General features: G+C 64.5%; 52 protein-coding genes and 1 pseudogene (2 of these 53 running past the window's edge). 42 read left to right on the forward strand and 11 right to left on the reverse strand.

Translation table 11 applies throughout. From position 1 onward, the window contains the following. From atpB to QFZ40_RS06665, 11 genes are all read left to right on the forward strand, one after another. Positions 1–226 carry the end of a F0F1 ATP synthase subunit A gene (gene atpB, locus QFZ40_RS06615; protein ID WP_214960123.1) on the forward strand. The gene continues 575 nt to the left of window position 1, outside the view, so the window shows 226 of its 801 coding nt (coding positions 576–801); the start codon falls outside the window, past its left edge; its stop codon occupies positions 224–226. An 80-nt stretch (positions 227–306) separates the two neighbouring features. Continuing rightward, entirely contained in the window at positions 307–525 is a 219-nt protein-coding gene (gene atpE / locus QFZ40_RS06620) for an ATP synthase F0 subunit C (protein ID WP_003804776.1), read from the forward strand. Between the two features lie 53 nt (positions 526–578). After that, on the forward strand, positions 579–1,130 hold the full coding sequence (locus QFZ40_RS06625; RefSeq protein ID WP_306903513.1) for a F0F1 ATP synthase subunit B: 552 nt from the start codon (positions 579–581) through the stop codon (positions 1,128–1,130). Further along, complete coding sequence (locus tag QFZ40_RS06630; protein ID WP_306903514.1) at positions 1,130–1,957, forward strand: F0F1 ATP synthase subunit delta; 828 nt, start codon at positions 1,130–1,132, stop codon at positions 1,955–1,957. The genes QFZ40_RS06625 and QFZ40_RS06630 overlap by 1 nt, the downstream gene beginning before the upstream one ends. Before the next feature lie 83 nt (positions 1,958–2,040). Continuing rightward, positions 2,041–3,678, forward strand: a complete 1,638-nt coding sequence (gene atpA, locus QFZ40_RS06635; RefSeq protein WP_306906844.1) for a F0F1 ATP synthase subunit alpha — start codon at positions 2,041–2,043, stop codon at positions 3,676–3,678. Positions 3,679–3,753: 75 nt separating this feature from the next. Beyond that, on the forward strand, positions 3,754–4,644 hold the full coding sequence (locus QFZ40_RS06640; protein ID WP_306903515.1) for a F0F1 ATP synthase subunit gamma: 891 nt from the start codon (positions 3,754–3,756) through the stop codon (positions 4,642–4,644). 83 nt (positions 4,645–4,727) lie between these two features. Further along, entirely contained in the window at positions 4,728–6,182 is a 1,455-nt protein-coding gene (atpD, locus tag QFZ40_RS06645; RefSeq protein ID WP_306903516.1) for a F0F1 ATP synthase subunit beta, read from the forward strand. Position 6,183: 1 nt separating this feature from the next. After that, a complete protein-coding gene (locus tag QFZ40_RS06650; RefSeq protein WP_306903517.1) occupies positions 6,184–6,468 on the forward strand; it encodes a F0F1 ATP synthase subunit epsilon in 285 nt (94 codons plus the stop codon). A gap of 10 nt (positions 6,469–6,478) precedes the next feature. Continuing rightward, complete coding sequence (locus tag QFZ40_RS06655) at positions 6,479–6,910, forward strand: DUF2550 domain-containing protein (protein WP_306903518.1); 432 nt, start codon at positions 6,479–6,481, stop codon at positions 6,908–6,910. 5 nt (positions 6,911–6,915) lie between these two features. Beyond that, the gene (locus QFZ40_RS06660; protein ID WP_306903519.1) at positions 6,916–8,226 is read left to right on the forward strand and encodes an alpha/beta hydrolase; all 1,311 of its coding nucleotides are present in this window, start codon (positions 6,916–6,918) and stop codon (positions 8,224–8,226) included. Further along, entirely contained in the window at positions 8,223–10,772 is a 2,550-nt protein-coding gene (locus tag QFZ40_RS06665) for a bifunctional lysylphosphatidylglycerol flippase/synthetase MprF (protein ID WP_306903520.1), read from the forward strand. Before QFZ40_RS06660 ends, QFZ40_RS06665 begins: the two co-directional genes overlap by 4 nt. Before the next feature lie 235 nt (positions 10,773–11,007). On the opposite strand, the gene QFZ40_RS06670 is transcribed toward QFZ40_RS06665, so the two are convergent. Together QFZ40_RS06670 and nucS are read right to left on the reverse strand one after the other, a co-directional pair. Next, entirely contained in the window at positions 11,008–11,211 is a 204-nt protein-coding gene (locus QFZ40_RS06670) for a cold-shock protein (protein WP_011692441.1), read from the reverse strand. 330 nt (positions 11,212–11,541) lie between these two features. Continuing rightward, positions 11,542–12,237, reverse strand: coding sequence for an endonuclease NucS (gene nucS / locus QFZ40_RS06675; protein WP_306903521.1), 696 nt, complete (start codon positions 12,235–12,237; stop codon positions 11,542–11,544). A 101-nt stretch (positions 12,238–12,338) separates the two neighbouring features. Between nucS and QFZ40_RS06680 the strand changes: the two genes are divergently transcribed. Both QFZ40_RS06680 and QFZ40_RS06685 read left to right on the forward strand, forming a co-directional pair. Continuing rightward, on the forward strand, positions 12,339–12,695 hold the full coding sequence (locus QFZ40_RS06680) for an ATP/GTP-binding protein (protein ID WP_306903522.1): 357 nt from the start codon (positions 12,339–12,341) through the stop codon (positions 12,693–12,695). Positions 12,696–12,754: 59 nt separating this feature from the next. After that, positions 12,755–13,555, forward strand: a complete 801-nt coding sequence (locus QFZ40_RS06685) for an alpha/beta hydrolase (RefSeq protein WP_306903523.1) — start codon at positions 12,755–12,757, stop codon at positions 13,553–13,555. Positions 13,556–13,567: 12 nt separating this feature from the next. Here the strand turns inward: QFZ40_RS06685 and QFZ40_RS06690 are convergent, their stop codons facing one another. Continuing rightward, positions 13,568–14,878 carry an AI-2E family transporter gene (locus QFZ40_RS06690; protein ID WP_373427400.1) on the reverse strand — a complete coding sequence of 437 codons (1,311 nt, stop codon included), beginning with the start codon at positions 14,876–14,878 and terminating at the stop codon, positions 13,568–13,570. Positions 14,879–15,086: 208 nt separating this feature from the next. On the opposite strand from QFZ40_RS06690, the gene QFZ40_RS06695 reads away from it, so the two are divergent. From QFZ40_RS06695 to QFZ40_RS06730, 8 genes are all read left to right on the forward strand, one after another. Beyond that, complete coding sequence (locus QFZ40_RS06695; RefSeq protein WP_306903524.1) at positions 15,087–16,847, forward strand: hypothetical protein; 1,761 nt, start codon at positions 15,087–15,089, stop codon at positions 16,845–16,847. 64 nt (positions 16,848–16,911) lie between these two features. Then, a complete protein-coding gene (locus QFZ40_RS06700) occupies positions 16,912–17,913 on the forward strand; it encodes a tetratricopeptide repeat protein (RefSeq protein WP_306903525.1) in 1,002 nt (333 codons plus the stop codon). Continuing rightward, positions 17,913–19,010, forward strand: coding sequence for an NADH:flavin oxidoreductase/NADH oxidase (locus tag QFZ40_RS06705; RefSeq protein ID WP_306903526.1), 1,098 nt, complete (start codon positions 17,913–17,915; stop codon positions 19,008–19,010). Before QFZ40_RS06700 ends, QFZ40_RS06705 begins: the two co-directional genes overlap by 1 nt. A gap of 74 nt (positions 19,011–19,084) precedes the next feature. Further along, positions 19,085–19,879 carry an ABC transporter ATP-binding protein gene (locus tag QFZ40_RS06710; RefSeq protein ID WP_306903527.1) on the forward strand — a complete coding sequence of 265 codons (795 nt, stop codon included), beginning with the start codon at positions 19,085–19,087 and terminating at the stop codon, positions 19,877–19,879. Next, positions 19,861–21,432 (forward strand): transporter, encoded by a 1,572-nt coding sequence (locus QFZ40_RS06715; protein WP_306903528.1) that lies wholly within the window; start codon positions 19,861–19,863, stop codon positions 21,430–21,432. The genes QFZ40_RS06710 and QFZ40_RS06715 overlap by 19 nt, the downstream gene beginning before the upstream one ends. Before the next feature lie 51 nt (positions 21,433–21,483). Then, positions 21,484–22,266 (forward strand): glucosamine-6-phosphate deaminase, encoded by a 783-nt coding sequence (nagB, locus tag QFZ40_RS06720; protein ID WP_306903529.1) that lies wholly within the window; start codon positions 21,484–21,486, stop codon positions 22,264–22,266. A 121-nt stretch (positions 22,267–22,387) separates the two neighbouring features. Continuing rightward, positions 22,388–22,729, forward strand: coding sequence for a DUF3039 domain-containing protein (locus QFZ40_RS06725; RefSeq protein WP_066292415.1), 342 nt, complete (start codon positions 22,388–22,390; stop codon positions 22,727–22,729). Further along, entirely contained in the window at positions 22,729–24,519 is a 1,791-nt protein-coding gene (locus QFZ40_RS06730) for a DEAD/DEAH box helicase (RefSeq protein WP_306903530.1), read from the forward strand. The genes QFZ40_RS06725 and QFZ40_RS06730 overlap by 1 nt, the downstream gene beginning before the upstream one ends. A 12-nt stretch (positions 24,520–24,531) precedes the next feature. On the opposite strand, the gene QFZ40_RS06735 is transcribed toward QFZ40_RS06730, so the two are convergent. Together QFZ40_RS06735 and QFZ40_RS06740 are read right to left on the reverse strand one after the other, a co-directional pair. Then, positions 24,532–25,170 carry an isochorismatase family protein gene (locus tag QFZ40_RS06735; protein WP_306903531.1) on the reverse strand — a complete coding sequence of 213 codons (639 nt, stop codon included), beginning with the start codon at positions 25,168–25,170 and terminating at the stop codon, positions 24,532–24,534. Further along, entirely contained in the window at positions 25,170–26,498 is a 1,329-nt protein-coding gene (locus QFZ40_RS06740; protein ID WP_306903532.1) for a nicotinate phosphoribosyltransferase, read from the reverse strand. Before QFZ40_RS06740 ends, QFZ40_RS06735 begins: the two co-directional genes overlap by 1 nt. 76 nt (positions 26,499–26,574) lie before the next feature. Between QFZ40_RS06740 and clpS the strand changes: the two genes are divergently transcribed. The 6 genes and pseudogenes from clpS to rdgB all read left to right on the forward strand — a co-directional run bounded on the left by clpS (position 26,575) and on the right by rdgB (position 30,981). Then, positions 26,575–26,961 carry an ATP-dependent Clp protease adapter ClpS gene (gene clpS / locus QFZ40_RS06745; RefSeq protein ID WP_306903534.1) on the forward strand — a complete coding sequence of 129 codons (387 nt, stop codon included), beginning with the start codon at positions 26,575–26,577 and terminating at the stop codon, positions 26,959–26,961. Then, positions 26,954–27,521, forward strand: a pseudogene (locus tag QFZ40_RS06750) (DUF2017 domain-containing protein). The gene clpS and the pseudogene QFZ40_RS06750 overlap by 8 nt, the downstream one beginning before the upstream one ends. Before the next feature lie 132 nt (positions 27,522–27,653). After that, positions 27,654–28,685 carry a glutamate racemase gene (gene murI, locus QFZ40_RS06755; RefSeq protein ID WP_373427401.1) on the forward strand — a complete coding sequence of 344 codons (1,032 nt, stop codon included), beginning with the start codon at positions 27,654–27,656 and terminating at the stop codon, positions 28,683–28,685. After that, the gene (locus QFZ40_RS06760; protein ID WP_306903537.1) at positions 28,682–29,479 is read left to right on the forward strand and encodes an MBL fold metallo-hydrolase; all 798 of its coding nucleotides are present in this window, start codon (positions 28,682–28,684) and stop codon (positions 29,477–29,479) included. The genes murI and QFZ40_RS06760 overlap by 4 nt, the downstream gene beginning before the upstream one ends. Before the next feature lie 75 nt (positions 29,480–29,554). Continuing rightward, the gene (gene rph, locus QFZ40_RS06765; protein ID WP_306903538.1) at positions 29,555–30,313 is read left to right on the forward strand and encodes a ribonuclease PH; all 759 of its coding nucleotides are present in this window, start codon (positions 29,555–29,557) and stop codon (positions 30,311–30,313) included. Beyond that, positions 30,310–30,981, forward strand: a complete 672-nt coding sequence (gene rdgB, locus QFZ40_RS06770) for an RdgB/HAM1 family non-canonical purine NTP pyrophosphatase (RefSeq protein WP_306903539.1) — start codon at positions 30,310–30,312, stop codon at positions 30,979–30,981. Before rph ends, rdgB begins: the two co-directional genes overlap by 4 nt. A 31-nt stretch (positions 30,982–31,012) precedes the next feature. Here rdgB and QFZ40_RS06775 read toward each other — a convergent pair whose 3' ends face one another. After that, the gene (locus QFZ40_RS06775; RefSeq protein WP_306906847.1) at positions 31,013–31,768 is read right to left on the reverse strand and encodes a DedA family protein; all 756 of its coding nucleotides are present in this window, start codon (positions 31,766–31,768) and stop codon (positions 31,013–31,015) included. Positions 31,769–31,856: 88 nt separating this feature from the next. Here QFZ40_RS06775 and QFZ40_RS06780 point away from each other — a divergent pair, with 88 nt between their 5' ends. Both QFZ40_RS06780 and QFZ40_RS06785 read left to right on the forward strand, forming a co-directional pair. Further along, a complete protein-coding gene (locus QFZ40_RS06780) occupies positions 31,857–32,870 on the forward strand; it encodes an exonuclease domain-containing protein (protein WP_306903540.1) in 1,014 nt (337 codons plus the stop codon). A gap of 109 nt (positions 32,871–32,979) precedes the next feature. Then, the gene (locus QFZ40_RS06785) at positions 32,980–33,570 is read left to right on the forward strand and encodes a DUF4395 domain-containing protein (RefSeq protein ID WP_306903541.1); all 591 of its coding nucleotides are present in this window, start codon (positions 32,980–32,982) and stop codon (positions 33,568–33,570) included. Here the strand turns inward: QFZ40_RS06785 and QFZ40_RS06790 are convergent. Continuing rightward, entirely contained in the window at positions 33,557–34,657 is a 1,101-nt protein-coding gene (locus QFZ40_RS06790; RefSeq protein ID WP_306903542.1) for an ADP-ribosylglycohydrolase family protein, read from the reverse strand. The genes QFZ40_RS06785 and QFZ40_RS06790 overlap by 14 nt on opposite strands. 159 nt (positions 34,658–34,816) lie before the next feature. On the opposite strand from QFZ40_RS06790, the gene QFZ40_RS06795 reads away from it, so the two are divergent. The 5 genes from QFZ40_RS06795 (at position 34,817) to QFZ40_RS06815 (ending at position 43,749) form a co-directional block, all read left to right on the forward strand. Then, positions 34,817–35,860 carry an MIP/aquaporin family protein gene (locus QFZ40_RS06795; protein ID WP_306903543.1) on the forward strand — a complete coding sequence of 348 codons (1,044 nt, stop codon included), beginning with the start codon at positions 34,817–34,819 and terminating at the stop codon, positions 35,858–35,860. 56 nt (positions 35,861–35,916) lie between these two features. After that, positions 35,917–37,107 carry an exonuclease SbcCD subunit D gene (locus QFZ40_RS06800; protein ID WP_306903544.1) on the forward strand — a complete coding sequence of 397 codons (1,191 nt, stop codon included), beginning with the start codon at positions 35,917–35,919 and terminating at the stop codon, positions 37,105–37,107. Beyond that, positions 37,104–40,166, forward strand: coding sequence for an AAA family ATPase (locus QFZ40_RS06805; protein WP_306903545.1), 3,063 nt, complete (start codon positions 37,104–37,106; stop codon positions 40,164–40,166). The genes QFZ40_RS06800 and QFZ40_RS06805 overlap by 4 nt, the downstream gene beginning before the upstream one ends. A gap of 1,188 nt (positions 40,167–41,354) precedes the next feature. Then, positions 41,355–41,699, forward strand: coding sequence for a VOC family protein (locus QFZ40_RS06810; RefSeq protein WP_306903546.1), 345 nt, complete (start codon positions 41,355–41,357; stop codon positions 41,697–41,699). 724 nt (positions 41,700–42,423) lie between these two features. After that, complete coding sequence (locus QFZ40_RS06815; protein WP_373427402.1) at positions 42,424–43,749, forward strand: MFS transporter; 1,326 nt, start codon at positions 42,424–42,426, stop codon at positions 43,747–43,749. 29 nt (positions 43,750–43,778) lie between these two features. Here QFZ40_RS06815 and QFZ40_RS06820 read toward each other — a convergent pair whose 3' ends face one another. Next, on the reverse strand, positions 43,779–44,513 hold the full coding sequence (locus QFZ40_RS06820) for an IclR family transcriptional regulator (RefSeq protein WP_306903547.1): 735 nt from the start codon (positions 44,511–44,513) through the stop codon (positions 43,779–43,781). Between the two features lie 177 nt (positions 44,514–44,690). Here QFZ40_RS06820 and QFZ40_RS06825 point away from each other — a divergent pair, with 177 nt between their 5' ends. The 3 genes from QFZ40_RS06825 (at position 44,691) to QFZ40_RS06835 (ending at position 48,173) form a co-directional block, all read left to right on the forward strand. Beyond that, positions 44,691–45,233, forward strand: coding sequence for a flavin reductase family protein (locus tag QFZ40_RS06825; protein ID WP_373427403.1), 543 nt, complete (start codon positions 44,691–44,693; stop codon positions 45,231–45,233). Positions 45,234–45,290: 57 nt separating this feature from the next. Then, on the forward strand, positions 45,291–46,745 hold the full coding sequence (gene hpaB / locus QFZ40_RS06830) for a 4-hydroxyphenylacetate 3-monooxygenase, oxygenase component (protein ID WP_306903548.1): 1,455 nt from the start codon (positions 45,291–45,293) through the stop codon (positions 46,743–46,745). Between the two features lie 96 nt (positions 46,746–46,841). Then, a complete protein-coding gene (locus QFZ40_RS06835) occupies positions 46,842–48,173 on the forward strand; it encodes an MFS transporter (RefSeq protein ID WP_306903549.1) in 1,332 nt (443 codons plus the stop codon). A gap of 87 nt (positions 48,174–48,260) precedes the next feature. On the opposite strand, the gene QFZ40_RS06840 is transcribed toward QFZ40_RS06835, so the two are convergent. The 3 genes from QFZ40_RS06840 to QFZ40_RS06850 all read right to left on the reverse strand — a co-directional run bounded on the left by QFZ40_RS06840 (position 48,261) and on the right by QFZ40_RS06850 (position 50,871). Further along, positions 48,261–48,908, reverse strand: coding sequence for a phosphoribosyltransferase (locus QFZ40_RS06840; RefSeq protein ID WP_306903550.1), 648 nt, complete (start codon positions 48,906–48,908; stop codon positions 48,261–48,263). Positions 48,909–48,988: 80 nt separating this feature from the next. After that, positions 48,989–49,957: a serine hydrolase gene (locus QFZ40_RS06845; RefSeq protein WP_306903551.1), complete on the reverse strand. Its 969-nt coding sequence runs from the start codon at positions 49,955–49,957 to the stop codon at positions 48,989–48,991. 86 nt (positions 49,958–50,043) lie between these two features. Further along, on the reverse strand, positions 50,044–50,871 hold the full coding sequence (locus QFZ40_RS06850; RefSeq protein WP_306903552.1) for an alpha/beta fold hydrolase: 828 nt from the start codon (positions 50,869–50,871) through the stop codon (positions 50,044–50,046). 342 nt (positions 50,872–51,213) lie between these two features. On the opposite strand from QFZ40_RS06850, the gene QFZ40_RS06855 reads away from it, so the two are divergent. The 5 genes in view from QFZ40_RS06855 to QFZ40_RS06875 are tightly spaced (at most 7 nt apart) and all read left to right on the forward strand, a layout consistent with a single transcriptional unit that may run on beyond the window. Further along, the gene (locus QFZ40_RS06855; protein WP_306903553.1) at positions 51,214–51,924 is read left to right on the forward strand and encodes an NUDIX hydrolase; all 711 of its coding nucleotides are present in this window, start codon (positions 51,214–51,216) and stop codon (positions 51,922–51,924) included. Continuing rightward, complete coding sequence (nadA, locus tag QFZ40_RS06860) at positions 51,921–53,240, forward strand: quinolinate synthase NadA (RefSeq protein WP_306903554.1); 1,320 nt, start codon at positions 51,921–51,923, stop codon at positions 53,238–53,240. The genes QFZ40_RS06855 and nadA overlap by 4 nt, the downstream gene beginning before the upstream one ends. Further along, entirely contained in the window at positions 53,237–55,015 is a 1,779-nt protein-coding gene (locus tag QFZ40_RS06865; RefSeq protein ID WP_306903555.1) for an L-aspartate oxidase, read from the forward strand. Before nadA ends, QFZ40_RS06865 begins: the two co-directional genes overlap by 4 nt. Beyond that, positions 55,008–55,904 (forward strand): carboxylating nicotinate-nucleotide diphosphorylase, encoded by an 897-nt coding sequence (gene nadC / locus QFZ40_RS06870; RefSeq protein ID WP_306903556.1) that lies wholly within the window; start codon positions 55,008–55,010, stop codon positions 55,902–55,904. The genes QFZ40_RS06865 and nadC overlap by 8 nt, the downstream gene beginning before the upstream one ends. Positions 55,905–55,911: 7 nt before the next feature. Next, positions 55,912–56,143: the 5' portion of a cysteine desulfurase family protein gene (locus QFZ40_RS06875; protein WP_306903557.1), read on the forward strand. 926 nt of this gene lie beyond the right edge of the window; only the first 232 of its 1,158 coding nucleotides appear in the window; it begins with the start codon at positions 55,912–55,914; its stop codon lies beyond the right edge, outside the window.

The raw sequence follows: 56,143 nt of genomic DNA on the forward strand, positions 1-56,143 counted from the left end.
TGCCACGATGCTGGCCGGCCACCTGATTGTCATGATCGCCGGATCGGGCATCGAGTTCCTTGTCATGCAGGAAAACGTTCTGCTCAAGGGCGCCTCGGTACTGGTCCTGGGCGGCTCGCTCGCCATGTACATGCTCGAGGCGCTGATCATGGCTCTGCAGGCGTACGTCTTCACTCTGCTCACGGCAATCTACATTGAAGGCGCCCTGCACGCGGACAGCCACTAGGCACCCACAAAACTTCCCCTCACGGGGATGAAGCAACCCAAACAACCTGCCACAGAGTTGGCATCTTGAAAGGAAGAAAAATGGAAGGCTCCATCAACGGCTCCCTCAACCTCATCGGCTATGGCCTCTCGGCAATCGGCGGTGGTATCGGTGTGGGTCTCGTGTTCGCCGCCTACATCAACGGTGTGGCACGTCAGCCGGAAGCCCAGCGCGTCCTGCAGCCGATCGCGTTCCTCGGCCTCGCGCTGACTGAAGCCCTCGCCATCCTGGGCCTGGTCTTCGCTTTCGTTCTCAAGTAAACCTTCAGAACCTAGCGACCATCCAGAACCGAGTAGATAAGGACGGGTGAAATATGAATCAGCTGATCATCTCAGCCGCCGCTGAAGGGGACACCAACCCCCTCGTTCCCAACGTCTGGGAAATGTTTGTCGTCCTCGTCGGCTTTGCCGTCCTCTTCTTCATCGTGGTCAAGTTTGTCGTCCCGATGTTCGAGAAGACGTTCGCAGAGCGTGCCGAGGCCATTGAAGGTGGCATTGCCAAGGCCGAAAAGGCGCAGGCGGAGGCATCTGCTGCCCTCGAGGAGTACAAGCAGCAGCTCACGGATGCCCGCGCCGAAGCCAACCGCATCCGCGAGGAAGCACGTGCAGAAGGCGCTCAGATCCTTGCCGATCTGAAGGAGAAAGCGGCGGCAGAGTCTGCCCGCATCACTGCCCAGGCGCACGTGCAGATCGAATCGGAGCGCCAGGCGGCAGTTGTCTCCCTGCGGTCCGAGGTCGGCACGCTGGCCACCACGCTGGCGGGGCGCATCGTTGGCGAAGCGCTCAACGATGACGAGCGTGCGGCCCGAGTGGTTGACCGCTTCCTGGCAGATCTGGAGTCCGAGAACGCAGGTGCAGCTAAATAATGGCAGGTGTATCGAGCGAATCGCTGACCACGGCCCTGACCGCACTGGAAGCCAGGCTTCCAACAGCGTCGCTGCAGTTGGCTAAGGAACTCTTCGGAATCCTGGGAACGGTGGACAGCTCGGCTGGCTTGCGCCGCGCGCTGACTGACCCGTCCCGCAGCGGTGACGAAAAGTCGGCGCTGGTCAAGCAGTTGGTTGGCGGGAAAGTCTCCGCTGAGGCTGCGGAAATCGCGGCCGGACTGGCCAGTTCGCGCTGGGCATCCGCCAGAGATATCGGCGATGCACTCGAGACTCTTGCCGCGACGGTCGTCATTGCCGTTGCTGAAAACAAGTCGGCTGTTTCTGCCTCCGGAATCTCCGGACTGGAAGATCTGGAGAACGATCTGTTCTCCTTCAACCAGACCGTTGCCTCCAGCCATGAGGCACAACGTGCTCTGTCTGAACCGCAGGCTAGTGCTGCAGCAAAGACCACTCTGGCTGAGAAGCTGGTCCCCGGGGCCAGCGAGGAAGCGAAAGTCCTCATCGGCCAGGCAGCGTCGCAGCCCCGTGGCATCAAGCCCACCAGGCTTGTGGCCAGGTTCGCCGAGCTGGCGGCCAAGCGGCAGCAGCGTTGGATTGCAACAGTCAGTGTTACCCGTCCCTTGACGGAAACCCAGGAAAGCCGCCTCCAGGCGGGGCTCAATGCCCTGTACGGGCGCGAGCTAAAAATCAACACGAACGTTGATCCTGCGCTGATCGGTGGAATCCGTGTCCAGGTGGGTGACGAAGTGCTGGATGCTTCTGTTCTCACCCGTCTGGGCCAGCTTCAGCGCCAACTGGCCGGCTAGCCGGACAAGCACAACATCATTGATAGAAACCCCGGTCATCGTGAGCAACGATGATCACGAAAACAGGAGAGCAGGGACTGCAGATGGCCGAATTGACCATCAACGCCGACGACGTCCGTATTGCGTTGAACGAGTTCGCGGCGTCCTACGAACCCGGAAACGCTGAGCGCGTAGAGGTTGGCCGCGTGACCGCCGCAAGTGACGGCATCGCCCGTGTTGAGGGCCTTCCCTCGGTCATGGCGAATGAGCTGCTTCGCTTTGAAGACGGCACACTGGGCCTGGCCCAGAACCTCGACGTCCGCGAAATCGGCGTCATCGTGCTCGGTGACTTCACCGGAATCGAAGAAGGCCAGGAGGTCCACCGGACCGGCGAGATCCTTTCCGTCCCCGTGGGAGACGCGTTCCTTGGACGCGTCGTCGACCCTCTGGGCCAGCCGATCGATGACCTCGGCGAGATCAAGGCTGAAACCACCCGTGCGCTTGAGCTTCAGGCACCCGGCGTCACCCAGCGCAAGTCGGTCCACGAACCGATGCAAACCGGGCTCAAGGCCATCGACGCCATGATTCCGATTGGCCGCGGCCAGCGTCAGCTCATCATCGGTGACCGACAGACGGGCAAGACGGCCATCGCCGTGGACACCATCATCAACCAGAAGGCCAACTGGGCTTCCGGGGACGTGACCAAGCAGGTCCGCTGCGTCTATGTTGGCGTTGGCCAGAAGGCTTCCACCATCGCGGCCGTCCGGCAGACCCTTGAGGACCACGGAGCGCTCGAGTACACCACCATCGTGGCGTCTCCTGCTTCAGACCCCGCCGGCTTCAAGTACCTGGCACCCTACGCCGGTTCGGCCATCGGCCAGCACTGGATGTACGGCGGCAAGCACGTTCTGGTGATCTTCGATGACCTGTCCAAGCAGGCCGAGGCATACCGTGCAGTTTCGCTGCTGCTGCGTCGCCCGCCGGGCCGCGAAGCCTACCCGGGCGATGTCTTCTACTTGCACTCCCGCTTGCTCGAACGTTGCGCAAAGCTTTCCGACGAGCTGGGCGCCGGCTCCATGACCGGGCTGCCGATCGTTGAGACCAAGGCAAACGACGTCTCGGCTTACATCCCGACTAACGTGATCTCGATCACTGACGGTCAGATATTCCTTCAGTCGGACCTCTTCAACGCCAACCAGCGCCCCGCTGTCGATGTGGGTGTCTCGGTCTCCCGCGTTGGTGGTGCGGCCCAGGTCAAGTCCATGAAGTCGGTCTCCGGTACCTTGAAGCTGGACCTTGCCCAGTACCGCGACATGCAGGCCTTTGCCATGTTCGCCTCGGACCTGGATGCGGCCTCGCGCCAGCAGCTGACCCGTGGTGCCCGCCTGATGGAACTGCTCAAGCAGGGCCAGTACTCGCCGTTCCCGGTCGAGGACCAGGTTGTGTCCATCTGGGCCGGAACCAAGGGATACCTCGACGACGTGCCGGTTGAAGACGTTCGGCGCTTCGAGTCCGAGTTCCTGGAACACCTGAAGCACAAGTCCTCGATCCTGACCACACTGGCCCAGACCAACAAGCTGGACGACGACACCTCAGAAGCACTGAAGACCGCAATCGTGGAATTCAAGAAGGGCTTCTTCGGCGAAGGCGACAACCACCTGGTTGGTGCCGGCCACGAGGAGCACGACGCCATCTCAGAAGGCGACGTCGACCAGGAAAAGATCGTTAAGCAGAAGCGCTAGTTCCGCTGGACGGGGGTGCCGGATCCAAAGGGGTCCGGCACCCCCGGTCAGATGGAATCTTAGGAAAGGATAAGTATGGGAGCCCAGATCCGGGTCTACCGCCAGAAGATCAGCTCGACCACGTCGATGCGCAAGATCTTCAAGGCGATGGAACTGATCGCTACCTCGCGCATCGGCAAGGCCCGGGCGCGCGTAGCAGCTTCACTGCCTTACGCGAACGCGATCACGCGCGCCGTTTCTGCTGTCGCCAGCCAAAGCGAAATCGACCACCCGCTGACCACTGAGCCGGATCAGATCCGCCGCGCCGCTGTCCTGGTAATCACCTCGGACCGCGGCCTGGCAGGTTCCTACTCCGCGAGTGTGCTCAAGCAGGCGGAAGGTCTCAACGAGCTGCTCCACGCTGAAGGCAAGGAAGTCAAGACCTACCTCGTCGGCCGCAAGGCGCAGGCATACTACGAGTTCCGGAACCGCACTTACGCGCGGGTCTGGACCGGCAACACTGATGCGCCCGAGTTCGGCACTGCCCGTGAAGTTGGCGAAGCACTGCTGGCCGAGTTTGCAATGGACTTTGAAGAGGGCGGCGTGGATGAAATCCATGTTGTCTACACCCGCTTCAAGTCCATGGTGACCCAGGAGCCCACGGTCATCCGTCTCCTCCCGCTCGAAGTAGTGGAGGAGCAGGTCCATTCCGAGTCGGAGCTCCTGCCGCTGTACGAATTCGAGCCGGAAGCGGAGCAGGTACTTGATGCACTGCTTCCGCGCTACATCGAATCGCGCATCTTCGCCGCCATGTTGCAGGCAGCAGCTTCCGAGCTCGCAGCCCGCCAGCGTGCGATGAAGTCCGCTGGCGACAACGCGACGGACCTCATCAAGAAGTACACGCGTCTGCGCAACACGGCCCGCCAGGCTGAAATTACGCAGGAGCTTTCCGAAATTGTTGCCGGTGCAGACGCCCTGGCGTCCTGACTTGCATCCTTTCGGCACCAGCTGGACCTGCACCACAACAGATAAACTTAACCCCACGCCATCTACTGAGTGAAGTGAGAGAGATGACTGCCACTGCTACCGAACACGTAGCCGCAACGTCCGGTGCCACCGGCCGTATTGCCCGTGTTATTGGCCCGGTTGTCGACGTCGAATTCCCGGCTGACGCAATCCCGTCTATTTACAACGCACTCACCACCGAGATTACCCTCAACGGTGAGACCAAGACCATCACGTTCGAGACCTCCCAGCACCTGGGTGACAACCTCGTCCGCGCCATCGCACTGCAGGCCACTGACGGACTTGTCCGCGGCACGTCCGTGGTCGACAGTGGCGCACCGATCTCCGTACCCGTAGGCGACGGCGTCAAGGGCCACATCTTCAATGTCCTGGGGCAGCCGCTGGATGTTGCAGAGTCGGAACTTGAGATCAGCGAACGCTGGCCGATTCACCGCAAGGCCCCGGCCTTCGCGACCCTCGAGGGCTCCACCGAAATGCTGGAAACCGGCATCAAGGTCATCGACCTTCTCACCCCGTACATCAAGGGTGGAAAGATCGGCCTCTTCGGCGGCGCCGGTGTTGGCAAGACCGTCCTGATCCAGGAAATGATCACCCGTGTTGCCCGCAACTTCGGTGGTACCTCGGTATTCGCCGGCGTCGGCGAGCGTACCCGTGAGGGCAACGACCTCTGGGTCGAAATGGAAGAGGCAAACGTCCTCAAGGACACGGCCCTTGTATTCGGCCAGATGGATGAGCCGCCGGGAACCCGGTTGAGGGTGGCCTTGTCCGCTCTGACCATGGCGGAGTACTTCCGCGATGTGCAGAACCAGGACGTGTTGCTCTTCATCGACAACATCTTCCGGTTCACACAGGCCGGTTCCGAGGTTTCAACCCTTCTTGGCCGTATGCCTTCAGCTGTGGGCTACCAGCCGAACCTGGCTGACGAGATGGGCCTCCTGCAGGAGCGCATTACGTCCACCAAGGGCCACTCCATCACCTCGATGCAGGCCATCTACGTTCCCGCAGATGACTACACCGACCCGGCTCCGGCAACGACCTTCGCACACCTCGACGCGACCACGGAACTTTCCCGTGAAATCGCCTCCCGTGGTCTGTACCCGGCCGTCGACCCGCTGACGTCCACTTCCCGAATCCTGGATCCCCAGTACATCGGCAAGGATCACTACAACACGGCTGTCCGTGTCAAGCAGATCCTGCAGAAGAACAAGGAACTCCAGGACATCATCGCCATCCTTGGCGTTGACGAACTCTCGGAAGAGGACAAGATCGTCGTGTCGCGTGCACGCCGCATCCAGCAGTTCCTGTCCCAGAACACCTACACCGCCAAGCAGTTCACCGGCGTCGAGGGCTCCACTGTGTCCATCAAGGACACTGTTGAAGGCTTCACCGCAATCTGTGACGGCGACCTTGACCACATCGCAGAGCAGGCGTTCTTCAACGTCGGCGGCCTGGATGACGTCGAGCGCCAGTGGGCCAAGATCCAGGAACAGACCAAGTAATATGGCTGAGCTTGAGGTTGAGATTGTCGCAGCGGACCACTTTGTGTGGTCCGGAGCGGCCAAGATGGTCAAGGCCCGCACCAGCGATGGTGAAATCGGAATCCTGCCCGGCCACTCGCCCCTGCTGGCGATCCTGGCCGAAGGTGAACTGGCGATCCAGCCGGTTTCCGGTGACCGTATTGCCGTAGTTGTTGACGGCGGATTCTTCTCCGTCGACAACGATCGCGTGGTTATTGTTGCTGACAACGCCCAGCTGGGTGACGCGGCTACTGCTGGGATCCGCTAGCACGACCTTGATGGACGCTCCGAGTCTTCCGTTCATCGCACTGGCAGTCACATTCGGACTGCTGATATTTGCACTGTGTCTTTCCGGGGTGCGCCGCTTCAATCTGCGGCGCGCCCTGGGCACAGTGGACGCCTCCATTTGCATGGCTGGAAACAGCTGGCAGATGGGGGTTTGTCGTTATCAGGACAACGATCTGGAATGGTTCCGGCTGCTCTCGCTGAGCGTCCGGCCCAAACACCGGTTCAAACGGAGTTCCCTTGAACTCCTGGGGCGCCGCAACCCGACGGAGGCTGAGGCCGTCAAGGTCCAGCCCGACGTCGTGATCGTGGAGCTGAGTTATGAAGGCCAGGATCTGAAGCTGGCAATGAAGTTCGACGCCTATACCGGGCTGTCCTCCTGGCTTGAGGCCGGGCCGGTCATCGGCGTGGGTACCTGGCGCTAACCGTCGTGGATTTTGTCGCCGATGTGCGCCTGACCGATGGTCCGGTTCTCTGGGCTGCCTGGATCCTCGGTGCGGCTGCAGCACTCTATCTCACCTGGCCCACCCCCGCTCTGAGTACCCGCCGCTCGCTGGTGAACGTGGTTTCCTCCGTCATCGCAGGTGCCGTCGTCGTGGCCATTGTGCACTGGGCATTGATTGACTACTTCTCCACCTTTCCTGAAAATATCCCCCTTGAAGTCCTCACTTGGTGCGTCCCCGCAGTCGCCGCCCTGGTCCTCATGCTCCTGCGGCTGCCGCGGAGTTCATGGCGGCAGCGAAGCCTGGGGCTGGTGGCCTTCGTACTCGTGGGGCTGCTGTGCACGGTACAGGTCAATGCCTACTTCGGCCTCAATCGGACGGTGAGCGACCTCATGGGCACTGCCGTAGCCAGGATCAGCACGCTGGAGCCTGCCCTCACGCACCAGCCGGGCGCCGCGGCTGCCGTCCCGCTCAACGGCTGGCAGCCGAGCAGTGAGCTCCCGAAGGAGGGTGCGCTGCGGAAGGCAAATATTCCCGGCACGGCTTCCGGCCTGTCCACCCGTGACGCCTACCTCTACCTGCCGCCCGCCTATTTTGCAGCCAACCGGCCTGCGCTTCCCGTGCTGCTCCTGTTCTCGGGCCAGCCTGGTGGCCCGGCCGACTGGCTGTCCGGGGGAGCCCTTCGAGCGCACATGGATGACTTTGCCGCCGCTCACGGCGGGGTGGCGCCAGTTGTTGTGGTGGCGGATCCAAACGGTTCCCAGCAGGCAAATACACTCTGCCTGGACAGCAGGATCGCTCATGCTGACACCTACTTATCCAAGGATGTGCCCGCCTGGATCGCTAACACTTTGGATGTCAGCCCTGACCACCGCCACTGGGCTGTGGGCGGATTTTCCTTTGGCGCAACCTGCGCACTCCAGATGGGTACCCGGCATCCGGACGTCTACCGTTCTGTACTGGCGTTTTCGAGCGAGCTGGAACCAGCCCTTGCCAAGGAGCGGCAGAAGACCGTCGACGCCTCATTCCCGGGGGACACTGCCGCCTTTGACCGGCAGACGCCCCTGGCCGTGATGGCAAAGTCGCATTTCGATTCCAGCGCAGCCTACTTCGCGGCCGGCGAGCGTGACCCGGAGTTCATTGGATATATGAAGACCTTGTCCGACGCCGCCCAAAAAGCCGGGTTCAGGGTCGAGTCGAAGCGGGTGCAGTTTGCCGGCCATTCCTGGGATACGCCATCCAAGGGAATGGCGGACGGCCTGGCGTTCCTGGCCGACCGTTGGGGGCTGAAGACGTGACCGCCGGGGGCGGAATCCGAACGGCCGGACTGGCGTGGGCGACCGTGGGCCGGCCCGCGCTTCGCAGGGCCGTGGCGCGACTGCGTTCAGTGCCGTTCACCCTTGCTCTGCTCGCTGTCTTCCTCCTCACGGGCGCGATCACCGGCAGCTTCCTGGGCGGTCCGCCGGAATCAATGCTTGACGTTGCTGCCGTCAGCGGGCCGGGGCTGAAGTCCGGCTACTGGTGGTCCATCTTCACATCGCTGTTCTTTGCCACGAACCCCCTCGCCTACCTTGCGGCATCCCTGATGATCCTCGTTCTCGTCGGCGTGGCGGAGAAGAGGCTGGGGGCGCTTGCCACTGCAGTGCTGTTCTTTGGCGGCCAGTTCGCTTCCGTCACCGTTTTCCTCCTGCTCACCCAGGTGGCGCGCTACACGGGGGACGGCTGGCTTGGACTCATGGCGGACAACAGCCTGATTGGCCCCTATGCAGCCGTCCTGACCGTGTCCCTGGCCGCGAGCGGCCGGCTCCCGGTCCTTTGGACGCGGAGACTCAGGACCACAGTGCTTTCCATATCCCTGCTGCTGGTTCTCTATGTGGGGCACGCCGAGACGGTGATTGGCTTTTTGGGTGCGGTTTTGGGCCTCGGGGCAGCGTGGTGGATGCGCGGCGAGCACGGCCAGTTGCACCTGCCCCGCTCAACCGGCCGCGAGACCAGGAACCTCCTGGCCATGACCGCCGCTGTGTTCGCCGTGGGCCCCATCCTGACGGCTGTTGCAGCGACGCCCACGGGTCCGCTGGCCATGCTGCGCGACGTGGTCCTGAACCCGTTGCCTACGCTGAGCCAGCTTGAGTTCAATTGCGGCGCGACCGTGGAGGCATCCTGCCTGGAAGCCGGACGGCAAGGCTTCGCAGGGCCCTTCGGACTCGCGCTTGCCGTGGTTCCCGTGGTCCTGCTGCTGATCTGCGCTGACGGGATGCGCCGCGGCCGCAGGATGGCCCTGAACATCACCCTGGTCCTCCAACTGGCAGTTGCAGCATTGGCAGCTGTCTACCTTGGCTTGTTCGCCCTGATCCCGCATTATCCGACGCGCCCGCATACTGCGGCCATGGGCTCCGGTTTTGCCCACATCCTTCCGCTGGTGACAGTGCCGTTGTTGCTGGCAGTTCTTTTGTGGGCCAACCGCCGCCAGTTCAGGGTGGAGACCGTTCCATCTGCCCGCCGGATGCTTGCTGCCGTGGTGGGCGGCGTGTGGCTGGTCTTCTCGGTCAGCTATGCCCTGGCCTGGGCGGCGGCCGGAGGCATGTCGCGTGATGGAGGACTGCTGGGCCTGCTTGCGGAGCTGTCGCGACAGTACCTTCCGATTCCGCTCCCCAACCTGTACCGGCGGGTGTTCGCCGACCGCAACAGCCTGGAATCTGTCATCTTTGCCTATTCCGGGCCGGTCTTCTGGCTGGTCGCCCTGGCAGGAGTCTGGTGGGTGCTGCTGGGCCGCCACCACAATAGCGATTCCGGCGGGAGCGGGCGCGCGATGGCACGGGCCTTCCTGCACCAGGGCGGGGATTCGCTGTCCTGGATGGCACTCTGGGAGCCCAACAGATACTGGTTCAGTCCCGACGGCGGGGGTGCCGTGGCGTACCAGCAGCATGGAAGTGTCGCGCTCACACTTGCAGGCCCGTTCGGCCCCCGGCAAAACCATCAGGCCGTGGCCGAAGGATTTCTGGCCCATTGCGGCAGCCATGCCCTCATTCCGGCGTTCTACTCCTGCGGTGACGGCTTGTGGCCGCTGCTCCATGCGCGGGGCTTCCGTCGGGTGGCCGTGGCGCAGGAGACCAGGCTCGCCGTGAGGGAGCTCGAGTTCAAGGGCAAGGAGTGGCAGAACGTCCGCACTGCCCTGAACCGGGCGGAGAAGCTCGGCGTCAAGGCGGTCTGGGGAACCTACCACGGGCTGCCGGCTGCTCTTCGTGCCCGGCTCAGTGAGGTGTCGGAAGATTGGGCCGCCGCCAAATCCGTTCCGGAAATGGGTTTTACACTGGGCGGCGTTGATGAACTGATGGACGACGAGGTGTTGTGCTGCCTTGCTGTGGACGGTGAGGGCAACGTGCATGGCGTCACCAGTTGGCTTCCCGTGTACGACGGCGGCACGCTGGTCAGCCGTACGCTGGATGTTATGCGCCGGGCACCAGAGGGGTTTCCGGGCGTCATGGAATTCCTGATCGCGTCAGCAGTCCTGGAATTGCGGAAAACGGTGGGCGTCATCTCCCTTTCCGGATCTCCGCTGGCCCAGCTTCCCGATGAACAGGAGGCGGGGGAGCCCCGGGAGAACATGCCCGCCGAAAACCTGCTCCGCATCCTGGACGTCGTCGGCCACGCGTTAGAGCCGGTTTACGGGTTCCGTTCCCTGGCGGCATTCAAATCGCGTTTCAAGCCCGACTACCGCACCCTTTACCTGTATTACCAGGATCCGCTGCAGCTGCCGGCCATCGGCCGGGCCCTGACCCGTGCCTACCTGCCCGGGCTCTCGCTCCGGCAGGGCGCCCGGCTTCTACGTGGACGGGTGAGTTGAGGGCTTTGATAGTTCAGGTTTTGAAAACATTTGTGACAACTTATGTCTCGGCAATATCAATTGACCAGACCAGTTCCCGGACATTGGTCCGGTCGCCGGGAGTAATGCGTTAGCGGGGCAATAGCTCAGCATCACAAATAACGGACAGTCAACGGGCAAAAAGTGGTCCCCCACACGAATGCGGGGGACCAATAATTCGAGGAAGGGCGCCTATGCGCGTCCGTCCGTCGAAGTACTAGACCAGCGTTACACCAGTAGCCTGGGGACCCTTGGCGCCCTGACCGATTTCGAACTGAACGCGCTGGTTCTCGTCGAGGGTCTTGAAGCCACCGGTCTGGATCTCGGAGTAGTGAACGAAGACATCGCCATCGGAGTCATCCGGGGTGATGAAGCCGAAGCCCTTTTCAGCGTTGAACCACTTTACGGTTCCCTGTGCCATTTATTTCTCCTCATTGTGGAACTTGTCTAAGTCCAGCACACCTCGTGCTGGACTTGGTCACTCCGCGAGAAGAATCCTGGATTGCCGGTTACTGGAACCTGCGCTGCAGGAGCTTCGCGCTCGCAACATGTCTTGCGAGCATGAAAAACACCTACACAAAGACTTAGATAAGAATTTCACGACAGTTCCGTCAGGTCAACGGTCTAAGCGGCTAATCCGATAAATTTTGGGTAAAAAGCGAGTGAACGCCCTCGTCAGGGGTATGGCGGGCCTTCGGGAGGCGATCTTCGCACAGACTCGTGGACAGACTTCCGAAATGGATCCGGCGATTCAAAACAGGCGGGACTCGCTGTCGTCCACTCCGCGCATGGCGTCGTAGTCCAGGGTGATGCAGTCAATTCCGCGGTCATTGGCCAGGACCTTGGCCTGTGGCTTGATCTGTTGTGCCGCAAATATTCCCCGCACAGGGGCAAGGAGCGGATCCCTGTTCAGCAGTTCAAGGTAGCGGGTCAGCTGTTCAACGCCATCGATATCGCCCCGGCGTTTGAGCTCGATCGCCACCGTGGCTCCGTCGGCGTCACGGGCCAGGATGTCAACCGGGCCGATGGCGGTGAAGTATTCACGCCTGATCAGTGAGAAGCCGGAGCCCAGGGTTTCAATCTGCTCAGCCAGCAGCCTCTGCAGGTCCGCCTCCACGCCGTCCTTGATGAGTCCGGGGTCAACGCCGAGGTCATGGGAGGACTCATGGAGGTGCTCGTGGATGTTGATGATGAGCCGGTCGTCCGTCTTGGCGGACTGTACCGTCCACTGCTCGATGACCCCGAGCTCCAGGTCGATGTCCTCGGGGGAGGAGACCCGAAGTGTGGCCGGCGGGCTCATCCAGTTCAGCGGCTTGTAGGAGCCGCCGTCTGAATGCACCAGCACCGACCCGTCAGCTTTCACCAGCAGGAGCCTGGTGGCAAGGGGGAGATGGGCTTTGAGCCGGCCAACATAATCAACGGAGCATCGGGCTATGACAAGTCGCACGCCGTACAGACTACCGGTTCATCAAGAGCCGGCCGGGCAGGGCTGGCATGCCGGCTACCCCTGGGGCACGGGCAGGCACCTTGCTGAGGCAGAATAGAGGCATGCCGCGCTCCAACCGTCCCCGCCGTTCCGTTCCGGGAAAGGGCGGGGGACCAGCAGGCAATGCAGCCGGCAAGAAGGGGAACGGGGAAGTGCCCGAACTCGACCTCGAGCGTGCGCGGGCAGGCATAGCCCGCCGTGAAATTGCACCGGACGGTGAGTGGATGGTCAGGACCATGACCGCCCGGAACGCGGAAAAGACCTACATCTGCCCCGGCTGCTCAATGCCCGTGCCGCCCAGGGTCGCCCATCTGGTGGTGTGGAAGGACGACCACCTGTTCGGTGCGGCCGCCGGCCTGGCTGAACGCCGGCACTGGCACACAAACTGCTGGGTGTCGCGGAGCTACCGCTACCGCTGAGGCTCCAGGGCATGGCCGAAACGCCGGCCGGTGCCCGGCGAGTCGCTAAGCTGGCAGGCATGACTTTTGATCCGGCGTCGTACGAATTCAGCCAGCCTGCAGGTCCCTCACCCATCCGCGCGTCCACTGTCCTGCCAGCCAGGCGCGAAAACGTGGAACTCCATACCGAGGACGGGCACACCCTGGTGGGGGAGCTCGCCTTGCCGGAATCCGGCCCGGTCCTGGCAACCCTCATTACCCTGCACCCGCTGCCCACGCACGGCGGTTTCATGGACTCCCATGTGTATCGCAAGGCGTCCTACCGGCTCCCGGCGCTCGCTGGCGTGGCGGTCCTCAGGTTCAATACCCGCGGAACGACGTCGCCGCGCGGTACCAGCGACGGATCCTTCGAAGAAGGGATTGGCGAGCGCTTCGACGTGGAGGCAGCGGTGCGCTTCGCCGTCGAACGGCACTTGCCCAACCGCTGGCTGGTCGGCTGGTCCTTCGGGACTGAGCTGGCGCTCATGTACGGGGCCGTGGAACCCGTAGCCTCGCAGGTGGAGGGGGCAGTGCTGCTTTCACCGCCGCTCCACCGGGCCACTGACGCGCACCTCCGGAAATGGGCCGAATCCGGCAAGCCACTGACGGTCCTCGTGCCTGAGCATGATGACTACCTGCGGCCGGCCGCCGCCGCTGAGCGCTTCAGCCTGGTTCCCCAGGCCCGGGTGGTGGGGGTCGACGGCGCCAAGCACCTCTGGGTGGGTGAGAAGCATGCCGCCCGTGTGCTCAACGAGATCGTGGACGTGGTGACCGAGGCCGGCGCGGGTCCGGCCGGGCTTCCCCAGGAGTGGGAAGGTCCGGTGGCCACAGCGGCCGCCTAGACCTTATCGGGGTTAGTGCTTGTCCTGGCGCACGATGTAGATCTCCTTGATCAGCAGCAGGATGGCAGCAGCCGTTGGGATGGCGATCAGCGCGCCAAGGACGCCCAGCAGGCTGCCCCCGGCAATGACGGAGATGACGGCCACGGCGCCCGGCACGGCCACCGCCTTCTGCATGATGCGGGGCGAGATGAAGTACGCCTCGAACTGCAGGTAAGCGAAGTAGCAGACGGCATAGATGGCAGCCGTCTGCCACCCCTCGGTCAGCGACACCAGGAGCACCACAACGGCCGCGATCATTCCGCCGACCAGGGGAATGAACGCCAGGAGTGCAACCACGAAGGCCAGGAGGAGCGCAAACGGGATGCCGAGGATGGTCATGACGATGAACGCGAACGCGGCGTTCAGCAAGGCCACGCAGGCCTGACCGATCACATAGTTTCCGACCGAGCGGGTGATTTCCTCGGAAAGTGCCTGCACTCGTGCGCGGCGTGAGCGCGGCGCGAGCCGGTAACCCCACTTCTTCATGGCCGGGAGCGCCGCCAGGAAGTACAGGCTCAGCACAAGCACGATCAGGGTGCCGAAGAGTCCGTTGGCCAGGACGGAGCCGAAGCCCACCACTCCACCGAAGATGCCTCCTACGGCATCGGGATCTTTGACGAACTTGTCCAGTTCTTCATTAATGCGGTCCCGCAGGCCAAACTGGTCATCCAGGCTGCGGAACAGATCGGAGTCAATGAAATCCCGGACCCAGACCGGAGCCTGCTTTACGATCTCAGTGACCTGTTCCACGATGGTGGGGATCAGCGTCGCAAAGAAACCTGCGACTGCGCTGACCAGTACTGACACGGCCACCAGGATGCCGACCGGACGCGGAATCCTCCTGCTCTCCATCCAGCCAACAACAGGTTCCAGGCCAAGGGCGATGAAGAGGGCCGCGACAATCCAGAGTAGAAGTTGGGTGGTGTTGGAACCGATCCAGTACACCAACAGGGCCAGTCCCACCCCGACCGTCCCCATGAATCCCAGGTAGAGCGGGTGCTGGGCGGACATCCGGGGTCCCGGGTTGCCGAACTGCGGCGTTTCCGTGGTGGACTCTTCCGCGTCGGCTTCCTCATGCTGGGAATACTCCGGCGGCATCTCGAAACGGAGCCGGGGCTGCGCTCCCGGGAGCGGCTGGCGCAGGCGGCGCACGAGGGCCAGCAGCCCGGCAGCAGCGGATCCCGCGCGCCTGCCCGCTGTGGGCCGGGGCGGCGTGGCCTCCCGGGAGTCGGTGGCGGGGGAATTTTCCTGTCCCGCGGGGAACTCATCCGTCTTGTCAGTCACTGCGTTTCTGGGGCCTGTTCCGTGCGTGGCACCGCGGCTGCGGGCCTATGTGATGATCATCGCAAACACTATCAGCAGCCTTGTCAACAGCGGGGAGGGGAGCCGCTACCAGGACCCTGCGGGCGTGGTCCCCGGCGGCCGAACTGAGCTATTGGTAACAAAACGGTTACTATTGAAGGTAAACCCCCGCTGATGATAGGTGTTTCCTTTGCGTTTCAAGACTGCAGTCGCACTTGTGCTGCTCGGCCTCCTGACACTTTTGGCCGGTATCGGCCAGAAAACCATCTGGGCTCCCTCGGAGACCTTCACTGCCTCCGCCCCCGCCGACGCCGCGGGCGCACCTTTGACGGTCATTGACCAGAAGCTGCGTTCGCTCCACGGTGACAAGGTGAAGATCAACGTCAAGGGCGACGGCAACTTCATCCTGGCCGCCGGCCGGCCTGATGACGTGGATGCGTGGGTGGGCAAGACAGCCCACAACACCGTCAGCGGGGTTTCCGAAGACCGGAAGTCGCTACAGGTGGAACACACGGACGGCGAGGCCGCCGCGCCCAGCCCTGCCGGCTCCGATCTCTGGGTTTCCAGCGAAAATGCAAGCGGTGAGCTGGACTACTCCTGGTCCCCTCCCGCAGACGGCGAATGGTCCCTGCTCCTTGCTTCGGACGGCACAAAGCCGGCACCTTCATCCATCTCCATGACATTCGCGAACGATACCTCCACCCCATGGGCCATCCCGCTGATGGTCATCGGCGGGATGCTGATCCTTGCCGGCATCGCGCTGGCTGTCCTCTTTGCCCGCAGGCCCGACGGCGACGGCGGGGCAGGAAGCCGGTTCGCCAGGCGGGCCCGCGCCAGGGCCGAGGGCAGGTCTTCCGCAAGCGCCGGCACCGTGGGCGGAGCCGGATCCAGTGCCACGTCCGGGTCCGGCGCGTCCAAGTCTCCTTTCACCGCCGTAGTCACCGCCGCTCTGACCGCAGCTGTCGTAGCCGGAACAGGTGTTGTGGCGGCCAATGCCACCACGACGCCCGCCCCGGCTCCCGCCACGGATTCCAGCGCGAGCGCCTCCCAGGCTGCCGCGGCCCCTGCCTCCCCGGTCCTCCTTGATGCCCAGTTCAGGCGCATCCTGGAGCAGGTATCCAGCGCCACCGACGCCGGAGATGCGGCCAAGGATGCCAGCAAGCTCACCGACCGCCTGGCCGGAACCGAACTTGAGGTCCGAAGCCAGAACTACAAGATCCGTTCACAGGTGGGTTCCTACGAGGCACGGATGCCGGTGCGCTCGACGAAGCTCCTCACCACTGTGGTCACCAGCAAGCGGGACTGGCCGAGGTCTGTCCTGGCAGTCACCCAGGGCGACGGGAACGTGGTGCCGCAGCTGCTGACACTGATCCAGCTCACTCCCCGTGATAACTACAAGCTGATCGGCACCACCCCGCTCCAGCCAGGCACCACCTTCCCGTCCATCAACCGGGGAGGAACCGACTCGCTGGCGGCGAATGACAAAACAGGCCTGCTCTACAGCGGCGAAGAGGCCCTGTCCGGCCTTGCTGACCGCCTCACCACACCGGATTCGAGCTTCAAGGACAAGCTCGTGGAAGGCCAGTCCTCGCCGTACATCGCCGATACCCTGTCCTACCAGGCTGAAGTGGTGAAGTCGGGCGAGAACGGCAACTTCTCCTTCACCCACAAGGTGGTACCGGAAAATACCGTGGTATTCCGGACGGCTGACGGCGGAGCCCTTGTGCTGGGACGCCTCAACTTCGGTTTTGACGGCACACCCAAGGCGTCCGGCGACAAACTGACCATCGGGGACGATGCGGCAGCCCTCGCGGGCGGCAAGGAAACCACCACGGGAATGGTTCTGAGCTTTGCCGAAACGGTGGGCGTCTACATTCCGCCCGCCGGATCCACTGATCCGATGAAGCTGGTCGCCGCTACCCGCGGGCTGGTGGGCGCAAGCTTCAAGTAGGCAGCAGTTTGCGGAAGGGACGTTGTTTCCCCTGGCGGCGGCCGGAGTGGCTAGAGTGGAAAGCATGAGTTCGCCTGCTTCCCGACCTGTCCCTCCAGCCGCTGCCAGCACGCTTAACCTGCGCGGCGCCGTCGACCTTTCCTCACTGAAACAGCGTCCTGCGCCACCGGCGGGCGGGGGAACCAGTCCGGGAACCACAGCCGGTCCCGGCAGTTCAGCGGACACCGGGACCTCCGACGCCGGCACCCGGCAGTTGCGGGTGGACGTCACGGAAGGCAACTTCCAGGAACTGGTGGAGTTGTCCGCCCAGGTCCCCGTGGTCTTTGCGCTCTGGGCTGCCTACTCGCCGGAATCCACGCACGTGCTGGACACCCTGGAGCGGCTGGTGGAAAGCTACGCCGGCCGCCTGGTACTGGCGGCCGCGGACATCGACGCCTTTCCGCAGCTGGCGCAGGCGTTCCAGGTCCAGGCTGTACCCACCGCCGTGGCCGTCCTCAAGGGCCAGCCGGTGCCGCTGTTCCAGGGCAGTGCCGACGAAGTGCAGGTGCGCGGCCTCCTTGATGAACTGCTGAAAGTGGCTGCCGCCAACGGCGTCAACGGAAGCCTTGGCGGCGGGGCTCCGGAAGCGGCAGGGCCGGCCCCGCTTCCCCCGCTGCACCAGGCAGCCTTCGAAGCCATCGAAGCAGGGGACTATGAGGCCGCTGCCGCAGCCTACCGCCAGGCGCTGCTGGAGATGCCGGCTGATGCCGAGGCCAAGGCCGGGCTGGCGCAGGTGGAATTGATGGCACGGCTTCAGTCGCTGTCCGCACAGGATTCAGAGGCGCTGCGCACTCTCGCCGCCGATGAACCCGACAATCTTGAGGCCCAGCTCCGCATAGCGGACGTGGACGTCGCCGGGGGGCACGTGGAAGACGCCCTGAACCGGCTGGTCAGCTTCATTGGCCGCAACTTCGGCCCGGAGCGCGAAACTGCCCGCGTCCGGCTCCTGGAGCTTTTCGACGTGGTGGGCGCCACCGACCCGCGCGTGGCGAAGGCCCGGCAGGGGCTGGCGAGGGTGCTCTTCTAGTGTCCGCGCTCTTCACGCCGCTGAAGCTGCGCTCCCTGGAGCTCCGGCACCGCGGCTGGGTGTCGCCCATGTGCCAGTACAGCTGCGGGCCCGACGGCGAGCCAGGGGTTCCGAACGACTGGCACCTGATGCATCTGGGCTCCTTCGCCGCCGGCGGAGCCGCGCTGATCCTTACCGAGGCGGCGGCGGTGAATGCGGCGGGCCGGATCAGCCCCCGGGATGCCGGGCTGTACAACGACGCGCAGGCGGAGGCGTGGCAGAGGATCACCGGATTCGTGCACAGGCACGGTGCCGCCGATGCCAGGATCGGCGTACAGCTCGCCCACGCCGGACGCAAGGCCTCCACTTATTGGCCGTTCTCCGGGAAGAGTGGAAGTGTTCCCGAGTCCGACGGCGGCTGGGCCACCGTGGGGCCGTCGCCGTCCGCGTTTGACGGGTACGCCGAGCCGGCGGCGATGACCGAGGAACAGATCCGGGACGTTATTTCCGACTTTGCCGCCGCAGCGGTCAGGGCCGTCGACGCCGGCTTTGACACCGTGGAACTGCATGCTGCCCACGGCTACCTGCTGCACCAGTTCCAGAGCCCGCTGATCAACACCCGTACCGATTCCTGGGGCGGCGATGAGGCGGGACGGAACCGGCTGATCCTAGCCGTGATTGATGCCGTGCGGGAGGTCATCCCCGAGTCCATGCCGCTCCTGCTGAGGATATCCGCGACCGACTGGGTGGCCGGCGGGATCGATATCGAGGCCTCCATCCGCCTGGCCGCGCAGGCGGCTGGACACGGTGTCGACTTGGTGGACGTGTCCAGCGGGGGAGCAGTGGCCCACCAGGAGATCAGGCCAGGTCCGGGCTATCAGACCGAGTTCTCTGCCCGGATCCGGCGCGAGACGGGTGTTCCGACCGGAACAGTGGGCCTGCTGACCTCCCCGGGGCAGGCCGAACATGCAGTCGCCACAGGCCAGGCTGACGGCGTCTTCATTGCCCGGGCTGCCCTGCGGGACCCGCACTGGTGGCTGCGTGCCGCCTTTGAACTGGGCCATGACCTGCCCTGGCCTCCCCAGTATGAAAGGGCCGTGCCGCGGCGTTCCTTCTGAGCTATCCCATACTCCACCGTTCCTACTCCTTCGGGACTACCCTCTCGGCGGGAGGGTAGGTCTAGGGTGGCAATATGACTGCTCCGCATCCTGATCCGGTGGTGCACGCCGGCCCGGTTCCCGCCCTGTCCATCCGTGGCCTCGCCAAGAGATTCGGCGCGAAAATCGCCGTTGACGGAATCAGCCTTGATGTGCCGGCAGGCTCGTTTTTTGGCATCGTCGGGCCTAACGGCGCGGGCAAGACCACCACGCTGTCCATGGCAACGGGACTTCTGCGTCCCGATTTCGGCACCGCGGTGGTCCACGGCGTCGATGTCTGGGCCAGGCCGCTTGAGGCCAAGAAGCTGATGGGCATCCTCCCTGACGGAGTCCGGCTTTTTGACCGGCTGACCGGTGCCCAGCTGGTGAGCTACGCCGGGCTGCTGCGGGGGATGGACCGGGACGTGGTGTCCTCCCGCGTGCCCGAACTCCTGGCAGCCCTGGACCTGGGGCAGGACGCCGGAACCCTCGTCGTGGACTATTCAGCAGGCATGACGAAAAAGATTGCGCTCGCTTCCGCCCTGATCCACGCTCCGCGCCTGCTGGTACTCGACGAGCCTTTCGAATCGGTGGATCCCGTGTCCGCGTCCAATATCCGGGCCATCCTGGACCGCTACGTTGCCTCCGGCGGGACAGTCATCATCTCCAGCCACGTCATGGATCTGGTCCAGCGCATGTGCGACCATGTTGCGGTGGTGGCCGCGGGCCGCCTGCTGGCTGCCGGGACCGTGGACGAGGTCCGCGCTGGTGCCTCCCTGGAAGACCGGTTCGTCCAACTGGTGGGCGGCCGCAACCATACGGAGGGACTGGAATGGTTGCGCACCTTCTGAGGCTCAAGCTGACGCTCCTCCGCAACGGCCTGCGCCGCAGCCCGTGGCAGCTGGTAGGGATGGTTTTTGGCGGCCTCTATGCCCTCGGGCTCGTCGCCGCCCTCGTTGCTGCACTGGTCATCCTCCGACAGGCGGACGACGGGCTCGCCCAGACCGCCGTTGTGCTGGGCGGTTCCGCCGCCATCCTGGGCTGGGGCATCATTCCCGTGGTGGCGTCGGCAGCCGACATGACCCTCGATCCTGCGCGCTTCACCACGTTCGCCATTCCCATGCCACAGATGCTGGCAGGGCTGGCCCTCGGCGGGCTGATCGGGATCCCTGGCCTGGCCACAGCCCTCGTGGCGCTCGCCACCGTGTGGACCTGGTCCCGCGGAGCGTTTCCCGCTATTGGGGCATTGACGGGTGCCTGCCTTGGCGTTCTGAGCTGCATTGTCCTGTCCAAAGTGGTGACCACGGCAACCGCCAGCCTTGCTGCATCCCGCCGGTTCAAGGACGCCAGCGGCATAGCCTTCATGGTGCCCCTGGTCCTGATGGGCCCCATCGTGGCAGGAGTCTCCAGGGGCGTCTCTGCTTCCGCCGGCTTCCTCCCGGATCTCGCCCGGACCCTGGCCTGGACACCGCTCGGCGCCGCCTGGGCCCTGGGCGGCGACCTTGCCGCCGGCCGGCCCGGCGAGGCGGCAGCCAAGCTGCTTATCGCCCTGTCCACCCTCGCTGGCCTTGCCTGGTGCTGGAAGCTCCTGCTGGAACGCGCACTGGTCAATCCGCCGTACGCCGGAAGCGGGAGCCGGAAGGGCGGGAAAATGGGACTGTTCGCGCTTCTCCCGGCAACGCCTGTAGGCGCCGTGACCGCCCGGTCGCTGACCTACTGGCTCCGGGATCCGCGCTACGCAGGCTCACTGGTGGTTGTTCCGCTGCTGCCCGTCCTGTTGCTGTTCCAGGGCAGCCAGTCCGGTGACTACGGCACCCTGGCCTTCGCCGCTCCGTTGGCTGCTTTCCTGCTGGCCTGGTCCATCTCCGCTGACGTCTCGTATGACAACACGGCCTTTGCGCTGCATCTGGCCACCGGGGTCCGCGGCAGGGATGACAGGCTGGGCCGGGCCCTTGCCTGCCTGGCTTTCGCACTGCCGGTGGTCCTGATTTTCGCTATGGGGCACCTGGCATTCAGCGGAGGCTGGGAGCAACTGCCCGGCCGGCTGGGACTGAGCCTCGGGATCCTGTTCACCGGCCTGGGCCTGTCGTCGGTCGTATCTGCCCGCTACACCGTTGCGGTTCCCTTGCCGGGGGACAGCCCCTTCAAGAAGCCGCCGGGCAACGTTGGCCAGACGATGGCGGTGCAGTTTGCAGGCATGGGCATCCTCGCGCTCCTGGTGCTGCCCGAAGCGGCCCTCCTCGTCGCGCAGCTTTTCACAGGCAATGCGCTGTTCGGATGGATCAATCTCGCAGTGGGCCTGATACTGGGACTGGTTCTGTTTATGGCGGGAGTCCGGCTGGGCGGACGGTGGCTCGATGCGCGCGGACCCGAACTGCTGGCGCAACTGACCGTTAACCGCTGATTTAACAGCTGATTCCACCACCAGCAACCCCCACCAGAAAGGCGGCCGAGCATGGAAGTCGTTATTCTTCCGGGCACCAAACAGATCGGTAAACTGGCGGCCGACGCCATCGAGTCGCTACTGCGGGGCAAGCCGGACGCAGTCCTGGGACTGGCCACAGGATCCTCGCCCTTGCCGATCTACGATGAGCTCGCGGCCAGGCACGAAAGCGACGGGCTGGACTTCAGCCAGGCCCATGCCTTTGCCCTGGATGAATACGTCGGCCTGCCGCCGGGCCATCCGGAGTCCTACCGCGAGGTCATCCGCCGCGAATTCACGAGCCGGGTGAATATCCTGCCGGAAAACGTCCACAGTCCGGACGGTGCCGCCGCTGACCTCCCTGCGGCATGCCAGTCCTACGAGGATCTGATCCAGGCCCTCGGCGGCGTGGACCTCCAGATCCTGGGGGTGGGAACAGACGGCCACATCGGCTTCAACGAACCTGGTTCGTCCTTCGCGTCCCGGACGCGTATTAAAAGCCTGATTGAACAGACGCGGCGCGACAACGCCCGGTTCTTCAACAGCATGGCCGAGGTCCCGCACCACGTGGTGACGCAGGGCCTGGGCACCATCCTCGAGGCCAGGCATGTACTGCTGGTGGCGACCGGTGCGCAGAAGGCACAGGCAGTCCGGGACTTCGTGGAAGGGCCGGTTGCAGCAATCTGCGCCGCCTCGGTGCTGCAGTTCCATCCCCACGCCACAGTCCTGCTGGATGAGGCGGCGGCATCGTCTTTGAAGCTTGCCGATTTTTACCGGCACACCTACGACAACAAACCCCCCTGGCAGGGACTATAGGCGCAGGGGCTCTAGCGGTGCAAGCGGCACAAAAACCTGCGACGGCGGCTGGCTGGCCGCCCCGGCGCTGACAGCAAAACGGCCCGCCGGCGTCGGGCGACCGCCGGACGGAAAGGCTAAGATGGATGCCATGACTAGCATGACGGACCCTCTCGAAAACGACCCGATGCGCGAGCTTTCCGGGGCTGGAACGTCCACGGCCACCATTGAGCGCGAGGAACTGCGCCAGGAAGTGGAGCCCGGCGACCGGGAACGCTTCTCGCACTACGTTCGCAAAGAAAAGATCATGGAATCCGCGCTGACGGGTGAGCCTGTCATTGCCTTGTGCGGCAAGGTGTGGACGCCGGGCCGGGATCCACAGAAGTTCCCGGTATGCCCGATGTGCAAAGAGGTTTATGAAGGCCTCCGCCCGGGCAACGACGGCGGCAAGGGTCCCGGAGGGGACTCGGGCAACAACAAGTAGTGACGGAAACGCTCTTTGGCGGTCCCACCCTGCCTCCGGCTTATCCGGAACGTGCAGCCTGGGGAACCGCCCAGAAACTCCGTGCCTGGCAGCAGGAAGCGCTCGACCTCTATAACAAAGCGGCCCCTCGGGATTTCCTGGCAGTTGCCACGCCTGGGGCCGGCAAGACCACCTTCGCGCTGAAAGTGGCATCCATGCTCATCGAATCCGGTGCGGTCAACCGGGTCACCATCGTTGCGCCGACGGACCACCTGAAGCGGCAGTGGGCGGACGCTGCCGCGCGGGTGGGCATCGCCATCGACCCCAACTTCAGGAACTCCGACGGGCAGCACGGCCGCGGCTTTGTCGGGGTTGCCGTGACGTATGCGCAGGTTGCCAGCAAACCCCTGCTGCACCGGGCCAAGACGGAAGCGGCGCGCACCCTGGTGATCCTGGATGAGATCCACCACGGCGGCGAGGCACTCTCCTGGGGTGATGGTTTGCGGGAGGCCTTTGACCCCGCCGTCCGGCGGCTTTCGCTGACCGGCACGCCGTTCCGCTCGGACACCTCCCCCATTCCCTTCGTTGAATATGCGGAGGACCGGGACGGCATCCGGCGCTCTAAGGCCGATTACACCTATGGCTACGGCAATGCACTGCGGGACCATGTGGTGCGGCCGGTCATGTTCATGGCCTACTCGGGCCAGATGCGCTGGCGCACCAGCGCGGGGGAGGAGATGGCCGCCTCCCTGGGCGAGGCCGCCGTCACGAAGGACATCACCTCGCAGGCCTGGCGGACGGCCCTGAATCCCACCGGAGAGTGGATTCCCGCCGTCCTTGCGGGTGCGGATAAACGCCTCAGCGAGGTGCGCAGGACTGTCCCGGACGCCGGCGGCCTGGTGATCGCCACCGACCATGATGACGCCAGGGCGTACGCGGGGCAGCTGAAGAGGATCACGGGCGAATCGCCCACGGTGATCCTTTCCGATGATGCCAAAGCTTCCAGCAAGATCGAAGAATTCACGGCGAGCGACAAGCGCTGGATGGTGGCCGTCCGGATGGTGTCCGAAGGCGTGGACGTTCCCCGGCTGTCCGTGGGGGTCTATGCGACGTCCACATCAACCCCGTTGTTCTTCGCCCAGGCTGTCGGCCGCTTCGTGCGTGCCCGCAAAAGGGGCGAAACGGCGTCGGTCTTCCTGCCATCGGTCCCGCAGCTGATGGCGCTGGCCAACTCCATGGAAGCGGAACGGGATCACGCCCTGGACCGCCCGGAGAAGGAGGACGGCGACGGCCTCTTCAATCCGGAAGATTCACTGATGGCGGAGGCCAACCGCGAGGACAAGGCCTCCGACAGCCTCACCAAGGGCAAGTTCGAAGCCCTGGACTCGCAGGCTTCATTTGACCGGGTCCTGTTCGACGGCGGCGAGTTCGGCACCGGGGGAGAAGTGGGCTCCGAGGACGAACTCGATTTCCTGGGCATCCCCGGCCTGCTGGACGCAGAGCAGGTGGGTACCCTCCTGCGGCAGCGCCAGCACGAACAACTGAACCGGAAAAACCGGAAGCTCCCTGCAGGGGCCGCCGAGGCGTCCGGCGCAGTCCCTGCCATCCCCGACCACCGGATGCTGATGGACCTGCGCAATGAGCTGGCCAAGAATGTAGCCGCCTGGTCCGCCAGGACGGGTACCCCGCACGGGGTGGTCCACACCAAGCTCAGGACGGTCTGCGGCGGCCCGCCTGTGGCGCAGGCCAATGAGGAGCAGCTTCAGTCCAGGCTGCGGAAGCTCCAGGACTGGTTTATCGGCCGGAAATAGTCCGGGGGTGCCTCAGGCGATGTCCACTCCGCCGAGCTCCATCTCGGCAATGGCGTCTTCCAGGTCGTCTGCGATACCGGCGGTCAGCGAACGGATGACAGTTACCGAGTAGCCTGCCTGCACTGCATCCAGGGAGGTGGCCATCACGCAATAGTCCGTCGCGATTCCCACCACCACCACGTCCTCAACGTCGTGGCTCTGCAGCCAGTCATCGAGGCCGATGGCTTCGTCCGACGGCGGGAAATTATCCGGGCTGAGGTCGTCGGGGGCCGCTCCCGGCTGGCGTTCTCCGGTGGGAACCGCGTCCTCGGGTGCCAGGAGGCCCTCGAAGCCCGAATATGCGGCGGCGAACTGTCCCTTCTGGAAGTAGGCCTGGATGTATTCGGTGTCCAGGTCCGGGTGGAGCTCCGCGCCGCGGGTGCCGGCGACGCAATGCGGGGGCCAGCTGTCCTTGAAGTCAGGCGTCTCCGAAAAATGCGTACCCGGGTCGATGTGCCAGTCCTGGGTGGCGACGATATGGTCGAACTCGCCGTGGTGGGCATCTACGTAGTCACTGATGGCGGCCGCCGCACCGGCCCCGCCCTCCACGGCCAGGGCGCCGCCCTCGCAGAAGTCGTTCTGGACGTCAACGATGATCAGGGCACGGGACATTAGTTCTCCTCATAGATCGTGGGGATGGCGCCGTCGCCCCGCTGGAGGCGGTTGACCACAGCCGGCAGTTCCGCCATGGTGTCCGCGTGCCGCTGCCGGGCGCGGACCACACCTTCATGACCTGTCCACCCGGGCAGCAGTTCGCCGTTCTTCATGAACTGCTGGAGCAGCGGCCGGTCGTTCCCGTCGTCTTCCGGGTGGTGTCCGATTCCTACGATTTCCTGCGTCGCGACGCCGTGCTCGTCCAGTTTCCGGAGCGCGTACTTGCGGCCGCCGGTGCTGGTTTTGTTCTTGGCCGCCTTTGCCACCGGAAGGAAGTTGCCTGCATCGTCGGTGCGGCTGACGAGCTTGTAGACCATGCTGGCCGTCGGCGCGCCGGAACCCGTCACCAGCGACGTGCCCACGCCGTACGAGTCGACGGGAGCGGACTGAAGAGCCGCGATGGCGAACTCGTCAAGGTCGGACGTCACCACAATCTTCGTGTTCTCGTTGCCCAGCTCGTCCAGCAGCTGGCGGACCCATTGAGCCTGCGCCACGAGGTCGCCGGAATCAAGGCGCACCGCTCCGAGCCCGGGGCCGGCCAGCTCCACCGCCGAACGGACCGCTGTCTCGACGTCGTAGGTGTCCACGAGAAGGGACGTCCCGGCTCCCAGCGAGGCCACCTGGGCCTCGAAAGCGTCCCGTTCGGTGTCATGGAGCAGGGTGAAGGAGTGCGCAGCGGTGCCGACGGTCTTGATGCCGTACCGGATGCCGGCCTCGAGGTTGGACGTGCTGTCGAACCCGGCGATCACCGCGGCCCGGGCGGCAGCCACGGCCGACTCCTCGTGCGTCCGCCGGGAACCCATCTCGATGCAGGGGCGGTTGCCTGCGGCAGTGATCATCCGTGACGCTGCCGACGCTATGGCGCTGTCGTGGTTCAGGACGGAAAGCACGTAGGTTTCCAGCATGCAGGCCTCGGCGAACGTGGATTCGACGATCAGGACCGGCGAATAGGGAAAGTAGGCTTCGCCTTCCGGATATCCCCAGATATCCCCGGAGAACCGGTAACCGGCCAGGTAGTCCAGGGTGTCTGAATTGACTATGCCCTTCCGTCCCAGGAACTCCAGCTCGGCCTCGCCGAAACGGAAGTCGGCAATGCCTTGCAGCAGCCTTCCCGTACCTCCGACGATCCCGTACCGCCGCCCCTCCGGAAGCCGCCGCGCGAACGCTTCAAAGACCGACCTGCGGTGCGCGGCGCCTGAGTGAAGCGAGGCCTGCAGCATGGTCAGCTCGTAGTGGTCTGTGTAAAAAGACGTGCGGGGAGGGTCCCAGCCGGCAGAGGTACTCACAAAATTCACTCTAGTCCCCACCGGCTCCCGCGTCTCGCTTCGCTTCGCCGCGGGGCCCTCCCCATAGAATGGACAGATGACCTTAAGCGTTGCGCTCGGCCCCGATACGCAGGAGGGCACCCGGACCGGCACAGAGGCGTCCTCGGATTCCCTGACCGCACCGGACATCCCCTGGAACCTGGTGATCTGGAATGATCCCGTCAACCTGATGAGCTATGTGAGCTATGTGTTCCAGAGCTACTTCGGCTTTACCGAGAGCAAAGCCAACAAACTCATGATGGAGGTCCACAAGAAGGGCCGGTCCATTGTTGCCCACGGCAGCAAGGAGCAGGTCGAGCGGCATGCCGTGGCCATGCACGGCTTCGGCCTGTGGGCCACAGTGGAGAAGGCAAGCAGCGGCGGCCAGGGCGGCAAGCCGGGGAAGTCCGGCGGTTCGGGGCAGGGCAGGGGAAAACGTGGCTAAGGCATTCAAACAACGGCCTGAAGGGCATCACCGGCTTCCTTGAGCCAACCGAACGCGAGCTGCTCCGCAGCCTGATCGACGACGTCATCTCCATGCTTCAGCCGGAGGACCGCAGCAACCAGGATCCGCTGGCCGCCATGATCGGGCTGGACATGGATGTCCGTGAACCTACGGACCGGGCCGTCAAGCGGCTCCTGCCCAACGTCATGAAGAACGACGACGGCGCGTCCCTGGAATTCCGCCAGCTGACGGAGCGTTCGCTGCGGGAAACAAAAATCGGCGCCCTGCGGGCTGCCGCGCTTGATCTGGACAAGGACGAAATCGTCCTGACCCCGGAGGGTGCCCGGCACTGGTCGATGGCCCTGAACGACGTCCGCCTGGTGCTGGCTGAGCGCCTGGACATCCGGGATGAGGAGGACGCCGAGCATGTCCACCTCATGCAGGACTGGTCCCAGGCCGAGGACGTGGAAAGCTACCTCGCCCTGGTCTACAACTTCGCCACCTGGCTGCAGGAGTCCCTGGTGCAGGCGATGCTCCAGACGCTGGACTCCCGGACGTGAGCTGCCGGTTCACCCGGCCTCCAGTGTGCGGAACGGTCTCCGTCATGGCGGACAACTGTGACAAATTAGACATGAGTCGGACGCCACAATGTGATGGATGAGCAGGCAGGGAAGACCTATCCTCGAATAATCATGACAACAGCCTCGAGCATTGATACGCCGGCGGGAGCCGCAGCGGAGTCCCCGGCCGGCAGCACCGCCGGCAGCCAGATGGGATGGCGGCCCATCGGCGTCTTTGATTCAGGCGTTGGCGGGCTGACCGTGGCACGGTCTATCATCGACCAACTCCCCAACGAGTCGATTCTCTACGTAGGGGACACGGCACACGGTCCCTATGGCCCGTTGCCCATCGCTGAAGTCCGGGCAAATGCCCTGGGCGTCATGGACGAACTTGTGGACTCCGGCGTCAAGCTGCTCACCATCGCCTGCAACTCGGCGTCGGCCGCTGTCCTGCGGGACGCCCGCGAGCGGTACACCGCGCGGTACGGAATCCCGGTCATCGAGGTGATCCAGCCGGCTGTGAGGCGCGCGGTGGCTGCCACCAGGAGCGGCAGGGTGGGCGTGATCGGGACCTCCGCCACGGTAGGTTCCCGGGCCTATGAGGACACCTTCGCCGCCGCGCCGGACCTGGAGATCACCTCCGTGGCCTGCCCGGACTTCGTGAGCTATGTGGAGGCCGGCATCACCACCGGGCCGGAACTGCTGGCCGTGGCGGAAGAATATCTGGCGCCACTGAAGGCGGCCGGTGTGGACACCCTGGTGCTGGGCTGCACCCACTATCCGCTGCTCACCGGAGTTCTTTCCTTTGTGATGGGCGAGGACGTGACGCTCGTGTCCAGTGCCGAGGAAACAGCGAAGGACGTCTACCGAGCCCTGGCCACGCATAACCTGCAGCGCACTACGGCAGCGCCGCCTGAGCACCACTTCATCGCCACCGGAGACGCTGCCCAGTTCGAGGCACTGGCCCGCAGGTTCCTCGGGCCCGAAGTGCTCTCGGTTCGGCACGTGGACCACGTGGCCGCCCAATACCCCACCGGCAGCCTGGCCCGGATCACTCCCGAAATGATCGCCGCCGCACAGAGCGCCTCGGCGAGGGGCGGCACTGCGGAGCCCCGGATCTCCAATTTCGTTGGCGGCAACAGGACCGGAGGTCCCGGCCTGTGAAGCTCACCATCGTCGGCTGCACCGGTTCCTTTCCGGGACCCGGCTCGCCGGCGTCGTGCTACCTCCTGACCGCCCACGACGGCGAGCGGACCTGGAAGATCGTGATGGACCTGGGCAGCGGCGCCCTGGGCGCGATCCAGCGGTACACCGATCTGGAAGACATCGACGCCATCTTCCTGACTCACCTTCATCCTGACCACTGCATGGATCTTTGCGGCCTGCACGTGGCCGTCCGCTGGAAGCCGGGCGGCTGGGGACGCGGCAGGATCCCGGTGTGGGGTCCCGCGGCAACGGCTGACCGGATGGCAACCGCCTACGGCCTGGACCTGGATCCCGGCATGCACGGGGAATTCGACTTCACCAACTGGACCGAGCGGAAGCCGGTGACGCTGGGGCCCTTCACCGTGACGCCGTTCGCCGTGAACCATCCGGTCGAGGAGGCCTACGCCCTCCGGGTGGAAGCCACCGAACCTGACAAGAACGGCACCAGGACCACCCGCGTCCTGACCTATTCGGGAGACACGGACTCGTGCATTGGGCTGGAGGAGGCTGCCAAGGACGCGGACCTGTTCTTGTGCGAGGCGGCCTTTGAAGAGGGCCGGGACGACGGCATCAAAGACGTGCACCTGACGGGCAAGCGTGCCGGCGAGGCGGCGGCAGCGGCGGGGGCCAGAAGGCTGCTGCTCACCCACATTCCCGTCTGGACCTCACAGACGAAGGTCATGCAGGAGGCCCGCCCGGTTTTCGGCGGCGACGTGGCAGTTGCCGTTGCCGGTGTGCACTACACCATCTGAGCGCCTTGATCCCACTGTGCGTCCATAGCCAGGGGGCGTCCCCTCGAGCGCGGAACCTGTCGATAAGCTAGAGGCATGACTTCAGAAGCAACGGCAGTGCCCGTAGTGCGCGGCGATGGCCGCGCCCCCGACCAGCTCCGCCCCATCAGCATCACCCGCGGATGGTCCAAGCAGGCCGAGGGATCTGCCCTGATCGAATTCGGCAACACCCGGGTCCTGTGCACGGCGTCCCTGACTGTGGGAGTGCCGCGCTGGCTGAAGGGCGAAGGCCGCGGCTGGGTTACGGCCGAATACGCCATGCTTCCCCGTGCCACCAATACCCGGTCCGACCGTGAATCAGTCAAGGGGAAAATCGGCGGCCGAACCCATGAGATTTCCCGGCTGATCGGGCGTTCCCTGCGGTCCATCATTGATACCAAGGCCCTCGGTGAGAACACGATCGTGCTGGATTGCGATGTCCTCCAGGCCGACGGCGGAACACGTACCGCGGCCATTACGGGGGCTTACGTCGCCCTGGCTGATGCCATCCGTTTTGCGCGGGACAATAAGCTCATCGCCAGGAACGCCCAGCCCCTCATCGACACCATTGCGGCGGTTTCCGTCGGCATCATCGATGGCATCCCCATGCTCGACCTGCCCTACGTCGAGGATGTCCGCGCAGAGACGGACATGAACGTGGTGGTCACCGGATCCGGGAAATTCGTGGAGGTGCAGGGCACGGCTGAAGGCGCGCCCTTTGACCGCGACGAGCTCAACAAGCTGCTGGACCTGGCACTGCTGGGCACCACACAGCTGGCGGCCATCCAGCGTGAGACGCTCGCGGACTCCCTGTGAACCTTCCGGTTGCGGGAGCAAGAGTACCGGACGGAGCGGCGCCGCGCCTTGTCCTCGCCACGCATAACCAAGGCAAGCTGAAGGAACTGCGGGAGCTCCTGCGCGGGCAGATCCCGGGACTCGACGTCGACACGCAGGTGGTGGATGCCGCGGCGGCTGGTGCGCCGGACGTCGTCGAAACCGGCGTGACCTTCGCCGAGAATTCGCTGCTGAAGGCGCGTGCGGTTGCCGACGCCACCGGCCTGGTGGCCATTGCCGATGATTCCGGGCTTGCAGTGGACGTGCTCGGCGGGGCACCCGGGATCTTTTCCGCCAGATGGGCCGGCAGGCACGGCGACGATACTGCCAACCTCAGGCTCCTGCTGGACCAGCTCTCCGACGTGCCGGACGTGCACCGGGGCGCGGCCTTCGTTTGCGCAGCCGCGCTTGCCGTTCCGGAGCCGGGCGACGGCGGCGCCCGCCGTGAAGTGGTGGAGTACGGCCAGTTGGAAGGCGTGCTGCTGCGCGAGCCCCGCGGCGCGGGCGGCTTCGGCTACGACCCCGTGCTGCAGCCGCTGGGGGAGGAGCGCAGCTGTGCTGAACTGACCCCGTCGGAGAAGAATGCGATCAGCCACCGGGGCAAGGCCTTCCGTGCACTGCTGCCTGCCATCGCGGAAGCCCTGAAGTAGTTCCCCTTGGGGAGCCACTTCAGTGGGGGAGTCAGAGCTCCCGGTGTGTTTTCCGCTCGGCTTCGGGTTCGTGCTCCTCGATGAACTCGTCCACGGGGTCGGTTCCGAACTTGGCAGCCTGGCGCTTCGCCGAGAGGCCCCGGAGCACCTCGATGCCGATCGGAATCACGGAGAGCAGCACGATGCAGATGAAAATGATGTCCAGATTGTCCCGGACCCACGGCACCTTGTCGCCCAGGAGGTAGCCGAGCAGAGTGACACCGCCGCCCCAGAGCACCGCACCGATGACGTTGAACAGGAAGAACTTCCGCTTGTCCATCTGGGCAACGCCCACGATCACCGGCACGAAAGTCCTGATGATCGGGACGAAGCGGGCAAGGATCAGGGCCTTGCCGCCATGTTTTTCGAAGAAGGCATGCGCGTTCTCGACATTCTCACGCTTGAACAGTCGCGATTCGGGCTTGTTGAAAATGGCCGGACCGGCTTTCGCGCCGATCAGGTAGCCGGCCTGGTTACCGATGATGGCCGCGACGACGATCAGCACGGTCAAAAGCCAGATATTGAACTTGATGGTGTCGGTGGCCACCAGGAGACCGGCCGTAAAGAGCATCGAGTCGCCGGGGAGGAAGAACCCCACCAGAAGTCCCGTCTCTGCAAAGACGATGCCGCAGACGAGCAGCACCACCCAGGGCGCCAGCGCGGGGTCGGCCAGGAAGATCTGGGGGTTCAGCCAGTCGGGCAGGAACGAGGCCAGCTGCGGCTGGACCGGTCCCGCACCGCCCAGCATGGACACGGCGAGGTGGTTCGTCACAGGAAAGTTCACCCCTCAAGGGTACTTGACGGGCCTGTGCGCTTTTCGGCGGTAAGGTTGGCCCGTGGGTTTGGACTTTACGGCGATCGACTTCGAGACTGCCAACGGCTTCCGGGGTTCACCGTGCGCGGTGGGCCTGACAAAGGTCCGTGGCGGACGTGTAGTGGAGGAAGCATCCTGGTTGATGCGCCCGCCCGCAGACCACGACCACTTTGACTATCACAACGTCAGGATCCACGGGATCAGGGCAGAGGACGTGGCAGGCCGTCCCCGCTTCGGTGAGCTTTTTCCGGAGATCGGCGCGTTCATCGGCGGCGACATCCTGGCCGCACACAACGCCGCTTTCGACCTCGGCGTCATCCGGTCCGGCCTGGAGGTCTCCGGCCTTCCCGGCCCTGCATACGACTACGTCTGCACCGTGATGCTGTCACGGCGCTGCTATTCCCTGGTATCGAATTCGCTGCCGTTTGCTGCGGAGGAGGCCGGCGTCCCGCTGGTGAACCACCACGACGCCGCGGAGGACGCCCGTGCGTGCGCCGGCATCCTGATCGACATCGCCGCGCGCAACACCGCCAACAGCATCGCCGAACTATACCTCTCGCTCGGGCTCAACCTGCCCCGTCAGCAGGCCTTCGATCCGGCACGCGATGCCCTGTCCAAGCCCAGCATTGCCGCAATTTCGGGGGCAGCCGCAGGAAACGACGCGCCCCTGGTCCGGCCGTTCAAATCCGGGTGGCCGGAAGAGGGCGCAAACCCGCTTCCGAATCCGGATGCCGAACCCGGGCACCCGCTGTACGGACAGACGGTGGTATTCACCGGCGTGCTGGCGATGGGGCGGCCGGAAGCGAAGGTGCGGTCGGCAGAGGTAGGTGCGCGGCCGGAAAGCCGGGTAACGGCCCGTACCACGGTGCTGGTGGTGGGGGATGGTTTCGTAGCCTCTGACCTCCGCTCCGGAAGGCTGACCGGCAAGGCCAGGCGCGTCCTGGAACTGCACGGGCGCGGCCAGCCGATCGAAGTCCTCTCCGAAGGTGAGTTCCTGCAGATGGTTGGCGGCTTCGCGGCCGCCGCGACGGCCTAGACTCCAGCTCCTGGAACCCTGCTCCTGGAACACTGCCTTGGAATTCGGCGCAGGTTCATCCGGCGCAACAAAGCTTCCCAGCCACGGATCACGCTCCTAGCCTTGCAGGATGAGCAACTCCACCGGTACACAGCCCCCGGCTGTAGGTGACAGTCAGGTCAGTCCTGCGCCTGTCAGTCCTGAAAAAGTCCGTCCTGAAACGGTTCGGGCCGGTGTGGACTGGCGGGCCGTGTTCGCGTTTCCCAACCCGGTCAACGAATACGCGGCCCGCATCACCGCGGCTTTGGTGGTGCTGTTGGCCATCATCACGCTGCTTTCCGGCTCAGGATGGGGCCTGCTGGCCATCGCGCTGGGATTCTGGCTGCGGGTGCTTTTCGGGCCACGGATCTCGCCGCTGGCCCTGCTCTCGGTCAAGGTCCTCGCACCGCGCCTTGGGAGGGCACGCCTGGTCCCGGGGCCGCCCAAGCGCTTTGCCCAGGGAATGGGGGCGTTCGTTTCCTCGGCCGCGCTGGTCCTGTTCGTGGCAGGCGCGCTTCCCGCCGCATGGATTGCCCTGGCAGTTCTGATCGTGGCGGCGTCACTGGAGGCGTTTGCCGGATTCTGCCTTGGATGCGTGATTTTCGGGATGCTCCAGCGCCGTGGCCTGATCCCCGAGGATGTCTGCGAAGCCTGCAACAACATCTCACTCAGGCAGTCGTAACAGCCACCAGCTGATCGCCCATGCTGCGGATGACGTCAGGGGCCTCAAGGGCTTCCAGCCACTGCTCCGGCAGGCAGGCCTCGCCGTAATAGGCTCCCAGGATGTTTCCCGCGATGGAACCCGTTGAGTCGCTGTCGCCGCTGTGGTTGACCGCCAGGGCGACAGCCGCCCGGAAATGGTCCTGGGGCCCAAAGTCCAGGTTCCCGGCCATACTGCCGTCAGGCCCGGATGCCGTTGCCAGAACGGCGTAAAGCCCGACGGCGAGCGCCTCCTCGGCGACCCAGCCCTCGCCCAGTTCCCGCACAAGGTCCTCCGGAGCAGCCGGGCCTGAGGAGGCCATGCGGACCGCGGCGTCCAGCCGTTCCTGCAGTTCGGGAGCCGCGCCTTCAAGGCTATGGACCTCCGCCAGGACCGCGTCGGCGGCCGCGGGCAGGGTGTCACCGGCAACCAGGCGATGAATCAGGAGGCTGAAAATGCCGGCACTCTGCCGGGCTGAGGGATGTCCGTGCGTCAGTGCCGCGGCATCAGCGCTCAACTTGTAGACGGCGTCGGGCGTTATATGCGGAACGAGGCCGAACGGTGCGGACCGCATCACCGTGCCGCAGCCCTTCGACTCCGGATTGACAGGGCGGAAAACCGTCCCCATCTCTCCGGTAGCCAGCCCGCTCAGGCAGGCATTTCCCGGGGCCCGGCGGTGCCTGAGGACCTCCTGGCTGTCGATCCACCGGGGCTGCGGAACCGGAGCGGATGGCGGTACGGCCTCACCCTGGCTGGCGAGCCAGCGAAGATAGGCGAGCCACAGGCAGGCGTTAACATCGGCACCCACGCCGGAGTTGGCCCACTCTAGCGCCTCCACCAGTCCGTCTACTGTGTACAGCGTCATCTGGGTGTCGTCCGAAAAGTGGCTGCCGCCGTCGAGCGCTGAAAAATCCCGCAGACCTTCGACGCCGAAACGGCCGCGGATCGCCTCGATCGAATCGAACTCGACGGCGTAGCCGAGCGAGTCTCCCAGGGCGCCGCCCAGGAGGCAGCCGTGTATGCGGGATTCCAACGAAGGCGCTGTCACAGGGCCAGGATCGATGCTCATGACAGTAAATTTACCGTGGCCGAAAGCGCTGGCCGAACCTGGCGCTAAGCTCGGATGCAGCGAACGTTCAGATTCCGATGGCAGAATGCAAGGCTGCAGGTGAGGGTCATCCTCCCGCCTGCGCCGGCTCCAGAACTCCAATCCAAAGGACAGACCACCATGACTACCCCTGTGCCCGTCCACCACGCACCCGACGCCGGGCTGCCAGCCGGCGTTGCTGCCGAACCGCGCTACGGACTGGTGCCCAGGCTGGCGGCAGAAGCCTTCGGCAGCCTGTTCCTGGTGGTCGCCGGCCTTGGCGTACCGCTGTTCTCGATCCCGCAGTCCAGTCCCATACCCGCAGCCCTCGCCGGAGGCCTTGCTGTCACCGCCGCCATGTTTGCCTTTGGCTACGTATCCGGCGGTCATTTCAACCCGGCAGTGACGGTGGGTAACGCGGTCGCCGGCCGGATCCGGCTCGGGGAAGCGGCGGCCTACATCGGCGCGCAGCTCGTGGGGGGCCTGCTTGGTGCTCTTACGCTGTTCGGCATCCTTCGCACCCTGCCCAGCATCCAGGACAGCCGGACTGCGTTCGACACCGTGACGGCGGGCTTCGGCGAGCACTCCATCATCCAGGCTCCGCTTGCGGGCGTCCTCCTGCTCGAAGTGCTCGGCGCCGCGATCCTGGTGGCCATTTTCCTGGGCACCACAGCGGGGAAGAACCTCAACACGGCAGCTGCCCCCGTCGCCGTTGGCCTTGGGTTCGCCGTCCTGCTCCAGCTGGGCCAGTCCGTGGGCAACGCTCCATTCAACCCGGCCCGTGCCACGGCCTCTGCCCTGTTCAGTTCAAGCTGGTCCCTGGAACAGCTTTGGGTGTTCTGGGTTGCACCACTCGTGGGCGCTGCCATTGCCGGACTGGTCTTCCGCGGCTTCGCCGAAGCACCGGCTGCAGTGGCTGCCCCGGGCGCCCCCGCAGATGTGCTCGAGGACGCCTTCGAGGACGGTGAAGACGCCGACGACGAATCCGGGGAGGAAGAAGACAGCCTGACCGGTGGGGGTAAGGGTGTTCCTGCGGAGGAGACGGTTCCCTCAGAGGTCAACGTTCCTTCAGAGCAAAACGGTCCCTCGGCGGTCAACGTTCCTTCAGCTGACGGCGTTCCGTCCGGAGGAGCGGGCTCCGGACGTAACGAAGCGCAGGATTTCTTCGAGGGAAAGCGCAGCTAGGGCTGTCTGCTGCGGCGGTTGCTCAAACTGTAGGCGTCAGCCGATAGCTTAGAAATATGCGGTTATTGCACACATCGGACTGGCATCTGGGCCGGTCGTTCCACGGGGTTGGAATGCTGGACGCCCAGCGGTCCTTCGTCGACCAGCTCGTCACCGCTGTCTCCGAGCACCAGGTTGACGTCGTCCTGATTGCCGGTGACGTCTACGACCGCGCACTGCCGGGGGTGGACGTCGTCGGCCTGCTGGATGATGCCCTGGTCCGGCTGACCGCAGCCGGGGCGAAGGTGATGCTGACCAGCGGCAACCACGACTCCGCTATCAGGCTGGGCTTTGCGTCCCGCCTGCTCGAACGTGGCGGCGTGCATCTCCGGACCCGGCTGGCCGACCTGGACCAGCCACTGCTCCTGCCGCTTGGAGACAGGCCGCATGGAGAGTGCCAGGATTCGGATTCCGTGCTTGCCATCTACGGCATCCCTTGGCTGGAACCCCGCCTCGTCGCGGAGCAGCTGGGCGTTGAAACGGCCAGCCATTTTGAGGTGACTCGGGCGGCCACCAGCCTGATCCGTCAGGATCTGGAGCGCCGAAGAGCAGGCAGGACCGTCCACTCGGTGGTGCTGGCGCATACATTCGCGAGCGGAGGCATCAGCTCGGACAGTGAGCGGGACCTCAGCATCGGGGGAGTAGGCGCAGTCCCGCTGGACCTTTTTGACGGCTTCAGCTACACAGCCCTGGGCCATCTTCATGGCAGGCAGTCACTTTCCCCGCAGGTACGGTACTCGGGTTCTCCCCTGGCCTACTCCTTCTCAGAGGCCGCTCACATCAAGGGCAGCTGGCTCATCGACGTCGGACCTGAGGGGGTAACGGGCATTTCTGAACTTGACTGGAAAGCACCCCGGCAGCTGGCAGTGCTGCGCGGAGAACTTTCCGAACTTCTGGAATCCCTGGACCACGGCTGGGCGGTGGAAGCCTACTGCCAGATCACCCTGACCGATGTGCAAAGGCCGGCCCGGGCCATGGAGCGGCTGCGCGCCCGCTTCCCGGATACGCTGGTCCTCGGGTTCGATCCGCAGGGTGCTTCGGCCAAAGCTATTTCGAGCTACAGCAGCAGGCTGGCCGAAGCCCAGGACGATCTCTCCGTCTGCTGCGGCTTTCTCGAACACGTCCGCGGGCGGGAAGCCGACGACGCCGAGCGCGCAGCCCTCGCCTCAGCACTGGAAAACGTCCGTCTCCAGGAGGCTTCGCAATGAGGATCCACCGCCTGAAGATTTCGGCATTCGGGCCCTTTGCCGGCTCCGAGGAGGTCGACTTCGACCGGCTCAGCAGTCACGGGCTCTTTCTCCTTAACGGCCCCACAGGTGCTGGCAAGACCAGCGTACTGGACGCGATTTGCTTTGCCCTCTACGGGTCAGTACCCGGCGCACGCCAGGATGCCAAGCGCCTTCGGAGCGACCACGCGGAGCCAGCCATGGAACCGGCTGTCAGCTGCGAATTCTCCGCCCAGGGGCGGCACTTCGAGGTAACGAGGTCTCCTGCCTGGGACAAGCCAAGCGCCCGCGGCAGGAACGGCTTCACCACCCAGCAGGCCAAGACCCTTCTCCGGGAACGGGTCGGGGGTGCCTGGACAGAGAAGTCGGGCCGCAATGACGAGGCCGGTGCGGAAATAACCGGACTCCTGGGTATGGACCGGGAACAATTCACCCGAGTGGTGATGCTGCCCCAGGGTGACTTCGCAGCCTTCCTCCGCTCCAAGGCGGCTGACCGGCTGGAGCTGCTGCAGAAACTCTTCGGGACCCGGCGGTTTGAAGCCGTGGAACAGGAACTGACGCTACGGGCGCAGGCTGCCAGGAACGATGTGGCGCGCCTGAACGGTGAGCTGGACCTGCTGGCGGCGAGGGCCGAATCCGAGGCGTCCGCCCTTGGCCTCGATGACTCCGCCGGTCCGTCATTGGAGGACGTTCCGGCCAGGATGGGCTGGCTGCAGGCTGCCGTCGGGGAACGGTCCATCGAGCTGGCGGCGGCGGCAGAGGAGGCAGAAGCCCTGAGCCGGCTGCGGGCAGGCAAGCTGGAGAGCGAGCTCTCGCGCATGGACCGGCAGCGAAGACTTGCCGCCGCCATTGCCCGTCAAACTGCGGCTGAAGCAGCATTGCCTGTCCTTGAAGCCCGGGCCATCCGTCTCGAACAGCACCGCCGGGCTGAAGTCCTCAGCGGCCAGCTTCGTGCCGTCGACAACAGCGAGGCCCAGCTGCGCCATGCGGCCGGAGCCATGGAATCGGCGCTGACGCTGCTGCGGATGGCCGCGGGGGAGGATCCCGAGCTGGCGCAGCTGGACCTCGCTACGCTGGATGCCAAAACGTCCGGAACCATGCCCAATGCCATGGTCGCGGAACTCAACCGGCTTCGTTCCCTGCTGGCCGTTGTAGAGGCCAGGCTGCCGGATGAGGAGCGGCTCCGCTCCCTTGCTGCCAGGAGCGCAGCTCTGGAGAAGAAGCAGGAGGAAGTTGCAGCGGCTGAAATCAAACTCAGTGAGCAGCTCGTGACTCTCCGGGCCGAACATGCAGCCTTGTCCGGTGGCCTTGCACCGCTTGAGGAGCTGGCTTCCGCGGCCGTCCTTCGTGCGAAGGAAGCCACGGCGGCGGAGGAATTGCTTGACGTTGTCCGCCGCTTCCGCTCGGCCCTCGCAGCAGAGGACCTGGCAAAGGAGCGGCACGGCGCGTCCCGGGAGGTACATCTTGAGGCGAAGAAGCGCTGGCTTGACCGCCGGGAAGAAAGACTTGCCAATGCCGCCGCCGAACTGGCCAGTCAGTTGGAAGACGGGGCAGCCTGTCCTGTCTGCGGCAGCGCGGATCATCCGGCGCTGGCGGAGGGAGCCTCCTCCGCCCTTGGTCTCGGCCAGGCCGAGGAGACTGCCCGCACGGCTTTTGAGACCGCCGAGGCCCAGCTCGGACTGGCCAGCAAACAGCTGACTGATGCCAGCCAGCAGGTGGCAGTTCTCGCCGGCCAGGGCGGGGACACCCCGGAAGAAGAAGCCCTCCGGATCGCGTCGGTTTCCCGCGGCGCCGCGGAAGGCTCACAGCAGGCAGCGGTGGAACTCGCGGAACTGCGGCAGCGCCTGGAATCCGTGGAGGCGAGGATTGAAGCCGCCGAGGCTTCCAGGAGCAGCGCCCGGACAGAACACGCCCAGGTAACCTCTGCCCGGTCGGAGGTACTGGACCAGCGGGGCTCCCTTGACGAAGCACTGACCGAGCTCCGCGCCGGTCATCGCAGCCTCACGCACCGCCTGCGTTCCCTGCAGGAAGCTGCCGGCACGCTCGAGAAGGCCGTGGAGTCTCAGGCCCAACTGGTGAAGGCCAAAACCCGGGCTGCCGAGGCACATGAGCAGCTGGAGCTAGCCTTGCCGGACGCCGGATTCAGCACGGCCGAAGATGCCAGGGCACAGCTGCTGGACAAGAACGAGGCAGCGTCACTGCAAGAGGAGGTGCGGGCCGGCCACGATGAACAGGCCCGGATTGCCGAGCTCTTTGCCTCCGATGACTTGGTGCTGGCCCTGAAGGAGCAGGAGGAAAACCTGGTAGGGGACGAATCCGGGCTGGATGAACTGCGCGCGAACGCGGCGCAGGCGCGGCAGGAGGCCCGCGATGCCGGCCTTGCCGCAGGATTGGCCTCACGGTGTCTGCAATCGCTCACCGCCATCAGCCGCGACTATGAGGAGCTGGCCAGCTCCGGCCGCGCTCCCATGGAACGTGCGCAGCTGCTTACGGCCTTGGCAGATGCGGCAGCAGGCCGCGGAGAAAACTCCTACCGCATGAGCCTGAACAGCTACGTCCTGGCGGCGCGGCTCGAGCAGGTGGCGCTGGCAGCCTCCGAACGCCTCGTGGCCATGAGCGACGGCCGCTACCTGCTGCAGCACAGCGACGCCAAGGCAGCCCGGGGCGCAAAATCCGGGCTGGGCCTGGAAGTTGTGGACCAGTGGACAGGACATCGCAGGGATACCTCAACCCTGTCCGGCGGGGAGTCCTTCATGGCGTCCCTTTCCCTGGCGCTGGGCCTCGCCGACGTCGTCCAACAGGAATCGGGGGGTATCCAGATCGATACCCTGTTCGTGGACGAGGGGTTCGGCAGCCTGGACGAGCAGTCCCTGGAACAGGTGATGGACGCCCTGGAAGGCCTCCGTGATGGCGGCCGGGTTGTGGGCCTCGTGAGCCATGTGGGGGAGATGAAACAGCGCATCGGCACCCAGTTGCAGGTGGTCAAGGGCCGCAACGGGTCCACGCTTCACATCTCCGACGCTGCGGACCGTATGCCCTGACATGTCTACGTCGACATCGCCGAAATTAAGGGATTCGACGATCACGCTTGGATGATCTGGCGCCTAGGCGAAGCATACTTGGAGGATCTCCGCCGGCCACCTTCTTGGACAAATCCGCTGGTGAGGCCCGTGCACGCGTAGAGCCAGTCTTTGTGTCTATGGGGAGGATCGTTGGTTGCCGCGCTCGCGGTCAGGTTTTCCAGGAATCCGGGTCTTGTGCAACGCAGGCAGCGGACTCGTGGAAGGAATGCCTGGAATACCTCCTAGCAGGAAAGCCGGGTCAGACGACATGTTAGCGAGGCTTGAGCTAGGACCCCCGTTTTAGCCCTTGGCTCAAGGACGCGATACCAAGTGCCATCTGGAGCAGAACTCTCAAAATGCACCAAGAAAAGACGAAGCACCAAAGTGTGTTTACAGCGAGAAAAATGACAACCTGCACGGGCGTTGTTGGGTCGTCAGACCCGACCCTGCCCAGCGTTAATATGACAAGTCCGAGGAGGGGCATAGCCAGCAAGAGCGCCCAGAAAGTGATCGTATAGTCTCTGGACAACATTGCTGCCGACAAGAGAACCAACGAGGACGCAGCATATGACCACGCCAATAGGACCACAAGTTTTCCGAGACCCGTTTTCTGTTCAGGGGAGACGCCGCTCAATTCACCACGCTGCTCTCTTCCATCAGGCCTTTAGCGAGAAACAAGGGGTTAATGCCATCCTGCAGATGTGCTTCGTTTCTCGCACGAGTAGGAATCCCAGCACTTCGAGCTGACGCAATTGTACAGATCGATGCCGCGATGTGTGTGTGGAGCGCGATGGCCATGAATCTAGTAATCCTGCGCCGAGGAATCCCTTGACGCCGGCGTGCTTGTGTAGAAGCACCGTGACCGTTCCCAAATAATCAATTCTGTGGCCGCTTGAAGTCGAGATACTCTCCCGAGTCAGGATCTTGGTTGATGATCACAAACGCCGCTGGATGGCATCATCCCACTTAGTGGTCCATGTGCCGGCAATGTGATCTAAAGAGGAAAAAGGGCCGTTTCTGAATAAGACAATGGCGCCGGGGTTCAAGACCTGTTAGTAGAGCATTCTCCGAAAACCTTGTTGTTGGGTTTGACCCGTGCAAGAGTGAGCAAGGTCTCTCTTCTGGCCACCTCAGCGCGAATCAGCGTTTACTCAATCAAGGATGGCCATGAACCCGATAGAACGCCAAATAGGCATAGTATTCGTTCCGGTTAGTGACCTTCAGAAATCCCGCGACTGGTATTGCGATCTGCTGGGGGTTCCTGCCGATGGGGACATCCTGCAGGACCACCTGTACGTCCTGCCTATGCAAGGGCCGTCACTCATTCTCGACAGCAAGATCTTTTCCGAGGATGCAGTTTTCCAAGTTCCCGCCGTCGCACTCACCACTGCGAACGTCCACGCGGCGCACAAGTACCTAAAAAGTAAGAGTACTGAGGTGATGGACATTCAGTTCGACAAATGGTTCAACTTCAAAGACCCTGACGGAAACTTGCTGATGATTTGCCAATAGATCGACTCCGAAATGCGCCACGCTGATTACCCAAACCAGTTCGACCGGGTCACCTTAACACCTCAGCAAACACCCACCGGCGAAACACATTGGACATTTCTAAAGTCGAACTCCCAGAGACACACTGACCCAAAAAGGGTCGTTTGTAAGCATTTGAGTTTATGCCCACGGCGCTCGTCGGGTAGCTACAACTGTTGGCGGCGGCGTTTCCCGGCCCACCAATTCGTGACTAGGAGGTCGCTGAGGTCAAATCGACCCTCGGGCAGCGCGGCCCGGATGCGCTCGTCGTCAAACTGGAGAGTCGGGCGGATTCTGTCGGGGAGTTCGGCTGCGCATGGTGCGGGCTCGCTAACACTTTCGGCAAGCATCCGCGCCTGTGCCTTCGCTACCAGCGGCACGACCATTGTCCACTCGGTTAGCTGCGCGAGGCGCGGATGGCCCAGACCGGGAAACGGACGAAGACAGACCGCCGCCCGGCGACACGGGCGATCCGGCGAACAGCGGCGCCGAATTGTCTGCCCCGAGCAGATTGTGCTACGCGAAGTCCGGAAGCACAGCGCTGGCCGGACAGCGGATACAGAAGTTTGACCGCCATCACTGCAATCCTCAGGTGAGACTGTCGTCCGCGGCGGTACCGCGGCGAGGTGCGGATATAATCGGATAGTTACCGGGTTGCGCGCATCGGGAGGAGGGACGATGCGCAGAACTGAACGAGCCCGGAACCTTGAACCCTTCAACCCTCCCGCCCCACAGCCTGCCAGCACCCCTCCGTGATCAGGACGCCCCCGCCACCCGGACCACCGGCCGGTTTGCGCGGCTCCCCGTCCTCGCTGGCCGCAGCTTCATTCCACTGGGCCTGCTTGCGCGCCTCCCGCTTGCGATGCTCACCGTCGGTGCTCTGACCCTTGTGACGTCCGCCACCGGGTCCTATGCCGTGGGCGGTACAGCCGCCGGCGCGGTGGGAATCGGATCCGCCCTCGGCGCGCCCGTGCTCGGTTCGCTCGCAGACCGCCGGGGCCAACGTCCGGTCCTGCTCGCAGCAGCGGTGCTGAATGCGGCCGCTGTTGTGACCCTTATTGCAGCTGCCTCCGTCATGCCGGCGGCCGACGGCTTCCCGGCGGCGGTGCTTGCCGCTGCGTTCGCTGCGGGAGCAAGCTGCCCCCAGGTGGGACCGCTGGCACGCGTGCGCTGGATGGCACTTACTTCCCGAGGCGGGCCGGGCAGCACCCAAGACTTGGACACGGCCCTGTCATACGAGAGCACGGCTGATGAAATCACTTTTGTCCTGGGCCCTGCCCTGGTGGGAATCCTCGCCAGCCTTGTGGCTCCATGGCTGCCGCTAGCCCTGGCTGCCGCACTGACCGTCACGTTGGTCCCAGCTTTCGCCGTCCATCGCACCCACGCCGCCGTGGCCCCTGACAAAGCGGTCTCCCCGAACAAAGCGGACGCAGCCGTAGCCCGGCCGCGGACCGCGGGCAGCCCGGCTCCGAGAATCCCCGCAGCCGCCGTCCTGCCGGTCCTGGCCATGGTCTGCATGGGCACCTTTTTTGGTTCAACTCAGACAGCTCTCAGCTCCTTTTCCGCCAGTATTGCCACGTCCGAGCTAGCGGGTCTGCTGTACGCCGTGATGGGGCTGAGTTCGGCTGCGGCCGCGCTGTCAGTGGCCTACTGGCCGCCCGGTCTGACAGCTTCCGCCCGATGGGTGATCAGCGCAGCCCTGATGGCCGTCCTGGCCTTTCTCCTGCTGATACCAGTGACAGCCGGAGGCATGGTGGCTGTGCTACTCATCCTGGGACTTCCCGTGGGGCCGGTGATGGTCACGGTCTTTGCTACCGGCGGGCTCGTGGCACCGCCGGGACGCCTCGGAACTGTGATGACCGCGCTTGCCAGCGGAATCGTTGCCGGGACGGCTGTGGGGTCCTCGGTGGCCGGCCAGCTCGCGCAGGTCCACGGCTACTCAGCCGCTTTTCTCGTCCCTGCCGGGGCTGCGACGGGCCTGTTCCTGCTCGGCGCTGCCTCCGCCGTCGTACTCCGCGGCCGGCGGGCATAAGGAATCCGGGCAGAGCGGATCCCGGACAGTCACGCCAGCTGGCGTTCGATCCGGGCGGCACTTTCAGCGAGGGCCATTCCCACAGTGGCAGGGTCATGAGCAGAGCGGATATAGACAACGGCGAGCGCAGCCGGCCGTCCGCCAGGAATCCGGACCGGAGCAGCGAGCGATGAAACCCCGGCGATGACTTCATCATGGCTGGAGGAGTAGCCGGCCTTGCGGGCTTCAGCGGCTTCGGGCCTGTAGGCGATCCCGGTGCCCAGCTGGTTCCATTCGGCTTCGGTCAGCGCAGACTGGATGGCGATACCCGGTGCGCCTGCATTGATGGGGTGCCTGGTGCCTGGATGCTGGGCCACGGTGGCCCCGGAATGCCGTGGTTCCACCGTCACCAGCGTGATGCAATCCTGATGGTCCCACACCGTCACGAAGGCCGTCATGCCCAGGGTGTTGGCCAGCTGCGTGAGCTCGGGCAGGGCAGCCGTCTGCAGATTCCGGGAAACACCGCGAGCCAGCACTGCGAGCCCGGGTCCCGGCTGCACGCGGCCGGCATCGTCGCGTACCAGGAGCGAATGGTCCTCCAGCGTGCGCAGGATCCGATAGGCCACGGAGCGGTGCACGCCCATGGCGTCAGCGAGCTCTGCGATGGTTAGCGGGCTCTGGGCGGCAGCCATGATCTCCAGTGCGCGGATTCCCCTCGACAGGGTCTGCGACGGTGAGGCCTGGGCTTGCGCTGCTCCTGCAGGTGCGGAGGCTATGGGGTTCATGGAGTCCATCCTAGGCGGGCGGCGGGAGGCTGGCCGCCGGGTATTGTGCTGCGTCTCACCTTCAGGTAGCGTCCTATATACGAATTGAAAGTTCAAATATAGAACTAGTTTCAACTATAGAACTGACTTTTGCGGCAGTCCATTCGATGGCACATCGCGATCTCTGTATGAGGATCAATGATGATTTCGAAGTCCCGGAACCCGGCGGAGCATCCCGCTGCCGGCCGGACACCGGACGCACGGTCCCACCACCACTTCCGCGGCAGCCTGGGCCGGTTTGCCACGGGGGTTGCCATCGTGACGTTCGATGGTGCAACCAAGCGCCACGGGATCACGGTGAACTCCTTCACTTCGGTGTCCATGGAGCCGCCGCTGGTCCTCGTCAGCATCGCACGCAGCTCCAAGGCCCACGATGAGCTGGCCGGCCGGCCCTTCACCGTCAACATCCTGGGCGCCGAGCAACGTCAGCTGGCCATGTTATTCGCCGGCAGGCCGGGCCCCGACCCGGTGTGGGTGGAAGGGCGGATGGCCCCGCGGCTCTCCGGCGTGCTGGCCTACTTCGAGTGCAGGCCGTGGGCGGCTTACGACGGAGGCGACCACACCCTGTACGTGGGAGAGGTGGCTGACTTCGACTACCGCAGCGGCGATGCGCTGGCCTTCGCCAACGGCAGCTTCACTACCCTCCCGGAGAGCCAGCTCGGCATGGAAGACCTCCTCTGAGGCCCGGAGGCAACCGTAAGAAACCCCTAACGGCTCAACGACGACTGGAGAAACACGATGGGCATCCGAACCGGCCAGCAGTACCTGGACAAACTCAATTCCATGAAGCCCCATGTCATGATCGACGGCGGCCTGGTCACTGACAACATCGCCGATCATCCGTCCTTTGCGAAGGTGGCCCGCACCTACGCCAGGCTCTTTGACATGCAGCACGATCCCGTCCATCAGGAGGCGTTGACATACACCTCGCCCACTACCGGTGACCTGGTGAACGCATCCTTCCTCGTGCCCAGGAGCGTGGAGGATCTGCAACGCCGCCGTCGAGCTATTTCAACCTGGGCTGAATACTCCAACGGATTCCTGGGCCGCACGGGGGATTACATGAACTCCGCCCTAACGGCCCTTGGCGCCGCCGAAAAGTGGTTTTCCCAGGCCGACCCGAAATTCGGCGAAAACATCCGGAACTACTACGAATGGGCCCGCGAAAACGATACTTTGGCGACGCATACCCTCATCCCGCCCCAGGTCAACCGCTCGGTCTCGGGATCTGAGCAGCTTGGCGGACAGCTTACGGCACGCATTGTGGAGGAGCGTGAGGACGGCATTGTGATCAGCGGCGCCCGCATGCTGGCAACCATCGCACCGATCGCCGACGAGCTGCTGGTGTTCCCCTCCACCGTGCTGCGCGGGACCCCGGAGGATGGCCCATACTCCTATGCGGTCGCCATTCCGAACGATGCTCCGGGCCTGCGCTACCTGTGCCGGACCTCGCTGTACAACGGGGGCAGCACGCACGATGAACCACTGGCATCCCGCTATGAGGAAATGGATGCGGTGGCCGTTTTCGACAACGTGTTTGTTCCCAGCGACCGGATCTTCATGCTTGGCAACCCGCAACTCTGCAACGCGTTCTATACCGAGACAGGTGCAGGCGCGCTCATGACCCATCAGGTGGTCACCCGGACCATCGCGAAGAGCGAGTTTTTCCTGGGCCTGGCTTCCGAGCTGGCGGATTCCATCGGCATCGACGGTTTCCAGCACATCCAGGAGGATATCGCCGAACTGATTGTCGACGTCGAAATCGGAAAGGCCCTGGTGCGGGCTTCGGAGGCGGACGCCGAGCTGAATGAGGCCGGAGTGATGCTGCCTAGGTGGTCCACGCTGAATGCCGCACGGAACTGGTATCCGAAGATCGCGCAGCGGTTCCCGCAGATTATCCGGAAGTTTTCGGCGTCGGGCCTGATGGCACTCCCTGGTGAAGCCGACGTCAACAGCGAGGCCAGGGCCGATATTGACATGTACCTGCAGGGCAAGACCCTTACCGGACCGGAGCGGGTGCGCCTGTTCAAGCTGGCCTTTGACGCCTCCATATCGGGGTTTTCGGGCCGCCAATCCCTCTACGAGTACTTCTTCTTCGGAGACCCTGTCCGGATGGCGGGGGCGATGGTCAACAGCTACGACCGCGAGCCAGTCCGTGCGAGGATCCGCGAATTCCTTGCCCGCGAGGACTGAAGGCCATAGTATTTGTTACTAACTGACCGTTCGATCAGTAAATCACGCTACCAAAACACCTTCGGTACGAACAGTGCCCCCAGCCATGGAGTTCCAATGACCGCAACTTCCTCCGTTGATTCTGAAACGGGCCCCAGCAGCAAACATGAGGAACGCAAGGTCCTCGCCGGGACTCTGGTCGGCACCACCATCGAGTGGTACGACTTCTTCATCTTTGCGCAGCTGACGGGCACGCTGCTGTCACCCTTGTTCCTTACCCCGCTGCAGCAGTCCAATCCCGGCCTGGCGCAAATCCTCTCCTTCGCGCTCATCGGCATCAGCTTCCTTTTCCGTCCGCTTGGAGCCGTCGTTGCCGGCCACCTGGGAGACAAGCTGGGACGCAAGGCGATGCTGGTGTTCACGCTCGTAACGATGGGCGCCGCCACGGCCCTCATCGGCATCCTGCCCACCTACAGTCAGATCGGCGTCCTCGCTCCGGTCCTGCTGATTGCCCTTCGTGTCGTCCAGGGTTTCTCGGCCGGCGGCGAATGGGGCGGTGCTGCCCTGATGGCCGTCGAACATGCACCCATGAGCAAGCGCGGAATCTTCGGGGCCTACCCGCAGATCGGCGTTCCCATCGGAATGATCCTGGCCACCGGCCTGCTGTTCTTCCTTAACAGCGGCATGTCCAAAGAGGACTTTGCCGCCTGGGGCTGGCGTGTTCCGTTCCTGCTGTCCATCGTGCTGATCGTGGTGGGTTACCTCATTCGCCGTGCTGTGGCCGAGAGCCCGGTCTTCAGGGAGATGGCGGCCCGCAAAGCCGAGAGCAGGGCACCACTGGGCGAGCTGATCCGCCATCACAAGACGCCGGTGCTCCACTCGACCATGATCTTCATCGCCAATAATGCTGCCGGCTACCTCCTGATTGCCTTCTTCATTTCCTACGCCACCCGGGCCCTGCAGATGCCCGTGCCACAGGTTCTGCTCGCCACGACGCTCGCGTCCTTCGGCTGGCTGGTCTTCACCCTCGTCGGGGGCTGGCTTTCGGACCGCATTGGACGCGTCAAGACCTTCCTTACCGGCTACGCCATCATCTTCGCGTGGATGATCCCGATGTTCGCCCTCATCGACACCAAGAACATCCTGCTCTATGGACTGGCGCTGTTCGTGCTGACAATCGGCCTGGGATTGTCGTACGGCCCCATGTCCGCCATGTACGCAGAGATGTTCCCGGCTAATGTCCGGTACTCAGGCATCTCGATCGGCTACGCGTTCGGTGCCATCCTGGGCGGTGCTTTCGCTGCCAGCATTGCTGAGTGGCTGCTGCAGGCCACGAAATGGACGGGATCTATCGGCATCTACATCATGATCCTCTGCGTTATCTCCTCGGTCGGCGTTCTGCTGGCAAAGGAGACCAAGGGAAAGCTGCTGGGAGTCAGCAGGCACTAGGCGGGCAGCAATAGTGAACGCCGGCGGGCACGGGGAAGTCTTGTCGGTTCCCGCCGTCTTCGCCCCGTGAACCAGGTCCGGGGGTGCCTACTGGCGCAGCAGGCTGATGGCTTCCTCGTCAGTCAGCTGCTCGAAGTGGCGGTAAAAGCTGCCCACGGCGCGGAACTTCCCGGGCAGATGGAGGCACAGGACCGCGTCGCAGATCTGTGATACTGACGCTTCTGCCTCCACGGAACCCACCGGGGCAGCGGCCACGACCTGCGCCGCCCCTGCCGCACGGACGGCTTCGGCCGCCGCTCTCATGGTGGCTCCGGTTGCCAGTCCGTCGTCAAGCAACAGGACAGTCCTGCCCCTGAGGTCGTGATCCGTCCCCGGATAGCGTTCAACGCGACGGAGAAGTTCGGCGCGCTCCCGCTCCTCCACCTGGTCAAGCCACTCCTGCCGCACACCGTGCTCCAGGATCCGGTTGATCAGCGGCCTGTTGAGCAGCCGCACCACGCGGCCCTGGGACCAGGCAAGGGCGCCGTAAGCAGTCTCATCATGGCCGGGAATTCCCAGTTTGCGAACCAGAACGGCTCCCAGCGGTAAGTAGAGCGCTTTTGCCGCGGCTGCCGCGACAGGAATACCGCCACGGACAAGTCCGAGGACGATGGCGTCGGGACGCTCGCGGAACTGCGTCAGCACTGCGGCGAGGCGCTCGCCAGCATCAGTGCGGTCTTCAAAACGCGTGTTCATTGGTCCCTCTCCGGCTTTCCGCCCACTCCAGCCTACCTTCAGGAGCGGTGCCGCCGGGAGCCGGAAGCCGGAGCCGGAAGTCAGAACAGGGCTGCTGTGACGGCGCTGGTGATGTCGTGGATCACGGCAGTCCGTTGGGGATCATCGCTCAGGTCCTGGCCCTTGGTGTAGATCACCAGCACATAGCTGGCGCCTCCTTTGGTGAGGATGGCGGCGTCGTGCAGTTCGTCGTCGAGCAGGCCGTATTTGTGGTAGACCGTCACGTCGGCCGGGACGGCGGCGGGGATAAGGTCCTCGTCGTTGGTGTTCTGCATGTAGGACAGCAGCTGCGCGGTGTCTGCCGGGTCCAGGAGCTTTCCCGTGTACAGCTGTGCCAGGATGTGGGCCATGTCTGCCGTGGAGAGGGTGTTAATCTCCGGGTCATAGGACACGCCGATTGATGAAGCGTAGGAACTGAGGCGGGGATGGCCTACCGCATCCATGAGCAGGCTCCATGAATCGTTATCGCTGTCCTGGACCATCTCCTTGATCTGGTAGCCCGCCGTATAGTTGCCCAGCGGGTCGTCGAGGGACACTGTGCCTGTCTCCACCAGGTGGTAGTAGGCAGCAGCTGTCAGGATCTTTGCCGTACTGGCTGCCTCGAATGGTTCCTCGACTCCGTACCGGTTGAGGGCGCCATTGCCCAGGTCAATGAGGGCCACCCCCACCTGGTACTGGCTGTTGGCGCTGATGATGCCGGCAACCGTGGCACCAAGCTGACCTCCGATTGCCGAATTAGCCGCCTGGGCAGGGGCGCCGGCTGAGCCGGCCGACGACGGCGCCGGAGCCGCGGCAGGGGCCGCGCTGGCAGCGGCGGGAGCCGCGCTGGGCGGGGCAGGAGCCGCCGGTGCCGGCGAGGCAGCGGACAGGGCCGCCGTGGACGGCGGCGGGGGCGCCGTCCGCGACGGCGGGGCCTGGACCATGGCGTAAACGGTACCCGCCAGGACCGCCGCAACAAGTCCGGCCAGGACTCTCCGGAGACGGAGGCGGCGTTGGGATTGATCGTGCATGAGCTGATCAAACCAACGCAGGCTATGCGGCAGCTATGAAACTCCTGACAGCAGTTCCCTAGCTGCCCATGAATCTCCTGTCAGGGTCAGACGGCGAGGAAGTTGATGGCACCCTGCTTGAAAAGCCTGCTGGTGATGGCGTTGGTGTGGTTGCGGCCGGGCAGCACCAGCTGTTCAGCCATTGACCCTGCCTTGATGCCCAGCTCGGCAAGCTGCGGCATGGTGGCGGCACGGTCATCATTTTCCCCCGCCACGAGGAGCATGGGCATGTGCGGGACAGCTTCCGCGGGATCGTACGGCTCGGCCTTGATGGCCTCGATGAGGGAAAGCAGGGCGAAGATATTGTTGCTCGGCAGCAGCATGGCCATCTTGAGCAGGCCGGCGGTGGATTCGTCCGCAATGGGCGTCCCGTCGGCGAGGTAATTCTGCGCCGCCACCAGGTCGAAAGCGGCGAGCGGATCCGCAATGTTCGGGCCGCCAAGGACCAGCCTGTGCACAATCTCGGGCTGGGTCGCCCCGAACTCCCAGCCGAGCCGGGAACCCAGGGAGTACCCGACAATATCGAGCCCGCTGGAAGGATCACCTTCCTGCACAGGCCGCACGCCGGCGTCGAACGCTATTTGGAGAAGGTCCGCGCGGATCCGGCTGGGGGAGTAGGAATCCCGGTCCTCCGGGGCGCCGCTGCGGCCATGGCCGGGCAGATCGACAGTGATGACCCGGCGGCCGGCGTCAAGCAGGGCGGCCAGCCAGCCGGTGTCCTCCCAGTTGAGTTTGCTGGACGACGAGAATCCGTGAAGCAGCAGGACTGGCCTGAAGCCGATGTCAGACTCCGGATCGTGTACTTCCACATACAGCTGCGGATCGGTTCCCTCCACGGTATGGGAATGCTGCCCGCCGGTGTGCCTGCCGCTCATGGTGTCAGTCCTCATCAAGTACGGCGCCCAGGCGGACCCGGCGCTTCGGTGCCTCATCCCTCGGACCGTGCCTCAGTCCCGGCTGTTTCATCCGGCACCTCGAACACGAGCAGGGGCTCGCCGACGCTGATCCTGTCGCCGGGCCCGCTGAAGGTAGGCACCACTTTACCTGCCTGCGGGCTGCGGGGTTCAACAGTGAACGCCCTCGCCAAGGTCCGGCAACGGAAAGGAGATCCCGGCCACGGGTCGAAACATTTTGATTCCGGCGTCCGCAGTCGTAGAATCAGTTTTGGTCAACATGACTATAACTAGACCGTATGGGTTCGGAGGGAGGTCGGCGGCATGTACACCAGTTCAGCAAACGTGGCCGAACGCCAGACGGCGCCTCCCTCACTTGCTATTTCGACGGTCATCTTTGCCCTTCGTCCCAGCGAAACCTCAGGCCGGCCCACGCTCTGGATGCCTTTGGTCCGGCGCATCCGCGAGCCCTTCAAAGGCCTTTGGGCGCTCCCGGGAGGACCGCTTTCGCACACCGAGTCCCTGCAGGATGCGGCGTCGCGGAACCTGCGGGAGACCACGGGACTGGCCCCCAGCTACCTTGAGCAGCTTTACGCCTTTGGCGGACTGCACCGCTCGCCCAGCCAGCGGGTTGTCTCGATTGTCTACTGGGCGCTCGTCCAGCCCACCGAGGCTGCGCTCGCCGACGAATCGGAGAACGTCAAGTGGTTCCGGGCGGACCGCCTCGGTGAACTCGCCTTTGACCACAACGCCATTGTTGATTACGCCCTCTGGCGCCTGCGCAACAAGCTGGCCTACGGCTCCGTGGCGTACCACCTGCTCGGCGAATATTTCACCCTGGCCCAGGTCCGCGAAGTCTATGAGGCCGTGCTGGACCGCCAACTGGACCCCGCCAACTTCCGCCGCCAGATCATGTCCACGCCGGAGATCCAAGAGACCGGCGAGTACCTCCAGGGCGGCAAACACCGTCCCCCACGCCTCTACCGCTTCACCGGCCGCCCCGGCCTCGACCCAGATAACAGGAGCACACCATGAGCAGCGTCAACACAGCAATCCAGCTGATCACGCGCGAGCAGGCCGAAAAGGGCGCCCAGGCCGCAGGCACCAGGGCGGGCAGCACCTGCAGCCCGGCACTGGCCAAGGGCCCGTGGGATTACGACCTGGCCGAGGCACTCGCGGGCGTACCTGCCTACGGCCCGGGGGCGTCCAGTGCGGACGTAGCCCCGGCCGCCACACCCCGTCAGGGCCAGTTGCCGGAAGAATACAAGCTGGCCAGCGACGCCGAACTGGATGTGCGGATCCGCACAGCGAAAGCCGTCCTGGGTGACCGTGCCGTGATCCTTGGGCATTTCTATCAGCGCGATGAAGTGATCAAGTACGCCGACTTTGTGGGCGACTCGTTCCAGCTTGCCAATGCAGCGCTCACCAAACCCGACGCTGAAGCCATCATTTTCTGCGGCGTGCACTTCATGGCCGAAACAGCTGACATCCTCTCGACGCCGGAGCAGGCGGTCATCCTGCCCAACCTGGCAGCAGGCTGCTCCATGGCCGACATGGCAGACACCGACTCGGTGGAGGAGTGCTGGGAACAGCTGGAGGAAATCTTCGGGACAGAGCCCGACGCCGACGGCCGGGTCCCGGTGATTCCCGTCACCTACATGAATTCCTCCGCAGCCCTGAAGGCTTTCTGCGGCGAACACGGAGGCATCGTCTGCACCTCCTCGAACGCCAAAACCGTCCTGGAATGGGCATTTGAGCGCGGGCAGCGTGTCCTGTTCTTCCCGGACCAGCACCTGGGCCGCAACACCGCCAAGGCCATGGGCGTGCCGCTGGAACAGATGCCCATGTGGAACCCGCGGAAAGAACTGGGAGGCAATGCCGAACAGGACCTGGTCGATTCACGCGTGATCCTCTGGCACGGCTTCTGCTCGGTGCACAAGCGCTTCAACGTGGCCCAGATCGACAAAGCCCGCGCCGACTTCCCCGGAGTCCAGGTCATCGTCCACCCGGAGTGCCCCATGGAAGTGGTGGACGCCGCGGATTCCGCCGGATCGACCGACTTCATCAAGAAGGCCATCGCCGCCGCAACCGAGCCCACCACCTTCGCCATCGGCACGGAAATCAACATGGTGAACCGGCTGGCGGCCGAATACCCCCAGCACACCATCTTCTGCCTGGACCCTGTCATCTGCCCCTGCTCCACGATGTACAGGATCCACCCGGGCTACCTTGCCTGGGTCCTCGAAGAACTGGTCGCAGGCCGCATCGTCAACCGGATCACCGTCGCGGACGCCGTGCAGGCGAACGCCAGGACAGCACTCGAGCGCATGCTCGCCGCCAGGCCGTCATGACCCGGAACCAGGTAGGGCGGCACCTGGAGGGCAGGCGCCTCGTCGTCGTCGGCAGCGGCATCGCAGGGCTGTATGCCGCGCTCCTGGCATCCGACGCTGGCGTTGATGCGGTGCTGCTGACCAAGGGTGCCCTGTCCGAGAGCAACACCTTCTACGCCCAGGGCGGCATTTCCGCGGTCCTGGACCATCCGGCACCCGGAGACACCGTGGCGGCCCACATCGCCGACACCCTCAAGGCAGGGGCCGGCCACTGCAATGAGGAAGCCGTACGTGTTCTCTGCACGGAAGCGCGCCACGACATCGCCGGGCTCCGGCGCTACGGCGTTCATTTCGATATAGACCACGACGGCGTCCCCTCCCTGGGACTCGAGGCAGCCCATTCGGCCCCGCGCATCCTGCACGCCGGCGGCGACGCCACCGGTGCCGGAGTGGCAAATGCGCTGATCCGCGCCGTACTGGCAAAGCAGGCGGATGGAAGCATCCGGCTGATCGGGGATGCCCGGGCCACAGCCCTGGTCCTGTCCGGGGGAAGCGTGACAGGTGTCGAGTTCCTGCGTGGCGGCCGGAGCGACAGCGTGGCCGGCGACGCCGTGCTGCTGGCCACCGGCGGTGCCGGGCAGCTCTTTGCCCAGACCACCAACCCCGCCGTGGCTACGGCAGACGGGCTCGCCCTCGCCTGGCGTGCCGGGGCAGCCGTGGCCGACCTGGAATTCTTCCAGTTCCATCCCACCTGCCTCGTCCCCCTCGGAGGGCCGGCAGGCCAGGCGGCGGAACGCGATCCGCTCCTCATCTCCGAGGCAGTGCGCGGTGAAGGTGCTGTGCTGCTCGATGCCCGCGGCCGGCGCTTCATGCCCGAATACCATCCGGACGCCGAGCTCGCCCCCCGCGACGTGGTATCGCGCAGCATCGCCCTCCACCTCGCCAAACTGGCAGACCCCAACGGCCACGTGTACCTCGATGCACGGTTGGTCGAGGCCGCGAAAGGCCCGGGATTCCTCGAAACGCGCTTCCCCACACTTAGCCGGCGCACCCGCCAAGCAGGGTACGACTGGACCCGCGACCTGGTGCCCGTTGCTCCTGCCGCCCACTACTGGATGGGCGGCGTTGTCACCGACCTCCACGCGCGGACCAGCGTGCCCGGACTCCTCGCTGCCGGCGAAGTTGCCTGCACCGGGGTTCAGGGCGCCAACCGGCTCGCGAGCAATTCGCTCCTCGAAGGTCTCGTCTTCGGCCGGCGCGCCGTTGAGGGGTTCCTTACTGACGGGTCCCTTTGGGGGTCGCCTGACGGCACTCCTCCGCGTGCTAGCTCGGCCGCTGGCGGCCTCCCTTTGACGCACGCTTCCGGAGCACCGTCAGGCGACGATGGCGAGCTCGGCTGGAGTGCCACCACAGACGCGCCGACCGGGGGAGAGACCCGGTTCTCGTTGGCTCCGAATTCGCTGGAGCAATTCTCACGGGATGCGCTGCGCAGGTTGATGACTGCTAAGGCCGGGGTTTTGCGGAATGGGGTGCTTTTGCGGGAGGCGGAGGCTGCACTGGAGGCGTGGGCCGCCGTCGTCCTTCCTGAAAATGTTCCCGACACGGACAACGCCAGGGCACACGAGGACGTGAACCTGCTGCTGGCCGCGCAGCTGCTGGTCCGCGCCGCGCTGGAGCGCCGGGAATCCCTGGGCGCCCACTACCGAAGTGACAGCCTTGCCGATGCCGAAGCGGGCCACGACGACCTTGAAGAGACCTACCGTATGCGCCCGAAAGCGAGCCTCGTTCATGACTAAAGCCACTGAAGCCACCAGGATTGGGCTGTCCCTCCCGTCGGCGCCCGTCCGGGAGATCCTGGAACGGGCATACGCCGAGGACGCCCCCGCCGGCGACATCACGTCCCAGCTGCTGATTCCGGCCGAAGCCCGGGCCACGGCTGTGCTGAACGCCCGCGTTCCCGGTGTCTTCAGCGGCGCAACCGTCTTCCGCGACGCCATGCTGCTCATCGATCCGGACACGGAAGTGGAACTGCTGCTGGCAGACGGTGAGGCGTTCGACGCCGGCACCCGCCTTGCGCGGGTAACGGGCAGAGCGCGCTCGGTGCTGCTGGCGGAACGCGTCGCACTGAACCTGGTGCAGCGGATGTCTGCGATCGCCACGAAAACCGCGGAATTCGTCAAGCTGACCGAGGGCACTTCCGCGCGGATCACGGACACACGCAAGACGACGCCCGGCCTGCGCGTCCTGGAACGGTTCGCGGTCCGATGCGGTGGCGGGGCCAACCATCGGTACAGCCTGTCCGACGCCGTCCTGGCCAAAGACAACCACCTCGCCGTCATGACCGGCGGGGATCCCGCCCGGCTCACGGACCTGCTGGCGGCGGCGAAAGCGCAGCTGGGCCACACCACCCACTTCGAAGTGGAGGTGGACAGCATGGAGCAGATTGAACCGGTGCTGGCGGCCGGCGTGGACACCATCATGCTGGACAACTTCACGCTCGACGAGCTCAAAGCAGGCGTTGCGCAAGTTGGGGGCCGTGCCCGCGTGGAGGCCAGCGGCAACGTGAACCTGCAGACCGTGTCCGGGATCGCCGCCACCGGTGTGGACGTCATCTCCGTCGGCGGGCTGACGCACAGCGTGGCCGCTCTTGACCTGGGCCTTGATGTCGAGCTGACCGTGGATTGAGGACGCCGTGATCTTCCTTGACGCAGCAGCCACCACCCCCGTACGGCGCGAGGTGCTGGATGCAATGTGGCCCTACCTAACCGGCGAGTTCGGCAACCCGTCCAGCCATCATTCGCTTGGCGAAGCCGCCGCGGATGCGCTTGCCCGGGCACGGGCCGCTGTGGCGGGGGTGCTCGGCTGCAGGCCAGGCGAGGTGACGTTTACGTCGGGTGGCACAGAGGCGGACAACCTGGCTGTCA

It is taken from the genome of Arthrobacter pascens (assembly GCF_030816475.1).
GTDB classification, from domain to species: Bacteria; Actinomycetota; Actinomycetes; order Actinomycetales; family Micrococcaceae; genus Arthrobacter; species Arthrobacter pascens_B.

What these genes read in the sequence shown, in the direction of transcription:
- QFZ40_RS06715 (WP_306903528.1), top strand. Translation starts at nt 19,861, where the DNA reads ATGGTTGCGCACCTTCTGAGGCTCAAGCTGACGCTCCTCCGCAACGGC.
- rph (WP_306903538.1), top strand. Translation starts at nt 29,555, where the DNA reads ATGACTTCAGAAGCAACGGCAGTGCCCGTAGTGCGCGGCGATGGCCGC.
- QFZ40_RS06855 (WP_306903553.1), top strand. Translation starts at nt 51,214, where the DNA reads ATGTACACCAGTTCAGCAAACGTGGCCGAACGCCAGACGGCGCCTCCC.
- QFZ40_RS06700 (WP_306903525.1), top strand. Translation starts at nt 16,912, where the DNA reads ATGAGTTCGCCTGCTTCCCGACCTGTCCCTCCAGCCGCTGCCAGCACG.
- QFZ40_RS06825 (WP_373427403.1), top strand. Translation starts at nt 44,691, where the DNA reads ATGATGATTTCGAAGTCCCGGAACCCGGCGGAGCATCCCGCTGCCGGC.
- murI (WP_373427401.1), top strand. Translation starts at nt 27,654, where the DNA reads ATGACAACAGCCTCGAGCATTGATACGCCGGCGGGAGCCGCAGCGGAG.
- QFZ40_RS06630 (WP_306903514.1), top strand. Translation starts at nt 1,130, where the DNA reads ATGGCAGGTGTATCGAGCGAATCGCTGACCACGGCCCTGACCGCACTG.
- QFZ40_RS06795 (WP_306903543.1), top strand. Translation starts at nt 34,817, where the DNA reads ATGACTACCCCTGTGCCCGTCCACCACGCACCCGACGCCGGGCTGCCA.
- clpS (WP_306903534.1), top strand. Translation starts at nt 26,575, where the DNA reads ATGACCTTAAGCGTTGCGCTCGGCCCCGATACGCAGGAGGGCACCCGG.
- QFZ40_RS06735 (WP_306903531.1), bottom strand. Translation starts at nt 25,170, where the DNA reads ATGTCCCGTGCCCTGATCATCGTTGACGTCCAGAACGACTTCTGCGAG.
- QFZ40_RS06655 (WP_306903518.1), top strand. Translation starts at nt 6,479, where the DNA reads ATGGACGCTCCGAGTCTTCCGTTCATCGCACTGGCAGTCACATTCGGA.
- QFZ40_RS06845 (WP_306903551.1), bottom strand. Translation starts at nt 49,957, where the DNA reads ATGCACGATCAATCCCAACGCCGCCTCCGTCTCCGGAGAGTCCTGGCC.
- QFZ40_RS06640 (WP_306903515.1), top strand. Translation starts at nt 3,754, where the DNA reads ATGGGAGCCCAGATCCGGGTCTACCGCCAGAAGATCAGCTCGACCACG.
- QFZ40_RS06790 (WP_306903542.1), bottom strand. Translation starts at nt 34,657, where the DNA reads ATGAGCATCGATCCTGGCCCTGTGACAGCGCCTTCGTTGGAATCCCGC.
- QFZ40_RS06820 (WP_306903547.1), bottom strand. Translation starts at nt 44,513, where the DNA reads ATGAACCCCATAGCCTCCGCACCTGCAGGAGCAGCGCAAGCCCAGGCC.
- QFZ40_RS06835 (WP_306903549.1), top strand. Translation starts at nt 46,842, where the DNA reads ATGACCGCAACTTCCTCCGTTGATTCTGAAACGGGCCCCAGCAGCAAA.
- QFZ40_RS06625 (WP_306903513.1), top strand. Translation starts at nt 579, where the DNA reads ATGAATCAGCTGATCATCTCAGCCGCCGCTGAAGGGGACACCAACCCC.
- QFZ40_RS06725 (WP_066292415.1), top strand. Translation starts at nt 22,388, where the DNA reads ATGGATGCCATGACTAGCATGACGGACCCTCTCGAAAACGACCCGATG.
- QFZ40_RS06800 (WP_306903544.1), top strand. Translation starts at nt 35,917, where the DNA reads ATGCGGTTATTGCACACATCGGACTGGCATCTGGGCCGGTCGTTCCAC.
- QFZ40_RS06785 (WP_306903541.1), top strand. Translation starts at nt 32,980, where the DNA reads ATGAGCAACTCCACCGGTACACAGCCCCCGGCTGTAGGTGACAGTCAG.
- atpA (WP_306906844.1), top strand. Translation starts at nt 2,041, where the DNA reads ATGGCCGAATTGACCATCAACGCCGACGACGTCCGTATTGCGTTGAAC.
- QFZ40_RS06670 (WP_011692441.1), bottom strand. Translation starts at nt 11,211, where the DNA reads ATGGCACAGGGAACCGTAAAGTGGTTCAACGCTGAAAAGGGCTTCGGC.
- QFZ40_RS06805 (WP_306903545.1), top strand. Translation starts at nt 37,104, where the DNA reads ATGAGGATCCACCGCCTGAAGATTTCGGCATTCGGGCCCTTTGCCGGC.
- hpaB (WP_306903548.1), top strand. Translation starts at nt 45,291, where the DNA reads ATGGGCATCCGAACCGGCCAGCAGTACCTGGACAAACTCAATTCCATG.
- QFZ40_RS06840 (WP_306903550.1), bottom strand. Translation starts at nt 48,908, where the DNA reads ATGAACACGCGTTTTGAAGACCGCACTGATGCTGGCGAGCGCCTCGCC.
- QFZ40_RS06650 (WP_306903517.1), top strand. Translation starts at nt 6,184, where the DNA reads ATGGCTGAGCTTGAGGTTGAGATTGTCGCAGCGGACCACTTTGTGTGG.
- QFZ40_RS06850 (WP_306903552.1), bottom strand. Translation starts at nt 50,871, where the DNA reads ATGAGCGGCAGGCACACCGGCGGGCAGCATTCCCATACCGTGGAGGGA.
- QFZ40_RS06680 (WP_306903522.1), top strand. Translation starts at nt 12,339, where the DNA reads ATGCCGCGCTCCAACCGTCCCCGCCGTTCCGTTCCGGGAAAGGGCGGG.
- nadC (WP_306903556.1), top strand. Translation starts at nt 55,008, where the DNA reads ATGACTAAAGCCACTGAAGCCACCAGGATTGGGCTGTCCCTCCCGTCG.
- QFZ40_RS06710 (WP_306903527.1), top strand. Translation starts at nt 19,085, where the DNA reads ATGACTGCTCCGCATCCTGATCCGGTGGTGCACGCCGGCCCGGTTCCC.
- atpD (WP_306903516.1), top strand. Translation starts at nt 4,728, where the DNA reads ATGACTGCCACTGCTACCGAACACGTAGCCGCAACGTCCGGTGCCACC.
- nadA (WP_306903554.1), top strand. Translation starts at nt 51,921, where the DNA reads ATGAGCAGCGTCAACACAGCAATCCAGCTGATCACGCGCGAGCAGGCC.
- QFZ40_RS06865 (WP_306903555.1), top strand. Translation starts at nt 53,237, where the DNA reads ATGACCCGGAACCAGGTAGGGCGGCACCTGGAGGGCAGGCGCCTCGTC.
- nagB (WP_306903529.1), top strand. Translation starts at nt 21,484, where the DNA reads ATGGAAGTCGTTATTCTTCCGGGCACCAAACAGATCGGTAAACTGGCG.
- atpE (WP_003804776.1), top strand. Translation starts at nt 307, where the DNA reads ATGGAAGGCTCCATCAACGGCTCCCTCAACCTCATCGGCTATGGCCTC.
- QFZ40_RS06775 (WP_306906847.1), bottom strand. Translation starts at nt 31,768, where the DNA reads ATGCTGGGCGGTGCGGGACCGGTCCAGCCGCAGCTGGCCTCGTTCCTG.
- QFZ40_RS06810 (WP_306903546.1), top strand. Translation starts at nt 41,355, where the DNA reads ATGAACCCGATAGAACGCCAAATAGGCATAGTATTCGTTCCGGTTAGT.
- QFZ40_RS06685 (WP_306903523.1), top strand. Translation starts at nt 12,755, where the DNA reads ATGACTTTTGATCCGGCGTCGTACGAATTCAGCCAGCCTGCAGGTCCC.